This is a genomic window from Lysobacter sp. TY2-98, assembly GCF_003367355.1.
Classification (GTDB): Bacteria; Pseudomonadota; Gammaproteobacteria; order Xanthomonadales; family Xanthomonadaceae; genus Cognatilysobacter.
Window position 1 is genome coordinate 1757972 of the sequence record NZ_CP031413.1, and the last position, 55262, is coordinate 1813233.

Here is a 55262-nt window from a genome sequence, read left to right on the forward strand (position 1 = left end):
TGGTCGTATCCGTGGACGCGGCGAACGCGTCAGAGATCGCGCAGCGCCGTGTCGGTCAGCGCGTGGATGTCGGGCAGGTTGCGGCCCTGTTCCTGGAAGTCCATGCCATACCCGAAGACGTAACGGTCCGGTACTTCGACACCGACGTAATCGGCACACACGCCTTCGACACAGCGGTCGTGGCGCTTCACCGTCAGCGCAGCGATGCGAACGTCCGCGGCGCCTTCGTCGCGGCACCACTGCACGATGCCGCGCAGCGTGTGGCCTTCGTCGAGGATGTCGTCGGCGAGCAGGACGCGGCGGCCTTTGACCGGCGTCGCAGGGCGATGCTTCCACACCAGCTCAGCGCCCGTCGTCGCGCCGCGGTAGCGCGTGGCGTGCAGGTAGTCGAACTCGAGGTCGAGCCCGAGCGCGCCGATCTCCATCGCCAACCGACCCGCGAACGGCAGTCCGCCGTTCATCACCGTCAGGAACAGCGGCACGCTGCCCTCGAAGTCGTCGACGATCGATGCCGCCATGCGTTCGATCGAACGCTCCAGCGTGGCTCGATCGACGACGACGTCGCTGTTGGCCAGCGCCCAGGCGAGGTCGCGCGCCATGTCAGGCAATGCCTTCGATGCGCTGCTTGGTCATGCTGTAGCGATCGTCCGCGAGTAGTTCGCGCCAGCCGAACGGGCCGCGGCCGATCAACGCGGCCATCGCTGCGGTGTTGAGCTTGCGACCTTCAACGGCGGCCAGCGATTCCGGCACGAGCTCCGGATGGCAGACGAGCACGACGTCGCAACCCGCGTCGAGGTGTGCATCGATGCGCGCCTTGATGCCGCCCGCGGAGAACGCCGCCGCCATGCCGATGTCGTCGGAGAACACGACGCCGCGGAAACCCATCTCCTTGCGCAGGATGTCTTCGATCCAGCGCTTCGAATAGCCGGCGGGATCCGGATCGACGGCGGGATATTTGACGTGCGCCATCATCACGGCGTCGGCGCCGGCATCGATGCCCGCCACGAACGGCACGAGGTCGAGCGCGCGGATTTCTTCCAGCGGACGCGGATCGACGGCGTCGTCGAAATGCGTGTCTTCCAGCACCGAGCCGTGGCCGGGGAAGTGCTTGAGCGTCGCGGCCATGTCGGCGGCGTGCATGCCCTCGATGTAGGCGCGGGTGAACTCGGCGATGACCTGCGGATCGGCCGAGAATGCGCGATCACCGATCGCACGGTTGCCGCGGCCGAGATCGACCACCGGGGCGAAGCTCAGGTCGACGCCGGTCGCGCGCACTTCGCTGGCCATCAGCCACGCGTGCTCGGCCGCGAGCTTGAGCGCGGCTTCGGGATCGCGACGATAGAGCGCGTCGAACTTCTCTAGCGGCGGGAACGCGGTGTAGCCGTCCCGGAAGCGCTGCACGCGCCCGCCTTCCTGGTCGACGCAGACCAGCTGCGGCCGCGGCGCGGCTTCGCGGATGGCCTGCGACAGCTCCGCGACCTGCTGCTTGGACGCGAAGTTGCGGCTGAAGAGGATCACGCCACCGCACGCATCGTGCTGCAGCCAGTCGCGCTCCTGCGCGGTGAGTTCGGTGCCGGCCACGCCGATCACGAGCATGTGGGGACACTCCGGTTGCGGATTCGGGCCGGCATTGTGCCCCGGACGGCGTCGACGCGCAGCGGCGGCGTTACCAGGTCGAATACGGCCGGCTGGCGAGCGCCAGGTTGTAGTACCGCGGCTGGTCGGTGACTTCGTCGCCGAGCCAGTCGGGGCGCGGGTAGGCCGCCTCGGCGTCGTCCAGCTCCAACTCGGCGACGACCAGGCCTGCGTTGTCGCCGAGGAACTCGTCGACCTCGAACGTACGGCCGTCGACTTCGACGTAGTGGCGGACCTTTTCGATCTTTCCGCCGACCGCTAGCTTGAGCAGCGCACGGGCGTCGTCGACCGGGATCGGGTAGTCGAACTCCTGCCGCGTCGTGCCGAGCTCGCGCGACTTCATGTTGAGGAAAGCCGCGTCGCCCTGGATGCGGACGCGGACCGACACGTTCATCGCGCCGGCGTCGAGCGTCGCGAGATCGTTGAGGTAGGCCTGCGCCATCTCGACACGGCGGCTCGCCTGCGCGCGCCAGGCGTCGGAGGTGACGAGGAACTTGCGTTCGATTTCTAGGGGCATGTGAGCGATCTCCGGAAATCAGAAGCCAGGAAGCGGGTTTCCTCTCGCGTGGCGACGCGTTGGATCGAACCGCGCCGCGGGCTTATCCGCGGCGCGGTTCGAACACGGCAATCGACTCGACGTGCGCCGTATGCGGGAACATGTCCATGACGCCCGCGGCCTTCAGCGTCCAACCCTTCTCGTTGACGAGGAAGCCCGCATCGCGCGCGAGCGAGGCCGGATGGCAGCTCACGTAGACGATGCGCTTGAACTGCTTCAGCGGCAGGTGGGCGAGCACGAAGTCGGCGCCCGAACGCGGCGGGTCGAGCAGCAGCTTGTCGAACGATTCACGCATCCACGGCTCGCCCGACAGATCCTTCGCGAGGTCGGCGGCATGGAACTCGACGTTGGTGATTCCGTTGTGCGTGATGTTCTCGCGCGCGCGGCGCACGAGCCCGGCGTCGCCTTCCACGCCCACCACTTCCCGGGCATGGCGCGACAGCGGCAGCGTGAAGTTGCCGAGCCCGGCGAACAGATCGAGAACGCGCTCATCCGCCTGCGGATCGAGCAGCTCGATCGTGCGGTGGATCATGTGGCGATTGAGCCCGGCGTTGACCTGGATGAAGTCGAGCGGGCGGAAATTGAGCTCGACATTCCAGTCGTCGAGACGGAACGCGAGCTTGGGCTCGTCGCCATCGAGCAGGTGCACGGTGTCGAGGCCGCCGGGCTGCAGGTAGATGGTGAAGCCCTGCTCGCGACCGAACGCGACGAGCTTCTGGCGATCGCCTTCGGTCAAGGGCGTGAGATGCCGGAACGTCAGCGCGATGGCGTCGTCGCCGGCGATGAATTCGATCTGCGGAATCTCACGGCGCGTGTCGAGGCTGTCGACGAGCGCGGCGATCGCGCCGATCTTCGACGCGATCGCCGGGATGACCGTGTGGCATTCGGAAATGTCGGCGACGAAGCGCGGATCGTTCTCGCGGAAACCGACCAGCGTCTTGTCCTTCTTCTCGACGCGGCGCACGGAGAACCGGCCCTTGCGGCGATAGCCCCACGACGCATCGACCAGCGGCTCGAGCACCGTCTTCGGCGTGACATGGCCGATGCGCTCGAGGTTTTCCATCAGCACGCGCTGCTTGGCGACGATCTGCTTGGCCTCGTCGTAGTGCTGCAACGCGCAGCCGCCGCACGTCCCGAAATGCGAACACCGCGGCGCGACGCGTTCCACTGCGGCGTCGACCACCTCGACCGCGCGCGCTTCGTCGAAATGGCGATGGCGCGCCGTGCGCACGGCGACGACCTTCTCGCCCGGCAGCGCGCCGGCAACGAAGACGGCCTTGCCATCGGGCAGGCGCGCGACGCCGCGGCCGTCATGGGTGAGGTCGGTGATGTCGGCGGGGAACGGAGTGAGGTCGAGACGGGCCACGGCGTGCGCAACGGGAAGACAGCCGCCAATTGTCCCAGAAACCTCTGGCGAGCCCTGAACCGGCTCCGCAAAAGGCGACGGCCCGCCGGAGCGGGCCGCCGTTCGGCGCCCCGGGGCGCCTCCCAAAACCGTTACTTCTGCTTCCAGGCGCCGCCGGACTGGTACCACCAGCCGCTGCGCGCGCTGTCGATCCACTGCTTGGCGAAGACCTCGCGGATGCGCGGCTCCCACTCCGGGTGGCCGTTGGCGACGGCGACTTCGCGGTACACCGCGGCACGGTCGCGGTTGTCGTCCGCCACGGCCTTGTTCATCGACACACGGTCGGGCAGCGCGAGCTTGGAGGCGTCGCGGACCGTGATCATGCCGTCGGACGTGAAGCCCAGCGCGCCGGCTTCGAAGCCCTTGCGCAGCTCGCTGTCGAAGCGCTGCTCCATGCGCGCCTGGATCGCCTGGATCGCGGGCGTCTTGATCGTGATGTCCGGCGACGACTGCGCATACGCGCTGCCGATGCCGACCAGCGAGGCGAAGTCCACGCGCGCCAACGACGCCGCCGCGCGCTCGCTCCACGGCGTCTGGATCGACGCGCTGCCACCGCCTGGCTTCACCGGCTCGACCCGCTTCGCGTTCGGATCCGCGATCACCTTCTCGACGAACTCCTTCGCGGCTTCGCGCGCTTCCGCGGCCGGGAAGTAGACGTTGATCGTCACGCACGCGGTAAGCGCGACGGCGAGGGGCGGCAGCATCATCCAGCGGCGCATGGGACGGTCTCCAGTCGGTTGAGGCGGATGGTGCAGAAGCATGCGTGAAGCCGGGCGAAACGTGAACAGGGGCGATGTCAGTTCACCACCGGCTTGGTGTCGCCCTTGCCCACCGCCACCAGGCGTTCGACCAGCGTCGGCCAGTCGACGCGCCGGTTGATGCCCACCACCGTCAGCCATGGAATGCCGCCGCCTTCGACGATGGTGAAGCTGTTGGTGCCCCGCGCTGACAGGCCGTCCATCTCACAGACCTCGTCGGCGAGGCGGCAGTCGATGCCGATCGCCGAATAGGCGAAGTCGTCGAACAGCCCGATCAATTTCGCCTGCAGTCCGCCAGCGAACGACGAGTCGCCGACGCTCGACAGATCCTGCACCGCGCGCTGCGAGATGCGCTGGCGCGTGCCCGCGTGCTTGTCGGTACGCAGGTGCGCATTGAACGCGACGGGCTGCCAGTCGACCAGGCGCAAGCCGTTGAGATACCCATCGAGCTTGCCGGTGATGCTGCCGAAGCCGAGCACGCCGGTCAGTGATTCGAGGTCGAGGTCGTCGAAGGCGATATCGGCGCTGAGCGTCGGCGCCACGCCGAACGGGCGCTCCATCGAAAGCGCGGACACGTCGAGCTTGCCGCCGAACAACGCCATCGACAGGCCGCCATCGAAGACGAGCTGCTGCGATGCGTAGTGCGCGCTCGGGATGCGACCGGAGAGCTGGCCCGTGAAGGCCGGAAGGCCGAGCGCTTTGGCGAGCTGGCCGATGTCGAGGTTCTGGACGTCCAGCCCGAATTCGGCGCTCGCCCCGGCGTCGGCATGCGCTGGCTGGACCGCGAGGTGATCGAAGCGCAGATATCCGCCGAGCATGGGTACGTCGACGGGCTGGGCAAAGGCGATGCGTCCGGCTTCGCTGCGCATCGGTAGTGTCGATGCACCGAAGTCGAGCCCGTACACGTGGCCCGACGTCCAGCGCAGCGCACTCTCGACCGGCACGTCCGACGAGTAGCGCACATCGCCTTCGAGGTCGTGGAAGGCGAAGCGCCCCTTGGGATCGTCGACATCGACGCCGGTGACGCGCGCATCGACCGCATGCAGACCCTGCTCGCCCAGATCGACGCGCGCATCGAGCGCGCCGCGCACGGCGAGGTCGTCCAGCCCTGCGGCGCCGAGCCAGCCGGTGAGATAGGGCGCCTTGAGTCCGGCGAGATCGCTGCTGCGAATGTCGGCCTGCAACGTGCGCAGCGCCGCATCCGGCCCGAACGTCGCCTTGCCCGACGTCTGCAATACGCCGTCGTCGCGCCAGTCGAAATGCGGAATGCGCCAGCAGCAGTCGCCCCGCTGCTCGGCGTCGATGGACAGCTCGCCCATGCGACCGGCGAGCGCGAAATACGCCGTGCCGAACAGCAGTTCGCCGCCACCGAGTCGACCGCGCAACGCGACGCGATCGGTCGCCCCCAACATCATGTCGAGATCGAGTTTTGCATCGAGGCCTTGGGCGGCGATCGTGCCGTCGGGCGTGTCGATGCCGACGTCGTGCAGGGCGATCGGACCGGTGATGCGCAGGTCATCACCCGGGGTGGTGACCGCAAGGCGCGCGTCGCCCGCGCCCGACTTCATCTGCCCGGCCGGCCAGGCCTTGGCGACGAGCCCGCGCAGCCAGGCGATCGGAATCGCGGTGAGATCGACCTGGGTGGCATCGCCCCGCCCGTCGCCGCGCTGCACGCGGATCGAACTCGCCCCACGCGTCAGCATCGCGTTCATGCCGGTGTCGGTGAGGTCCATGCGCAGTCGCATTGTGCCCGCGCGGGTCATCGCGGGACCATCGCAATGCCAGCCGCTCCAGCCGTCGCGCCGCAGCACGCAGCGCCAGTCGAGCGCGGTGAAGCGGTAGCCGAGGTCGGGCGCGTCGACGCGGTCCGCACGCAGGCGCAGCGCCCCCTCGGTCGCGGCGGCGGGCCAGTCGAGGTCGACGGTCACGCCGGTCATCGTGCCGGTCGGCAGCGTCATGCGCGCGATGCGTGCGTGTGCGGAACGTGCGTGCGCGGGCGCAGCCGCCAGCAACGTGGCGGCCAGCAGCACCGCGACGATCGCGCGTACGATGGGCATCGCCACGAGGATACCGACAGGACGCCGAACTCCGATGACGGACCATCGACACCCCCGCGCGCTGCTCGTCGAGGACGACGCGGTCAGCGCCGCCTTCCTCGAAGCCGCCCTCGCCCGCGTCCCGCTCGACGTCGACGTCGCCCGCGACTGCGCACGGGCCCGCGACCTCGCCGCGTCGTCGACCTACGCGTTGTGGGTCTTCGACGCCAACCTGCCCGATGGCCGCGGCGACGCGCTGCTCACGGAGCTGCGCGCGCGTGGCACGCGCACGCCGGCGATCGCGCACACCGCGGCGCGCGAAGCGGAGGAACACGAACGTCTGCTGACCGCAGGGTTCCTCGAAGTGCTGGTCAAGCCGTTGTCGACGTCGGAGACGGTGGCGGCCGCGCGCATGGCGCTGGGACTCGACGTGTCGTTGCAGGCGCCCGTCGCGCCATTGCGGGACTTGCCGTTCTGGGACGACACCTCCGCGCTTGCCGCGCTGCTCGGCGATCGCGGGCATCTCACCGCGCTTCGCGGCCTGTTCCGCCCGGAGCTGGACGCCGTGCAGGCCTCGCTCGCAAAGGCCGTCGACACGGACGACCGCGCCGAGATCCGCTCGCTGCTGCATCGCCTGCGCGCCAGTTGCGGCTTCGTCGGGGCACTGCAACTCGGCGACGCCGCGGCCCGCATGTCGACCATGGAACCGCGCGAAGGCTGGCCGACGTTCGATGCCGTGCTGCGCGCAACGCGCGATCAGTTCCCGGCGGACTGACCGCCCGCGCCGACACGCGACAACTCGCCGAGCAATTGCCACGACGTCAGCCCGCGTGGGCCGACGTGGTGCTCGAGCACGCGCCGCATCGCGCGGCGCAACGCGGCGAGATCAGCGGGCGCGGGCATCTCGTCCTCCACCAACGCGAGCAGTGCCTGGCCACTCGGTGCATCGCTGCGGTCCGCGGCGCCGCGATCGCTCAGCAATCGCCGCGGCCCGTGCTCGGGATCGAGCCGATAACGCGCCGCGGGATCGATGGGCTGACCATTGCCGTCGATCGCCCAATCGAAGCCGAGTCCCAGAGCCTGCAGGAGATCGCGCTCGTAGCGACGCAGCGTCCACGCCAGTGACTCCCCCGCACGCAGCCGCTCGCGTGCACGCGCGTAGGCCGTGAACAGACCGGGCTGCGGATCGTGGCGTGGCGCGAGGCGCAGGGTCAGCTCGTTGAGGTAGAACGCACCCAGCGCCGCATCGCCGACCAGACGTGGCGCGGCATCCACGGCTTCCCCGTTCGCGAGTTGCGCGAGTTCGCCACGCTGCACGGCATCGAAGCGGATCCACTGCAGCGGTTGCAGCGCGGCGCGCAAAAGCTGCCGGCGGGGCCCCGTCACGCCGCGTGCGAGCAGACCGATGCGTCCGTATTGCGCCGTCAGCAGTTCGACCAGCAGACTGGTCTCGCGATAGGGGCGCGCGTGCAGGACGAACGCGTTTTCCTGGACGTAGCGCATGTCGGCCTAGCGGGGCACGATCGATGCGGACGTCATGGCGAGCAGCTCAGTCGTGGTAGCCCAGCGACTTCAGCGCCGCCTCGTCGTCCGACCAGCCTTCGCGCACGCGCACCCAGGTCTCGAGGAAGACCTTCGAGTCGAACAGCTTCTCCATCTGCTGTCGCGAGCGCGCGCCGATCTCGCGCAGGCGTTCACCGCCCTTGCCGATGACGATCGCCTTCTGGCCGTCGCGTTCGACCCAGATCACCGCGCCGATGCGCAGCAGCGCACCGTCGACCACGAAACGCTCGATCTCGACCGTCGTCGCGTACGGCAGTTCATCACCGAGTTGGCGCATCAACTGCTCGCGCACCATTTCACCGGCGAGGAAGCGCTGGCTCTTATCGGTGATCTCGTCCTCGCCGTACAGCGCGTCCTGCTCGGGCACCAGCGAGAGCATCGTTCGGACAAGTTCGTTGAGGCCGATCTTCTTGAGTGCCGAAATCGGATGCACGCCGGCGAAGTCGCGCCCCGCACTGACCTTCGCCAGGTAAGGCAGCAGCGCGGTCTTGTCCTTCAGACGGTCGACCTGGTTGACCACCAGCACCACAGGCACGCCCGCCGCCTTGAGGGTGTCGTAGGCGAGGCTGTCCTCGTCGTCCCAGCGTCCCGCCTGGACGACCAGCACCGCGGCATCGACGCCTTCGAGCGCGCCACGCGCGGCGCGGTTCATCATCCGATTCATCGCGCGCTTCTGCTCGCGATGCAGGCCCGGGGTGTCGACCAGCAGCAGCTGGCCCTCCGGGAACGTCGCGATGCCGAGCAAGCGATGGCGCGTGGTTTGAGGGCGGTTGGACGTGATCGAGATCTTGGCGCCGACGAGCGCGTTGACCAACGTGGACTTGCCCACGTTCGGGCGGCCGATGACGGCAACGTGGCCGGCGCGGTGGGGAGCTGCGTTCATGCCGGGATTGTACGGGGACGCGCGGTCGCAGCCGTCGAAAGCGCCGATCTGGACGTCAGGCGCGGCGCTCGGCCTGCAGCGCGTCGATCCTGGCCAAGGCCGCTTCCGCGGCCATCTGTTCCGCGGCGCGACGCGACGTGCCCTCGCCTTCGGTGACGATTTCCGGCTGCGCCAGCGTGCAACTCACGCGGAACGTGCGGGCGTGCTCCTCGCCCTCCTCCGACAGCAGCGCGTACGTCGGCAACGGCCCTTGGCGACCCTGCAGCCATTCCTGCAGGCGCGTCTTCGCGTCCTTGCCTACCTTGTTCGGCGGCGGCAGCGCGGCCATCGCCCGCTCGAACCACGGCAGCACGGCGGACCGGCAGGTCTCGAAGTCCGAATCGAGGTAGATCGCGGCGACGAGCGCCTCGACGGCGTCGGCGAGAATGGAGTCGCGACGGTGTCCGCCCGACTTCATCTCGCCCGGTCCGAGCGTCAGGCGGGGGCCGATGTCGAGATCACGGGCGATCTGAGCGAGCGAGGATTCGCGCACCAGCTCGGCGCGCGCGCGCGTCAACGCGCCTTCGTCGACCTTGGGCCAGCGCGCATACAGCGCCTCGGCGACGAACAGGTTGACGAGTGCATCGCCGAGGAATTCGAGACGCTCGTTATGCGGGGCACCGGCGCTGCGATGGCGCAGCGCCTGATCGAGCAACGCGGATTGACGGAACGAATGGCCGAAGGCGTCCGCCACGGTCACTCCGTCGTGCGCTTGAATTCCTTCTCGGCGTTGAAGCGTGCGACCACGTCGAGATTGGCGATCAGTGGCTTGCGTGCTTCGTAGTCCACCGTCATCACCCAGCCTGCTTCCTTACGCGCGAGCTTGATGTTCTCCGGCTTGATGTCATCGACGTAGTCGGCTTCCATCCTGCGGAAGAATAGGTCCTTGATGTGCGCCGGATCGCTGGACGCCACGTCGGGATCGCGCGCCATCCCTTCAAGCGCCTTCTTTACGGAGAAGAATTCCGAATACATCGGAATGAGTTTCATACCCATGTAAGCAAACACGCCGACGACGGCGAGGACGACGATGAAGCTGGTCAGGGTCATGCCCTGCTGGTGGCGTCTCATGACTCTCTCCCCAAAGCCTGTGAGGCGGACAGTATCACTTGATGGTCGTGCCGATGCGGGACGCATCGAACGCGTTCGTGCAGAACCAGCCTTCGCAATTGAGCCAGATCAGGAAAGCCTTGCCGCGGAGGTTGGCTTCCGGCAGGAAGTGCATGGGCCAGTATCGGCTGTCCTCGCTATTGTCGCGATTGTCGCCCATCACGAAATACTGGCCCGCCGGAACCACCCACTCGCCCTCGCCGGGATCCATGACGCGGTCGGTCCACTCGAGCACGTGGTGCGGACGGCCGGGCAGCGCCTCGGCGAACTCCTCGGCACCCGTCATCTCGGCACCGTTGGCGACGCCCTGGTAGACGCCGATCGGCTGGTACTGCATCACCTGCCCGTTCACGCTGAGCTGGTTGTTGTGGTACGCGATGGTGTCGCCCGGCAGGCCGACGATGCGCTTGATCCAGTCCTGGTCCGGGTGGTGTGGCGGCTTGAAGACCACCACGTCGCCGCGCTTCGGCTCGCCGATCGCCACGACCTTGGCGTTGTTGATCGGCAGACGCAGGCCGTAGCTGAACTTGTTGACCAGGATGAAGTCGCCGGTGAGCAGCGTGGGCATCATCGAGTTCGACGGGATGCGGAACGGTTCGGCGACGAAGCTGCGCAGCATCAGCACCGCGGCCAGCACCGGGAAGAACGACTTGGCGTAGTCGACCAGCACCGGCTCGTCGCCGTCGTCGAGCAGGCCTTCGCGCGTGGCGCGCCGCTTGGCAAGGAACAGCTTGTCGAGCAGCCAGATGATGCCGCTGGCGAAGGTGAGCACGACGAGAGCGATTTCGAACCAGCGCATGGCAGTCCCTGGAAGCGGATGTTCGTGACGGGAGCTTGGATCGCGGACGGCCGCCGGGGTTCCCGAGTCCCCGGCCTGCCCGACGGCACTTGTATTACTGGTCGACCTTCAGCACGGCCAGGAAGGCTTCCTGCGGAATCTCCACGCGCCCGACCTGCTTCATGCGCTTCTTGCCTTCCTTCTGCTTCTCGAGAAGCTTCTTCTTGCGCGAGATGTCGCCGCCGTAGCACTTGGCGAGCACGTTCTTGCGAAGCGCCTTCACCGTCGTACGCGCGATCACCTGCGCGCCGATCGCCGCCTGGATCGCCACGTCGAACTGCTGGCGCGGGATCAGCTCCTTCATCTTCTCGGTCAGGTCGCGACCGCGCCGATCGGCGTGGCTGCGGTGCGTGATGATCGACAGCGCGTCCACCTTGTCGCCGTTGATCAGCGTGTCCACGCGCACGAACGGGCCGGCCTGGAAGCGCAGGAAGTGGTAGTCGAGCGACGCATAGCCGCGCGACACCGACTTCAGCTTGTCGAAGAAGTCGAGCACCACTTCGGCCATCGGCAGTTCGTAGCTGATCTGCACCTGGCCGCCCATGTAGGTGATGCCGATCTGCACGCCGCGCTTTTCCTCGCACAGCTTGATCACGTTGCCGACATAGTCCGGCGGCGTGAGGATATTGGCGCGGATGATCGGCTCACGGATCTCCTCGACCATGTTCACCGGCGGCAGCTTGGCCGGGTTGTCCATGGGGACGATCGAGCCGTCCGTCTTCAGTACCTCGTAGATCACCGTCGGCGCGGTGGTGATCAGGTTGAGGTTGTACTCGCGCTCCAGGCGCTCCTGCACGATCTCCATGTGGAGCATGCCGAGGAAGCCGCAGCGGAAGCCGAAGCCCATCGCTTCCGAGCTCTCGGGCTCGAAGCGCAGCGCAGCGTCGTTGAGGCGCAGCTTCTCCAGCGCTTCGCGCAGGTCGGGGTAGTCCTCGGCGTCTACCGGGAACAGGCCCGCGAACACGCGCGGCTGCATTTCCTGGAAGCCCGGCAGCGGGCCCGGCGCAGGGTTCGCGGTGTGCGTCAGCGTGTCGCCGACCGGCGCGCCGTGCACGTCCTTGATCGACGCGGTGACCCAGCCCACTTCGCCTGCGCGCAGCGCGTCGAGCACCTTGCGCTTGGGCGTGAACACGCCGACATCGTCCACCTGGTGCGTGCGACCCGTCGACATCACGAGCAGCTTGTCGCCTTTCTTGATCTCACCCTGCATGACGCGCACCAGCGACACCACGCCGAGGTAGTTGTCGAACCACGAGTCGATGATCAGCGCCTGCAGCTTGTCGGTGTCGCGCGGCTTCGGCGGCGGGATGCGCTGCACGATCGCTTCGAGCACGTCGACGACGTTGAGGCCGGTCTTTGCACTGATCGCGACCGCGTCGGTCGCATCGATGCCGATGACCGCTTCGATCTCCGACTTCGCGCGATCGATGTCGGCGGTCGGCAGGTCGATCTTGTTGAGCACCGGCACGACTTCGAGGCCCTGCTCCACCGCGGTGTAGCAATTGGCGACGGACTGCGCCTCGACGCCCTGTGCGGCGTCGACGACGAGCAGCGCGCCTTCGCAGGCGGCCAGCGACCGCGAGACCTCGTAGCTGAAGTCGACGTGGCCGGGCGTGTCGATGAAGTTCAGGAAGTATGTCTGCCCGTCCTTCGCCTTGTACGGCAGCGAGACGGACTGCGCCTTGATGGTGATGCCGCGCTCGCGCTCGATCGGATTCGAGTCGAGCACCTGCGCTTCCATTTCGCGCGCTTCGAGGCCGCCACAGATCTGGATGATGCGATCGGCGAGCGTCGACTTGCCGTGGTCGACGTGCGCGATGATGGAAAAGTTGCGGATCTGCTGCATCAAAACGGCGGGACCGAAGGCGAAATAACGCGGGATTATCGCACGCCCCCGGTCCGGCCCGGGGCGACCGCCGTTCGCGGTCGCCCGACCGTCCTCAGCCCCCTGAAGGATCGACGGCGACGAACTGCGTCGAATTGCCGCGACGCACGAGCAACATGATCGCCTGGCCACGCGGCAGCGCCGCGACCGCGCGCGACAGTTCCGCCGAATTGCCGACGGCGGCGCGACCCACCTGCAGGATCACGTCGCCGGGCTGAAGGCCGGCGTCGCGCGCGGGCGTGCCGTCGACGCGACCGATCCGCACACCCTCACCGTCGCCGAGGCCCATGCGCTTGCGTTCGGCGGCGGTGAGGTCCTGCACGGCAATGCCCAGGCTCGCGTTGGACGCGGGCTCGGCTGCGGCGGACCGCTGATTCGGGGTGCCGGCGTCTTCAGCGGCAGCGACGGTGAGTGCATCGAGCACGACCGGCACCTGCAGCGACTTGCCCTCGCGAACGACGGTCAGCTGCGCCTTGCTCTTGGGCGCAAGCGCGCCGATCAGCGGCGGCAGGTCGCCGGAGTCGTTCACCGCGCGCCCGTTGACGGCACGGATGACGTCCCCGCGCTGCAGGCCCGCGCGCGCCGCGGCGCTGCCCGGCACGACGTCGGCCACGAGCGCACCCGAGGCGTTGGGCAGGCCCATCGAATTGGCGAGGCTGGCGGTGAGCTGCTGCACCTGCACGCCCAGCTGGCCACGCGCGACGTGGCCGGTCGTCCGGAGCTGCTGGACGACCGACGCCGCGAGATCCATCGGGATCGCGAAGCTCACGCCCTGGTACCCGCCCGAGCTCGAGAAGATCTGCGAGTTGATGCCGACCACTTCGCCGCGCGTGTTCAGCAGCGGCCCGCCCGAGTTGCCGCGGTTGATCGCGACGTCGGTCTGGATGAAAGGCACGTACTGCTGGTTGGCGACCGGGTTGGAGCGACCGACCGCACTGACGATGCCGGCGGTGACCGAATGATCGAGGCCAAACGGCGAGCCGATCGCGACCACCCATTGGCCCGGCTTCGGCGCGTCGGTCGCCGTACGCAGCGCCGGCAGGCCCTTGCCCTCGATTTTCAGCAGCGCGACATCCGACTGTTCGTCGCTGCCGACCAGCTTGGCCTTGAACTCGCGACGATCGGACAGGCGCACCGTGATCGTGCTCGCGCCCTCGACCACGTGGTGGTTGGTGAGGATGTAGCCGTCGTCGGAAATCAGGAAACCGCTGCCGAGCGACACGCCCTGCAGCGCGTTGTCGGGGCCCTGCGGCCCGCGCGGACCGCCCGCACCCGGCGGATCCTCGCCGAAGAAGCGCTTGAAGAACTCGGGGATCTCGTCGTCCTCGTCGGCAAGGCGACGATTCTGGCTGCCACGGATTTCCGCGCTGACGTTCACCACCGCCGGCCCGACCTGCTGCACGAGGTTGGTGAAGTCCGGCAGGCCCGACACCATCTGCACCGCGGGAGGCGCGGTTGACGGTACGGGCAACGCCGCGGCGTTCTGCGGCTGCTGAGCCGTGCAGGCGGCGGGCAGCGCGAGCGCGACGGCGGCGACAAGGGCGAGCGTTTGGAGCGGTCGGTTCATCGAATCGGCCTCGGAGCAGGTCGGAAGGCCGGCGTGCGCCGGCAAGTCATGAGGTGGATCAGGGCGTGTTGGCCTGTCCCGTCGTCTCGTCGTGCACGCGCGGCTCGAACGGATAGAACGACGGCGAGTCCCCGAGCGCGTCGGCCACCGCCCCGTAACTCGCGGTCAGTGCGGCATTGCTGCCCGCTGACGCGCGCGGCCAGGGACGTGAAGCGAGGGCGTCGTTCGCCGAGACATGGAACGGGTTGGCGACGTCGGGGGGCGTGAACGCGGCGACGGTCGAGGGCGCGGCGACCTCGTCGCGCGCCACGCTTTCGGTACGGCGCGCCGGACGCACGGCGGTCGCACGCGGCTGCGGGCGATCGACGGCGGCGACCTGCCGCGACGCCGGTATCGCATCGGCGGTCGGCGTAGTGGTGCTGGCGACCGCCGGAATTTCGGCCGACGGCGCGATCGGTGTCGGCACAGCCGGCTGCGCTGCCGCCGGTGCGGGCATCACTGCAACCGCAGGAGCGGAAGGCGCGGGGGACGGCTGCGGAGCGCGCGTGGCCACCACCGCGACCAGCGCGAGCGAAGCCGCCAGCGCCCCGCCGACCCACATGCGCACAGGTCGGCGGGGCGTCGGCGTCGCGACCGTCGCAACGGTCGGGACCGGTGCCAGCGCGGAAGCTTCGGCGGCCACGGCGTCGCGGACGCGCGCGGCCAAGCCGGCCGGCGCCGCGATCGGTGCCTGGCGACGCATCGCATCGCCGATCAGCTGCCAACGACCGCAGTCGTCCTTCCAGCCAGCGTCGTGCGACAGACGGCGTAGCGCGAACAGGCGGGCTTCGCCTGCCAACTCGCCGTCGTGCAGTGCGCTGAGGGACTCGCGGTCGTGGGTGTCGTTCGGGTTCATCGTTGCCGCTCCCGGGCTCCGGCATCACGTTCGGGGTCGAGAAGGGGTTTGAGCTGCGCGTCGATCGCCTCGCGGGCGCGGAAGATGCGCGAACGCACCGTCCCGATCGGGCAGCCCATGCGCTCGGCGATCTCGTCGTAGCTGAGGCCTTCGACCTCGCGCAGGGTGATCGCTTCGCGCAGCTCCTCCGGCAGCCGGTTCACCGCATCCATCACCGTGCGCTCGATTTCCTGCCGCAGCAGTTCGTGTTCGGGCGTATCGGTATCGCGCAGGCGAAAGCTCGGGTCGAACTGTTCGGCGTCCATGACGTCGATGTCGTCCGTCGGCGGTCGTCTGTTCTGTGCGACGAGATGGTTCTTGGCAGTGTTCACGGCGATCCGGTGAAGCCAGGTGGAGAACTGGGCGTCGCCCCGGAAATTCCCCAGCGCGCGGTAGGCACGCATGAAGACTTCCTGTGCGACGTCCTGGCATTCGCTCCAGTCGTGCACGTAGCGCCCGATCAGTCCGACCACGCGGTGCTGGTACTTGCGCACCAGCACATCGAAGGCCGAGCTGTCGCCGCGCTGCACGCGCTCGACCAGCTCCCGGTCCAGGGACTCCCGCCCTGGGCCGGCTTCCATTGCAGACGCTTCCTCTACGGCCATGTCGGCCGGCACTCCTGTAGCCGCCCGGACATCACCGGGCATTGGGACAACGCCATCGCGGAAAAGTTCATCGACCGCGGTGGGCGCGGGGCGCCGAACGGGGCGCGGATTGACGCACGGGAAACAACCTCCGGATGATAGCTGGTCGCTCCATACGTGAACGGATGGTTTTCCGATGACCGCCTCCTCCCGCTTTGACGGCCTGCCGATGCACCACTGGCGCGCCGAAACCCGTGACGACGGCGTCGTCGTGCTGTCGTTCGACAAGGCGGAAAGTTCCGTCAACACGTTCTCGCAGGACGTGCTCGTCGAGCTCGATACCTTGCTCGAGCGGCTGCAGCTCGAACCGCCGAAGGGCCTCGTGATCCGATCGGCGAAAGCGAGCGGCTTCATCGCCGGCGCCGACATCAAGGAGTTCCAGATCTTCGACCAGCGCGGCACGGTGAACGATGCGATCGCGCGCGGACAGCGCGTCTTCCAGCGCATCGCCGACCTGCCGTTCCGAACCGTGGCCGCGATCCACGGCTTCTGCATGGGCGGTGGCACGGAGATTGCGCTGGCGTGCGACTACCGCGTCGCCAGCGACGATCCGTCGACGCGCATCGGCCTGCCGGAAGTGAAGCTGGGCATCTTCCCGGGCTGGGGTGGCAGCGTTCGCTTGCCACGACTCATCGGCGCGCCCGCGGCATTCGACCTGATGCTCACCGGTCGCACAGTGAGCGGCAAAGCCGCGAAGGCGATGGGACTCGTCGATCGCGTCGTCCCGGTCGACCAGCTCGTCGACGCCGCGATCAAGCTCGCATTGCGTGGCACCGAGCGTCCTTTCCAGCAGCGCGCGCTCGCATGGGTCACGAACACCTGGCCCGCGCGTCAGCTGATCGCGCCGCAGCTCGTGAAGCAGGTCTCGCGCAAGGCGAAGAAGGCGCACTACCCTGCACCGTACGCGTTGATCGAGAGCTGGCGTCGTGGCGGCGGATCGATGAAGCAGTTGCTCGACAACGAACGCCGGGCCGTAGTGAAGCTGTCGTCGACGCCGACCGCGCGCAACCTCATCCGCGTCTTCTTCCTGCAGGAACGCCTGAAGTCGCAGGGCGACAGGAACCACGGCATCAAACGCGTGCACGTGGTCGGTGCTGGCGTGATGGGCGGCGACATCGCCGCGTGGTCGGCCTACAAGGGTTTCGACGTGACGCTCGCCGATCGCGAGCAGCGCTTCGTCGACGCGGCGATGCAGCGCGCGTCGGAGCTGTTCGCCAAGCGCGTCAAGGACGATGCGAAGCGACCTGAAGTCGCCGCACGCCTGCGCAGCGATGTCGCGGGTGACGGCGTCGCCGATTGCGACCTGCTGATCGAAGCGATCATCGAACGTCCCGATGCAAAGCGCGCGCTCTACGCCGATGTCGAGCCGCGCATGAAGCCCGATGCGCTGCTCACGACGAACACCTCTTCGATTCCGCTCGACGAATTGCGCGAAGGTCTGCAGCGTCCCGCGCAGTTCGCGGGCCTGCACTACTTCAATCCGGTCGCGCTGATGCCGCTGGTGGAAATCATCCATCACGACGGCATGGACCCGCGCACGGAGCAGCGCCTGGCCGGCTTCTGCCGCGCGATCGACAAGTTTCCGGTGCCGGTCGCGGGCACGCCGGGCTTCCTCGTCAACCGCGTCTTGTTCCCGTACATGCTCGAAGCCGCGACGGCGTATTCCGAAGGCGTGCCGCCCGCGCTGATCGACAAGGCCGCGGTGAATTTCGGCATGCCGATGGGACCGATCGAACTGGTCGACACGGTGGGCCTCGACGTCGCGGCCGGCGTTGGTGCGGAGCTCGCGCCGTTCCTCGGCCTGCCGATTCCCGCCGCACTCGCGACGCCACCGCAGCCCGGTGCGCGCGGCAAGAAGGACGGCCAGGGCCTGTACACGTGGGAGAACGGCAAGGCGGTGAAGCCGGAGATTCCGCAGGGCTACACCGCGCCCGGCGATCTGGAGGATCGTCTGATCCTTCCGCTGATCAATGAAGCCGTGGCGTGCCTGCACGACGGCGTCGTCAGTGACGCGGACCTGCTCGACGCCGGCGTCATCTTCGGCACCGGCTTCGCGCCCTTCCGCGGCGGCCCGATCCAGTACGTGCGCGAAACCGGTGTCGACGCGCTGCTGCAGCGCCTGCGTGCACTGGAAGCGAAGTACGGCGCGCGTTTCGCGCCGCGTCCGGGTTGGGACAACCCGGCACTGCGCGCGGAGTGATCGTTCTCGACGTCGCGGCGATCGGATCGTCGCGACGTCAGGCCCGCTTCAATGGGTGGACGTCAGATCCAGTCCGAACTCGCATACCGTCGGCGGACGCTTTCGGACGACGGGCAGATCCGACCGGAACTCGCTGTCGCCTGACGGATAGTCTTCGGGCGGATTCGCCGGCTCGCACAGGATGACCGGCCCGACGAAGGGGCTGTCCTGCGCAAGTCGGCCGCCCTGCCAGTCGGACACCGCACCGCCGTAGTCCCAGCCGAAACCGGCGAACACGAACGGTCGCCCGTTGAGCGCTTCGAGTTCGACCGACGTGAGCCCGATGCGCACGCCGTCGGCCCGACGCCACGTCGAGCCCGGATGCACTGCGAGCGGAGCGGGATGCCGGCCGGCCTCGTCCAGCCAGATGTCGATGCGACGCGCGGGCTCGTTGGCGAACAGTACCCAGCCCGTCGCTTGCGCGCCTTCGGCGCCGTGGAAGGTTTTGCGCGCCACCGCCGCATCGCCATAGCGAACGCGCAGTGTGTCGAAGGTGTCGGCGGACGACACGATGTCTTCGAGTCGTTGTTGCGATGGATCACTCGCGGCTGCGCGAGCCGGCGTCGTTTCGAGACCGGGCCGCGGCGCGCGCGGCTGTCGCGCGGCAGGTGAAGGTGCGGCGGTCGACGGCGCGGTCGCGGGCGACGGCGTCTCCACGCGCTGGCATGCCGCCAGCAGCACGTAAGTCGTCAGTGCGAACGGACCGAGCAACGTGCGACCCATCCGCACGTCGTCGCCTTACATCGTGTGCGTGGAGCGATCGCCGGTCAGCAGGCCGGCGAGCAGCGTCTCGATCTTGCCCTTCACCGCATCGCCTTCCGGCGTTTCGGGGAACTGCACGCCGATGCCGGCCGGATGACCGCCTTGCGCACCGACCGGCGTCAGCCAGACGACCTTGCCGGCCACCGGCATGCGCTCGCCGGACTCGGGCAGCGTGATGAGCAGGAACACCTCGTCGCCCAGCGAGTAGCGCTTCGGCGTCGGCACGAAGATGCCGCCGCCCTTCAGGAACGGCATGTACGCCTGGTACAGCTGGGACTTGTCCTTCAGGACCAGCGACAGGATGCCCTGTCGCGCGCCGCCGGGAGTTGCACTCATCGGTCGCGGATCTCCTGGCCGACGCGCGATGCCGCGCGCCAGGCCGTCAACAGTTCCATCAGCACGAGGTCCGCGCGGACCGTGGTCCGGAGCAGGTCGCGGCTGCGGTTCGCCTTGTCGAACCAGGTGGCCAGACTGCGCGCCGCGTGCGGGTGGGTCAAGCCACGGGCCCTTTCGACGGCCAGGTCCGCCGCATGACGCAGGCGCAGCGCGGCATGTTCGTCAGCCCCCCACTGCTGCGCGGTCTCCTGCGGGGTGGCTTCCCCGCGGGCGAGCTTCTGCAGATCGCTGGCCACGCGACGGCGCAGGTCGAGGCCGCCGCTGCGCAGCCAGTCATCCGCGAGACCGGGATGGCCGCGCGCGGCCAGCAGCGCCTCGTCGACGTCCTTCGCTGCATGGCCCTGCGCAAGCAACCAGGTGCGCGCCTCGCCGATCGGCGGCAGGCGGAACTCGATGCGCTGGCAGCGGCTGCGGATCGTCGCAGGCAGTCGCGCCGGATGTGCGGACACCAGCCACAGGTAGCGACCGGGCACCGGCTCCTCCAGCGTCTTCAGAAGCGCGTTCGCGGCCGACGTGTTGATCGCATCGGCCGGATCCACGATCGCGACCTGCGCACGCCCGTACTGCGGCGTGAGCGCCAGTTGCGAGGAGAGCTCGCGCATCTGGTCGATGACGATCTCGGTGCGCAGCTTCGTGCCTTCGCGATTCGGGATAAAGCTGATGAAGCGATAGTCGGGATGCGTGCCAGCCTCGAACAGACGGCAGCTGCGGCACGTCCCGCAGGCGTCGATGCCATTCGGTGCTTCGCAGAGGACACGGCGCGCGAGGCGAATCGCGACGTCCCGTTTGCCCAACTGCGCTGGCCCGCAGAACAGCTGCGCATGGCCGAGGCGCCCCGACTCCAGCGTCGCCGCGATCTGCTCGTACGCACGCGACTGCCAGGGCGCTATCGCGCTCATGCGACCTCGGCGCGATGACGACGCAGGGCGTCGACCGCCGCGGCAGCCACGTCAGCTGCCGGCTGCGAGGCATCGATCACGACGAAGCGCTGCGGATGCGCTGCGGCGCGCGCAAGATACGCCGCGCGCACGCGTTCGAAGAATTCGGCGCGCTCGGACTCGATGCGGTCCGCGTCGCCGCGCCCACGCATGCGCGCGAGGCCGACGTCGACCGGCACGTCGAGCAGCAGCGTGAGGCCGGGCTCGATGCCGACGAACTCGTGCTCGAGCACATCGATCAGATGCGGATCGCAGCCCCGTCCGCCGCCCTGGTACGCGTGGCTCGCGTCGGTGAAGCGATCGCTCAACACCCACTCCCCGCGCGCCAGCGCGGGTGCGATCACCTGCCCGACCAGCTGCGCGCGCGAGGCGAACATCAGCAGCAGTTCGGTGCGATCGCAGGGGGCTTCGTGGTCCGGATCCAGCAACAAGGCGCGGATCTTTTCCGCCAGCGGCGTGCCACCGGGTTCGCGCGTGCAGGTCACCGCACCATCGCCCTCGAGCTCCGTGCGCAGCGCGGCGAGCACGGTGGACTTGCCCGCGCCCTCGCCGCCTTCCAGCGTCACGAGTTTGGGCTCGCGACGCAGAACCGCCTGCTGCGTCATCGCGGCGCAGCCTGCGCGGCGCGGTAATTGGCGAGGTACTTCTGCACGTTCTGTTGGTGCTCCGCGAGCGTCTTGGCAAAGAAATGGTGGCCGCTGCCATCGCCGCGCGCGACGAAATACAGCGCGTCGCCCGGCGCCGGATTCGCCACGGCCTGCAACGCGGCGGCACCCGGCATCGCGATCGGCGTCGGCGGCAGGCCGGTGCGTGTGTAGGTGTTGTACGGCGTGTCGGTCTGCAGGTCGACCTTACGGATGTTGCCGGCGTAAGCGCTGCCCATGCCGTAGATGATGGTCGGATCGGTCTGCAGCGGCATGCCGATCTTCAGGCGACGCGAAAACAGTCCTGCGATCTCGGGGCGCTCTTCCGCGATACCGGTTTCCTTCTCGACGATCGACGCCAGCGTCAGCATTTCGTCCGGCGTCTTCAGCACGCTGTCGGGGCTGCGCGAACGCCATGCGGCGTCGAGCGCCTTCGACATCGCACCGTACGCGCGACGCAGCACGTCGAGATCGGTATCGCCGCGCGTGTAGACGTATGTCTCCGGAAGAAAGCGCCCTTCCGGATGCTCACCGGGATGGCCGAGCTTCGCCATCAACGCCGCGTTGTCGAGCTGCGCGCTGTCGTGCACCAGCGGCTCGGCCTTGGCGAGCGCCGCGCGCACGTCGCGAATGGTCCAGCCTTCGACGATCGTGACCTTGTGCTGGATAACGTGGCCATCGCGCATATCGATGAGCAGGTCGCGCGGCGTCATGCCCGGCTCCAGCGGGTACTCGCCGACCTGGATACGGCCCGCCGCGCCGAGCTGCTTGGCGAGTGCGGTCCACTCGATCGTCGAGCCCTCGACGCCGGCTTCGTGCAGCTTGCGCAGCACGGTCGGCAGCGAATCGCCCTGCTTGACCACGAGGCTGCTGCCGGGCTTCACGCCGCGCATCGGTGCATCGGCGAAATCGGCGTACAGGTACCACGCGCCCGCGAGCGCCGCGGCCAGTGCGATCAGCAGCAACAGGGTGAAGCAACCACTTCGGCGCTTGCGCGAACGGCTCACGGCGACTCCGATGTCAGGGCGAAGGCGGGATGCGCGGTCGCGAGGCGTTCCCGAAGCCAGGCGACCTGCGGATGCGGCGACCAGACACGATCGCCCAGCCGCGCGACTTCGAGGATACCGCGCACGGCATTGCAGACGAACAGGGCGTCGGCGGATTCGACGGCGTCGGCTGCGATACGCGTCTCACGCACATCGAGGGCGTCGATCGCCCAGGCGCGGCAGACGCCGCGTACACCGCAGCGATCAATGGCCGGGGTGGTCCAGCTGTCCCCGTTCAGCACGAAGACGTTGCCCGCGATCGCGCTTACGACATCACCGTCGACGTCGCGCATCAGGCCGTCGTCGGCGGCCTCGCCCTCGCGCCACTCCGCGCGCGCGAGCACCTGCTCGAGGCGATTGCAGTGCTTGTGCCCCGCAAGGCGCGGCTGGATCGCGAGGCGCGTGTCGCACCAGCGAAGCGTGACGCGGTCCTGTCGCGGCGGCGCGTCGTGCAGCGACAGCATCCAGAACGACGGCGCTGCCATCGGCGCGTAGCCACGACCGCCGGGCCCGCGCGTGACGACCAGCTTGGCAACGCCATCGCGACCGTCGAGCAGCGCGTGAGCTTCGGCGCGGGCCTGCGCCTCGTCCGGCAGTGCGATGCCGAGTGCCTCACCGCCCCGGCGCAGACGCATCCAGTGCCGATCCCACCACGGCACGTCACCGCGATGTGCGCGCATCGTTTCGAACAGACCGTCGCCATAGGCGAGCCCGCGATTCGATGCCGCAATCGCATCGACGCGTGTCGAACCTTCGAACAGGCGCACGTCCACGTCAGTCCGCCACACCCAGCGCGCGCAGCATGCCACGCGCCTTCGCGCGCGTTTCGTCGAGCTCGCGCTGCGGATCGGAGTCCGCAACGATGCCGGCGCCGGTGCGGAAGCGCACCTCGCGGCCTTCGACTTCGGCGCTGCGGATCAGGATGTTGAGGTCCATGTCGCCATTGGGCGCGAGCCAGCCCATCGCACCGGTGTACGCGCCGCGGCCCACCTGCTCGAGCTCCGCGATGATCTGCATGCAGCGCACCTTCGGACAACCCGTGATCGTGCCACCCGGAAACACAGCGCGGATCACTTCACCGGGCGTCACGCCCTCGCGCAGCCGACCGCGCACGTTGCTCACGATGTGATGCACGTGCGCATAGCTTTCGACCGTCATTAATTCATCGACCTCGACGGTACCGGCCCGGCAGACGCGACCAAGATCATTGCGTTCGAGATCGATCAGCATCACGTGCTCGGCGCGCTCCTTCGGATGCCCGACCAGTTCCTGCACGCGTGACGCATCGTCGTCGCCGACAACGCGCGGACGCGTGCCTGCAATCGGCCGCGTCTCCACCAGATCGCCTTGCACGGACACGAGCCGCTCCGGTGATGCGCTGACCACCGACCAGCCATCGCCCGAAAAGAGGCCCGCGAACGGCGCAGGATTGTTGCGACGCAATCGGGTGAAGAGCGCAGCAGGTTCGACGCCTGTTTCGAAGTGCGCAGTCCAACCACGCGATAGATTGGCCTGGAAGACGTCGCCCGCCACAAGGTAATCGAGGATGCGGCGCACGCCCGTCGTGAACTGCTCGGGTGCATCCTCGTCGATGGCCGCCGGCTTGCGCCATGCGGGCAATGCATCGAGCGCGTCGGCACGCCGGAGATCAGCTTCGATCCGATCGGCGGTCGGATCATCGACCGCGTGCAGGACGCATGCACCCGATTCGCGATCATGTTCGATGGCTGCGTCGATGCGGACAGCGCGCGCAACCGGCACGCTGCCAGGCGCTGCGGGAAGATCGAGGATGCGCTCGATCTGCCCCGCGGCTTCGTAGGCGATCAGCAGGGCCCAGCCGCCGACCGGCGACGCATGCGGTGCAGTCGCCGTCGCGAATGCCGCATCCAGCGCGGCAAAGAAGTCGCTGCCGATATCGCGACCCGCCGCGTCACGCACCCGGCCGTCACGTCCCAACTCCAGCACCTCGTTCGTCGCCGCGAGCAGCAGATCGCGACGCCCGATCCGCGTGCCGGACGCGGTCGATTCCAGCAACACGGGATAGCGCGTAGGCGCGAGCCGGTGCAGGTCGAGGAGGTCGCCGGGGCGCTCGAGCACGCGGCGGACAGGAGACGGCGAAGGCATGCGTCGGGACGGCGATATCGGGCCCGGGATTATCGCCGGCCCGACGTCGGGCTGTCCGAAAACGACGAAGCCTGCGACGGGCGCGGGCTTCAGGCGACAGCGCGAGGCGCCGCCGTCAGATCCGGCGGAACACCAGCGTGCCGTTGGTACCGCCGAAGCCGAAACCGTTCGACACCGCCACATCGACCTTGGCCTGGCGCGCGGTATTCGGCACGTAGTCGAGGTCACAGCCTTCCGACGGGTTCTCGAGGTTGATCGTCGGCGGAATGATGCCCTCGTGCAGCGCCATCACCGAGAAGATTGCTTCAACGCCGCCCGCCGCGCCGAGCAGATGGCCCGTCATCGACTTGGTCGAGCTGACCATCGTGCGGTACGCATGCTCGCCGAGCGCGCGCTTCACCGCCATGGTTTCGGCGAGGTCGCCCAGCGGCGTGGACGTGCCGTGCGCATTGACGTAGCCGACCTGCTCCGGCGTCACGCCTGCGTCCTTCAGCGCCATGACCATGCAGCGCGCGGCGCCTTCGCCGTCTTCGCTGGGCGCGGTCATGTGGAACGCGTCGGAGGTCGCGCCGAAGCCGGCGAGCTCGCAATAGATGCGCGCGCCGCGGGCCTTCGCGTGTTCGTACTCCTCGAGCACGAGGATGCCGGCGCCGTCGCCGAGCACGAAACCGTCGCGGCCTTCGTCCCACGGGCGCGATGCACGCGTCGGGTCGTCATTGCGCGTGCTCATCGCCTTCATCGAGCAGAAGCCACCCACCGACGTCGGCGACGAACCGCGTTCGCCACCGCCGGCGATCATCACGTCCGCGTCGCCGTACTGGATCATGCGCATCGCCATGCCGATCGAATGGTTCGACGTCGCGCATGCGGACACGGCAGAGAAATTCGGGCCCTTCATGCCGGTCAGCAGCGACACCTGCCCCGGCAGCATGTTGATGATCGTGCTGGGCACGTAGAACGGCGAGATCTTGCGCGGGCCGCCCTCGTTGTACTTGATCGCGGTTTCCTCGATGCCGAGGATGCCGCCGATGCCCGAGCCGATCAGCGCGCCGATGCGCTCTGCGTTGTTGTCGTCGATGACGAGACCCGAATCCTCGATCGCCATCAGCGACGCGCCGACGCCGTAGTGAATGAACGGGTCCATCTTCTTCGCGTCCTTCGGGTTCACCCACTTGGTGACGTCGAAGTCGCGCACTTCACCCGCGATCTTGGTGGTGAAGTTGGTCGTGTCGAAATGCGTGATCGGGCCGATGCCCGACCGTCCGTTGACGATGCCGTCCCACGTCGTCGCCAGGTCATTGCCCAGCGGGGAGACGATTCCAAGTCCGGTAACTACGACGCGACGGCTGGACATGCTTTCAACCTCGACTGCACCGGATCCCCGGTGACTCTGTTCGGCGATACGACGCCGTAGGGCGTGGCGTCAAAAACACGGGGCCGCAATGCGGCCCCGTCGGTATTGCGTGGAGAACGGAAGCGCCACGGCCTTCCGTCTCCCGTCAGCGGCTTACGACTTGACGTGCGACTTCACGTAGTCGATGGCCTGCTGCACGGTGGTGATCTTCTCGGCTTCTTCGTCCGGGATCTCGCACTCGAACTCTTCCTCGAGCGCCATCACGAGCTCGACGGTATCCAGCGAGTCGGCGCCCAGATCGTCAACGAACGAAGCGTTGGTGGTGACGTCTTCTTCCTTCACGCCGAGCTGTTCGACGACGATCTTCTTGACGCGCTCTTCGATGGTGCTCATTGGATCTCTCTCCTCCCGGGACGGGATGCTAGATGGACAAGTCTAAATGAATCGCAGCGGGCCGGAGTATAGCGGCCGGTGCCGCGTGAAAAAGTCGTTCGGAAGCCCGTCCTTCGGGCCTCATGGCATGTACATGCCGCCGTTGACGTGCAGGGTTTCGCCGGTGATGTAGGCCGCATTCGGGCCGGCCAGGAAGGCCACCGCACGCGCGATGTCGGCCGGCTCGCCGAGGCGGCCCAGTGCGATCTGGTCGAGCATGCCCTTCTTGGCATCTTCCGGAAGGCCCTTGGTCATGTCGGTGTCGATGAAGCCCGGTGCGACGACGTTGACGGTGACGCCGCGCGAACCGATCTCGCGGGCCAGCGACTTCGAGAACGCGATGATGCCGGCCTTCGCCGCCGCGTAGTTCGCCTGGCCTGCGTTGCCGGTCACGCCGATCACCGACGCGATGTTGACGATGCGGCCCTTGCGCGCCTTCATCATGCCGCGCATCACCGCCTTGCTCGAGCGATAGACGCTCGTCAGGTTGGTGTCGAGCACCGCCTGCCAGTCGTCGTCCTTCATGCGCATCAGCAGGTTGTCGCGCGTGATGCCTGCATTGTTGACGAGGATGGAGATCGGGCCGACATCCTTGGTGATCGCATCGATGAGCTCTTCGATCGCGTTCGGCGCGGTGACGTTAAGTACGCGGCCCTGGCCGCCCTTGGCTGCGAGACGCTCGCTGATCGACGCCGCGCCCGATTCGGACGTCGCCGTACCGATCACGGTCGCGCCCTGTGCCGCGAGTTCGTCGGCGATCGCGGCGCCGATGCCGCGCGTTGCGCCCGTGACCAGTGCGATCTCGCCCTTCAAAGCTTCCGTCATCGTGTCTCTCCGTTGCGGCGACCGGTCGCGCCGATCGCGTCATGCACGCCCGCGGTGGGGCATCGTGGAATCAGGCGCGCCAATCCGCGAGTGCAGCGTCGAGATCGGCGGCGGAGCCGAGCGCGCGAGCGTCGACCGACTTGTCGATGCGCTTCACCAGCCCCGTCAGCACCTTGCCCGGTCCGCATTCGGCGATGCGGGTGGCGCCGCGCGCGACGAGCGTTTCGATGCACTGCGTCCACTGCACCGGCAGGTAGAGCTGACGCACCAGAGCGTCCCGGATCGACGCGATGTCGGTGCGCACTTCGGCGTCGACGTTCTGCACGATCGGCAGCTGCGGCGTCGACCACGCAAGGCCGTTCATCGCTTCCGCCAGACGATTCGCCGCTTCGCGCATCAGCGGCGTATGCGACGGCACGCTGACGGCGAGCTTCACGGCCTTTCGGACGCCGCGTTCGGCCAGCATCGTCAGCGCGCGATCGACCGCGTCGGCATGACCGCCGATGACGATCTGGCCGGGCGAATTGAAGTTGGCGGGCACGACGACGTCGCGACCGCTGCAGGCTTCGCAGACTTCGAGCACCAGCGCGTCGTCGGCGCCGAGCACGGCCGCCATCGCGCCGGTACCCGCAGGCGCGGCGGCCTGCATCAGCTGGCCGCGCAGACGCACGAGCTTCGCCGCGTCGGCGAGCGGCAACGCGCCCGCGGCGACCAGCGCGCTGTATTCGCCAAGGCTGTGACCGGCCAGCTGCGCCGGCATCGCGCCACCGCGCGCCTGCCACAGGCGCCACACGGCCACACCCGCCGCGAGCAGCGCGGGCTGCGTGAACTCGGTGGTGTTGAGCTCCGTGTCCGGCCCGTTCTGGCTCAGCGCCCACAGATCGACGCCCGCGCCCTCGCTCGCTTCGGCGAACGTCGCGGCGATGAGCGGCTCGCTCGCGGCGAGATCGGCGAGCATGCCGACCGACTGCGAGCCCTGACCTGGAAAGACGAATGCGAGTTGCGTTGCGGTCACGCGGAACAGCCCGTTGAAGGAACGCGCCATCATACGGACGAAGCGTTCATGCTGTCTGTACTCCGCCGTACGCCGCTGATCGGCGCATCCCATGGCCGTTGGCCACAAATGCGAACGCCCGCCGATGAGGGCGGGCGTTCGTCATCGCGAGGCGCGATCGGTCAGTAACGGACGAGCGCACTGCCCCACGTGAAGCCGCCACCGAACGCTTCGAGCAGCAACAGCTGGCCGCGCTGCACGCGGCCCGAGCGCACCGCCTCGTCCAGCGCGAGCGGCACCGAACCCGACGACGTATTGCCGTGCCTGTCGACGGTGACGATCACGCGCTCCATCGGCATGTCGAGGCGCTTGGCCGTCGCCTCGATGATGCGCAGGTTGGCCTGATGCGGAATCAGCCAGTCGATGTCGTGGCGATCGAGGCCGTTCGCCTCGAGCGTTTCCTCGACGACCGAATCCAGCGCCTTCACCGCGTACTTGAAGACGTCGTTGCCCGTCATCATCACGCGCACGCCGGCGTTGTGTTCCTCGGGCTTGAAGCCCACCGACACGCCGACCGGGTTGTACAGCAGATCCCTCTTGCTGCCATCGGCATGGAGGTGGGTGCTCAGGATGCCGGTCTCGGTGTCGGCCTTGAGCACGACCGCGCCGGCACCGTCGCCGAACAGCACGCAGGTGGAGCGATCCGACCAGTCGAGCATGCGCGTCAGCGTTTCCGCACCGATGACGAGCGCCGTCTTCGACGCGCCCGAGCGGATGAACTTGTCCGCGACGGTCAGCGCATAGACGAAGCCCGAGCAGGCGGCATTGACGTCGAACGCGGGGCAACCGATCGCGCCGAGCCGGTTCTGCAGCAGGCAGGCCGTCGACGGGAAGATGATGTCCGGCGTCGTCGTACCGACGATGATCAGGTCGATGTCGGCCGCGGTGACGCCGGCGGCTTCCATGGCGCACGTGGCGGCATGGAACGCGAGATCGCAAGTGGTTTCGCCTTCCGCCGCGACGTGACGCTCGCGGATGCCCGTGCGGGCGGCGATCCACTCGTCGCTGGTTTCGACGAACTGCGCCAGATCGTCGTTGGTCAGCACCTTCTCCGGCAGGTAGCTGCCGGTGCCCGCGATGCGCGCGTAAATGGTCTGGGTCATCCCCTGCCTCGCCGGGACCGCGAACGCCGAAGCATCCGCGGACGCCGCCGTATGTATGGCGGCCGGAAAAACGGCGATGCGACCCGAAGGTCGCATCGAGAACGGGTGGCGGATCCCACCGCCGTCCGCGTTGAAGGCCAGGCCATCGACGCGGACGCTATCGTCGGGCGCGCGTGCGCCCGGCGATCACTCCTCGGTGGCGATCTTCGAGCGGGTGTCGATGACCTTCTTGCCGCGGTAGTAGCCGTCGGCCGTCACGTGGTGACGCAGGTGCGTCTCGCCCGTGGTCGGATCGGTCGCGATCTGCTTCGCGCTCAGCGCGTCGTGGGCGCGGCGCATGCCACGGCGGGAGGGAGAAACGCGGGACTTCTGAACGGCCATCGGGGTGCTCCGGTGCAACGTGAGGCGGCGTCAGGCGTCGTGCCCGGGCCGAAAGGTGGAAATTATCGCCCAGCCCGGCGGCTCACGCCACCGGCCGGACCCGTCCGGATTACTCCGGCTTGTTCTTCAGCGCGGCCAGCGCGGCAAAGGGATTCGGCCGCTCGGCCTCGACGGCCGGACCGTCACCCCATTCGCGCTCGACCGCGTCCGTGCCCGGCTTCACCGGCACGACCGGCACCGCCAGGATCAACTCGTCCTCGACCAGCGCGAGGGTTTCCAGCTCGCCCGACGGATCGACCATCAGCGGCTCGTAACCCGGCGTCAGGCCGGCTTCGTCGGCCTCGTCACGGATCAGGCCCATGCGCTGGTCGATGTGGACCGGCAGCAGGAACCGTTCAAGCGTGCGCTGGCAGACCAGCGGAAGCTCGGCCTCGACGCGCACCTCGACGTACGGGACGCCAAGGTTGTCGCGATCGAAATCGAGCGAGAACACCGCTTCGCCGTCCGGCGCTTCGAGCAGGCTCGCAAGCCGCTTCAGCGACGCCAGCGGGACGCGCCCTTCGAAGCCGCGCCGCGCGGTGACCTGGCGCCAGGCGTCCAGGGTCTCGGGTACGGACTGACGGGACGCTGGCGCGGACATAAGCCGCGGAATGTTAGGGAGGCGCACCCGTGGTGTCAAACCGGCGACGGCCGTCACGCCTCGCGCGTTGCCGGGTGCAGCCGCCGCGCGTCAGACTGCCCTGCCTCGCCCGGAGATCGCCGTGACCGCAGTCGCCCTCGCTTTCGCCGTCGTTCTGGCCGCCGCTGCCGTCTTCGTGTTGCGTCGCGGACGTCGCCTGTCGCCGCACCAGCGCGCGGTGCGCGACGTGCTGGACGCCGCCGACGCGCTCGAGGACCGGCTGCGCGCCGCCCGGGCGGAAATCCAGGCGGTCGCCGGCGAGCACGGCCCGAACCCGGTCGGCGACGCCATGCGCGAGATGCTTCGCCAGCGGCTGTGGCTGCGCGACCACGGCCACGACGCCACACCCGAGCAACTCGCCGGCGTGCGCGACGCCATCGACGCCGCGCGCGGACGCATCGAGCACCAGCTCGAACGCATCGAGGAAGCGAGGGCCCCGCGTGACTGACGTGCGGCTTGTCCTCGCCTCGACGTCGCGCTACCGGCGCGAACTGCTCGAACGCCTCGGCCTGCCGTTCGACTGCATCGCGCCGGGTGTCGACGAAACGCCGCGCGACGACGAGGCGCCCGAAGCTCTGGTCGAGCGCCTGGCGCGTGCGAAAGCCGGCGCCGTCGCGCGTTCGATGCCCGATGCCTGCGTGATCGGTTCGGACCAGCTGGCGGCGTTCGACGGTCGCGTGCTTGGTAAGCCTGGAACGCCGGAGCGTGCGATCGCGCAGCTCGCCTCGATGTCAGGCCGCAACGTCGCCTTCCTCACCGCGCTCTGCGTGATGCGTGGCGAGCACGAATTCGGGCTGTACGTCGATCGCACCGTGGTGCGATTCCGCGCGCTCACCGCGGCGGACATCGAGCGCTACATCGTGGCCGAACGTCCGCTCGACTGCGCGGGCAGTTTCAAGTCGGAAGGTCGCGGCATCACGCTTTTCGATGCGGTCGAAACGAATGATCCGACGGCGCTGATCGGACTTCCGCTGATCGCGACGTCACGCCTGCTGCGCAACGCCGGCTTCGCCCTGCCCTGACTCAGCGCGTGATTTCAACCGGCGTTTCAGGCCACGCCTCGATCGCGCCGTCGCGCCCGTGCAGGCGTAAACCAAGCCAGTGGCGGCCGGGCGATGCAGCGCTCGCGTCGACCTCGCCCTTGAAGCCCAGTGCCGGCACGTTCGGATCGGCGAGCCCCGGCCACGAGACATCGAGCCCGTTGTAGCGCTCTCCGTAATGCAGCTCGCCGACGACGCGGCCATCCAGCGTCGCTTCGATACGCTGAAGCCCGACGCCCTGCCGGAACGCCCAACCCGACACTTCGAAACGCGGGGCGACCTTTGCATCGATTCCCGGGCGATCGATCCACGCCATCGCCGGGGCCGTGCACGTGCCGGTTGCCGGCTTCTCGAGCCGGAACAGCGCGAGCCGTTGACGGCCATGGTCGACATTGAGAATGCGCGGCGCGGGCAGCGGACCGACGCGACGGCAAAGTTCGAGGTAGCGCTGGTGCAGGTTCTTGAACTCGACCTCGCTGACGCCGACCGCCAGCAGGACCGGCCCGCGCTGCAGAAGCGCGCGCGGATCCGCATCCAGCCCCCAAAGGTGCAGCTGCGGCGCGCGACCGTGCTTGCGATTGAGCGGATGGTCGAGCACGGCGATGTCGGGATCGCCGAGCGCGAAGCCGAGTTCCGCACCGAGCTTGAAGTTGTCGGCGACGATTCGCGTGCCAGGCGGCATCGCACGCAGCTCGTCGCGCGCGGCATCGGCGACTTCATCCCAGCCGGCGAAGTTCGACGGATACCACTTCTCGGCGGCGACCTGCGCGCGCACGTGCGGCATCGACACGACGACGTAGTAGCCGAGCACCGCGACCAGGCCGACCCCGGCAAGCGCGGCGGTGGCGCGTCGCCATACGGACGGCCAGCCTGCGAGGTAGCGCGGCAGCAACGGGACCAGCGCGATGAAGCCCGGCACCGGCCAGTGGAAACTCACGCGCTCGGTGTCGGCGAAGAAGCCGAGCACGAAGAAACCGCCGACGACGAGCAGGCCCAGCATCGCGGCCCAGCGCGCGGCCAGGAGCGGACTGCGCAGACCTTCGCGTCCCGCCTGCAGCAAGGCGACGAACAGGGGGGGCGTCACCAGCAACGCCTGGATCGCGATGAACCACAGGCCGCTCGCGTGGAACACCCACGGATGGCGATCGACGAGCTGGAAGCGCAAGCCCGCGTCGGCGTTGTCGTAGTTCCACCACACCAGCGGCGTCCATGCGGCGGCGCCGAGCGCGATCGCGATGATCACGCGCACGTCCTTGAGCGTGCGGCGGCCTTCGGGCGTTGCGAGCAGTGCAACGAAACCGACCGCGATCACCGCGATGAAGCGGTAATGGCTGAGTGCGCCGATCGCGAGGCCGGCCGCGAGTTCCAGCGCGTGCCCTGCATCGACGCGACGCAGCAGGCAGGCGCCGGCGTCCATGCACAAGAGCGTGGCGAGTGCGAGCAAGGGATCGGGCACGGCGAGCAGGCCGAGCGAACCCACCAGCGGAAGCAGCAGCGCGAACGCGCCGGCCTGCCAGCCTTCGGCCTCTCCGAAGGTGCGATGCGCGATGCGCACCACCAGCAGGGGGACGAGCATCGACACGACCACGAACGGCATGCGCAGTGCGAGCGTGTGCGCACCACCGATCTCCACGCCCAATCGCGTCAGCCACGCGGTCAACCCCGGGAGATCGGAATACGCGGCGGCCGGGTGCTGGCCTTCCTGCCAGTAGAAGGCTTCGTCGACGAACAGCGGCAGACGCGCCGCGATGACGACCTTCACCACCAGCACCATGGCCCACAGTGCCCAGAACAGGCCGCGCGCACGCGCCGCCACGGGCTCCGACTGCATCCTCATCCGACCTCGCTACACTCGCGTTGCGGCGGGATGCCGCTCTATTCCATTGCGCGGAGACATCATGGCCTCAGGCACGGCGGCGAGCATGCTAACGCAGACCTACCGCGACGCTCTTGACCGCGCGCAGACGCAGGTCAATGCGCTGGTGCTCGGCAAGGCACATGAGGTGCGACTCGCCTTCGTCGCCCTGCTGTCGGATGGGCATATTCTCATCGAGGACCTACCCGGCCTCGGCAAGACCACGCTCGCGCACGCACTCGCCGCGACCGTCGGCCTCAAATTCCAGCGCGTGCAGTTCACCTCCGACCTGCTCCCCGCCGACATCCTCGGCGTGTCGATCTACGACACCACGCGCCAAGCCTTCGAATTCCATCCCGGCCCGGTGTTCACGCAGGTGCTGCTGGCGGACGAGATCAACCGCGCCCCGCCGCGAACGCAGAGCGCGTTGCTCGAGGCGATGGCTGAGCATCAGGTCACCGTCGACGGCGTGACGCGCGCGCTGCCCGCGCCGTTCTTCGTGATCGCGACGCAGAACCCGGTCGACCTGTCGGGCACGTACCCGCTGCCCGACTCGCAGCTCGATCGCTTCCTGCTGCGGCTTTCGCTCGGCTATCCCGGCGAAGATGCGGAGCGTCAGCTGCTCGCCGGCACCGATCGTCGCCAGCTCATCGCCGGAATCGCCCCGCAGTTCGGGGACGGCGAGTTCGACGCCGTACGCGCCGCCGTGCCGCAGGTGCATGCGAGCGAAGCGCTCATCGCGTACGTCCAAGCGTTGCTCGCGCGCAGTCGACGTCATCCGGGCGTGCGCGTCGGCCTGTCGCCGCGTGCCGGCCTCGCACTGCTGCGTGCGGCGCGTGCGCATGCGTTGCTGCTCGGTCGCACGCACGTGGTGCCGGAGGATGTGCAGGCGCTGTTCTCCCATGTCGCTGCGCACCGCCTCGTCATCGATGCGGATGCCGGCAGCGACGCCGCGGCCGCCAAGTCGATCCTGCATTCCGTGCCGGTGGACTGATGGCACGGTTCGGCGGCCTCCGTCGGCGGCTGCTCGCGCTGGCGCGACCGCGCGGCCCGGAGTCGTTGCCAGTGCGGTTCGACCGCCGTCGCATCTACGTCCTGCCCACGCGCTTCGGCCTGTTCTTCGCCGCGTTGCTCGCGGCGATGTCGGTCGGCGGGCTGAACTACAACAACAATCCGGCACTGTTGATGGCGTTCCTGCTGGCCGGCGCCGCGATGTCGAGCCTCGTGTCGGCGCAGCTGCAGTTGAGCGGTTTGTCAGTGGTCGCGGTGGACGCCGAACCCGTGCATGCGGGTCGCACACTGCACCTGCGCGTGCACACGCGCACGACCGATCGTCGCGTGCGCTCCGGACTCAAAGTCGATTTCGACGACGGTGACACCGTGCCGCTCGCATTGCGCGACGGCACCGGCGAAGTCGTGCTCGACGTGGCCACGCATCACCGCGGCTGGCTCGACATCCCGCGACTGCGCGTACAGACGACGTGGCCGCTCGGACTCGCACGGGCGTGGTCCTATGTATGGCCGGAGACACCGGTGCTCGTCTACCCGAGGCCCGAAGCGCTCGCGCCACCGTTGCCGATCGGCTCGGGCGACCCTGCTGCGCGCCGGTTGCATGCCGCCGGCGACGACGTGCACCACCTGCGCAATTACCGCGCCGGCGATTCGCGTCGCGCCATCGCGTGGAAGCCATCGGCGCGTCGCGGCACGTTGCTCGTGCGCGAGTTCGAACAGCCGATCGGCACCGACATCGATCTCGACTGGCGAGAGCTACACGGGCTACCGCACGAAGTACGCGTCGCGCGCTTGGCGCGGTGGGTCGAAGACGCCGAACGCGACGGTCGCCGCTATCGCCTGTGGTTGCCGGGGCAGCCGCCGCTCGGCCCGGAGCGCGGCCCCGCGCATCGCCACGCCTGCCTGCGCGCACTCGCGCTGATGCCGCATGGCTGATCCGCGCGCCCGCCCGCTCGACGACGACAGCCGCCGCTGGACGCTGCTGGTCGCCGGCGTCTGCCTGCTGCCCTTGCTGCTGCAGCTGCCGGGCCCGACGGCGCTCGCGATTGCGGCGACGGCCGTGGTCATCGTGGCGCTGTCGTGGCGGAAGCCGCTGTCGGTCGGCGTGCGCATGCTGCTCGCCATCACGATCGTCATCGCGGTCGCCGCCCAGTTCGGCTTCAACTTCGGACGCGATACCGGCTGCGCGATGCTCGGCGCCATGCTGGCGCTCAAGCCGTCGGAGACCACGACGATCCGTGACGGCCGCAGCCTGGTCGGCTTCGCGCTGTTCGCACCCTTCTCCACCTTCCTGCTCGATCAGGGACCGTGGACCCTCGCCCTCGGCTTGACCGGCGCGTTGCTCGGGCTCGGCGCGCTGCAGCGCCTCGCCACGCTCGAAGGCGAGATGCCTTCGCCCGGCCTGTGGTCGCCGATGCAGCAGGCGCTGACCGTGCTCGCGTTCGGCATCCCGCTCGCGCTCGCGATCTTCTGGCTGTTCCCGCGCATCGGCACGCCGCTGTGGGGCGTGCCCGACCGTGCCACCGCGAAGATCGGCCTGTCCGACCGCATGTCGCCTGGCGACTGGGCGCAGCTGCTGTCCGACGACACCGTCGCCGCACGTGCGCATTTTCTCGGCGTGACGCCGCCGAAGAGTGCGATGTACTGGCGCGGCCCGGTGCTGTCGGATTTCGACGGCCGCACGTGGCGCCGCGGCGACAACATCGGCCTGGGCGCGCGCGATCACGTGCAGCCGTCGCGCATCGTCTGGACGTACACGCTCGAAGTCGAACCGACCGATCGCACGCAGATGGTGGCGCTAGACGTGCCGCTGGCCGCGCCCGCCGGCACCACGCTGTCGCTCGACTACAGTTTGCGCGCGGCGCGCCCGTTGGCAGCGCTCACACGCTGGCGCATGTCCTCGTCACCGCCGCAGGTGATGCAGTCGCAGCTGCCTGAACCGCAGCGGCGTCGCGCGCTCGCGCTGCCGCGTGGTTACGACCCGCGCACGGTCGCGCTGGGTCGGCAGCTGCGCACGCGCCTGCATGACGACCGCGCGATCGTGCAGTACGCGCTCGACTGGATCCGTCGCGACTTTTCCTATTCGCTCGACGCACCGCCGCTCGGCCGCGACACCGTCGACGAATTCCTGTTCAAGACGCGCATTGGTTACTGCGAGCATTTCGCCGGCAGTTTCACCCTGCTCATGCGCGCGGCCGGCATTCCTACACGTGTGGTCACCGGCTACGTCGGTGGCCGATGGAACCGCCTCGGCGGCTACTGGATGATCCTCCGCTCGGACGCGCATGCGTGGGCGGAAGTCTGGTTGCCCGGCCGCGGCTGGGTGCGCGTCGACCCGACCGCTGCGGTCGCGCCCGAACGCATCTACGACACCGTCGGTGAACAGCTCGGCGAAGGCGGCGTGCTCGACACGCTGCAAGGGCCCAACGGGCTGGCGCAGGTCGGCGACTGGCTGCGTCAGAACTGGAACGACATGGTGCTCGGCTTCGACGCCGATCGTCAAGAACGCCTGTTCGCGCCGCTCGGCCTGAAGCGCATGACGGCGATGCAGCTCGTGCTGGCGTTCGGCATCACGGCATCGCTCGCGCTGGGCCTGATGGTGTGGCTGACGATGCGCACACCGCGCGAGCAGGACCCGGTGCTGCGCGCCTGGCATCGGCTCGGCGCCCGCTACACGCGCATCGGGCTCGGCCGCGCCCCACACGAGCCGGCAACGGCGTGGGCTGAACGGATCGGCAAGGCCGGCAGCCCGACGGCGCGCGAACTGCAGGAACTTACCGCCCGCTTCACCGATTCGCGATACGCTGCCGGTGTCGCGGACGAGGCGTCCGCACGGAGGCTGGCTCGCGACCTTCGCGCGCATCGGCCGTCCTAGATTCCCGCGCTGGACGCGCTCCCGTCCGGAGGCCGCAATGAATACCCGCATCACCCTCGCTGTCGGTGCACTCGCGTTGGCCCTCGCGGGCTGCGTGACGGTGCCGCAACCGCTGGCTGGCCAGTACACCCCGATCACGCCGCGCGAGGCGGTGGATCGCGACAGCGCCGGCGCGCCGGTGCGCTGGGGCGGTCGCATCGTCGACGTCGAACCGCAGACCAATCGCACCTGCTTCCAGATGATCTCGACGCACCTCGACGAGAGCGGTCGCCCGTACTGGGCCAGCGACGACGTCGGCGGGCGATTCATCGCTTGCCGCACCGGCTTCTACGACCCGGCAGTGTTCGAGAAGAACCGCGAAGTGACCTTCGTCGGCCACATCGACGGCTACGAGAACCGGCGTATCGGCGCCTACGACTACCGCGTGCCGCGCGTCTCGGCCGACGTCGTCTACCTGTGGCCGGTGCGCGATTACGTCGATGTCGTCGAGCGCCCCGCGCCGTGGCCGTGGTGGGGCTGGTGGTGATCGCGAAGTCCTATGTCGCAGGATGAAAACGCCCGGTCGAGCCGGGCGTTTTTCGTTTCGACGAGCGGCGCGTGCAGCGCGACTAGCGCCGCTCGCCGAAGCCGCCGAGATGCGATCCGGCGAGAAGATGCAGATGCAGTTGGAACACCGTTTGCCCCGCGTGCGCACCGCAGTTGGTCACGACGCGATAGCCGTCCTTCTGCAGGCCCTGCTGCCGCGCGTAGTCGGCGACGGCGAGCAGCAGGCGACCCAGCAGCTCCGCGTGTTCGGGCTTCGCCGCATCCAACGACGCGATCGGCGTCTTCGGGACGAACAGCACGTGCACCGGCGCACTGGGCGCGATGTCGCGGAACGCGATGACCTCATCGTTTTCGTAGACGATGTCCGCGGGAATCTCGCGGCGGATGATCTTGCCGAAGATGGTGGTGTCGGTATCGCTCATCGGATCACTCCCGGATTTCGCTGCGGCTGCCGAATGCGTGCGACAGCGTCCCGCGGTCGACGTATTCCAGCTCCCCGCCCAGCGGCACGCCGTAGGCGAGACGACTCGGCGTCACCCCCTGCTGGCGCGCGAGCTGCGCAAGGTAATGCGCGGTCGCCTCGCCTTCGACCGTCGGATTGGTCGCGATGATGAGCTCGCGCACCTCGCCCTCGCCGAGCCGCGCGCTGAGGCGGTCGAGCCCGAGTTCGCGCGGGCCGATGCCATCCAGCGGCGAGAGCCGGCCCTGCAGCACGTAGTACAGGCCGCGATAGCCGGTCGCCTGTTCGATCGCGAGGCGATCGGCCGGCGTTTCGACCACGCAGAGCTGATCGACGTCGCGCGATGCGCTCGCGCAGACGTCACAGACGGCGTTCTCGCTGAAATCGCGGCAGCGCTCGCAATGGCCGATGCGTTCGACGGCTTCGGCCAGCACCTTGGCAAGCTGTCGTCCGCCCGCGCGCTCGCGTTCGAGCACGTGGTAGGCCATGCGCTGTGCCGACTTGTTGCCGACGCCGGGCAGCACGCGCAGCGCTTCGATCAGCTGGTCGAGCAGCGTGCTCAACGTTCGCGTCCGGACCGCAACGTCAGAACGGGAGCTTCATGCCCGGCGGAATCGGCATGCCCGCCGTCGCCGCCGACATGCGCTGCTGCGATTCGGCGTTGACCTTGTTGACCGCATCGTTGAACGCGGCGGCGATCAGGTCTTCGGCCATCTCGGGATCGCTGATCACGCTGGGATCGATGCGCACCTTGCGGCATTCCATGCGGCCGGTGATCGTGATGCTGACCATGCCTGCGCCGGCGTTGCCGGTGACTTCGAGCTTGGCCAGGTCTTCCTGCGCCTTCTGCAGGTTTTCCTGCATCTTCTGCGCCTGCTGCATCATCTGGGCGATGTTTCCACGCATGGGACTGTCTCCGTAACTGAAAGGGATTGGGCGTCAGCGTTCGAGCGGACGCACGGATTCGGCGACGACGCGACCGCCCGAAGCAACCAGTCGCTGCACGTCGGGATGCTGTTCGAAGTCGCGCTGCGCGGCGGCCTGCTTCGCGTCGCGCAGGCGATCGGCATGCACGCGCGCGGAGTCGACCGGCCGCGACGACGTTTCGAAGCGCACCTGAGGTGGCTGGCCAAATCGCGACGCCAGCGCATCGGCGAGCATCTTCACCATCGCAGCGCCCTTGAGATGTTCGTCCGACGGTTCGATGGACAGGCTGACCACGCCATCGCGGCAGCCGATGAAGCCCGCATGTTCGGCGAGCAGACGTGCAGGACCGCGCAATTCGCAGGTTTCGACCCAGTCGCGCCAGGCGTCGGCATCGGAAAGACCGCCGTCGTTTACGGCATTGGACGCGGCGGGCGGCGGCATGGGCTGGGCACTACTCGCCGCGCGCGGTGCTTCGGGCATCGGGTCGGGCGGCATAACGGGCGTCGACATCGGCGACGCGACCGGCGTGTCGATCGCGCGATTCGGTAGCGCCATATCCGGCGTGCGCATGACATCGGTGTTTGCAGCCACACGTGGCGACGCGATCGCATCCCGCGCAGCAGGTGGCGCCGGGGCGTCGAGTGCCTCGCGTGCGGCCGCGGCCGCAGCGCCCGGACTCCGCGTCGGTGCCGCAGAACGCTCAGGTCGCGATGCGGTCGCCGTCGTCGCACTGCCCGTGCCCGGACGGAACGCCAGCATGCGCAGCATCACCATCTCGAAGCCTGCGCGCGGGCTCGGTGCGAGCAGCAGGTCGCGACGCCCGTTCAACGCCATCTGGTACCAGAGCTGCACGACTTCGGCGGGAATCACGTCGGCGAGCGCATCCACTGCGACGCCATCGACGTCGATCGCCGCACCGGGCACCAGCTGGCGCACCTGCACGTGATGCAAGGCTTCGGCCGTCGCTTCCAGCACGTCGTCCCAGTCCGGGGAGAACTCGCCGAGGCGCTCGATCTCCGCCATCAGCGCCGCGCCATCGCCGGCGGACAAGGCCTCGAGCAACGTCCCGACGCGACCGCGGTCGACCGTGCCGAGCATCGTCGCAACGCCCGCATCGCTGAGCTGCGAGCCGGTGTACGCGATCGCCTGGTCGAGCAACGAGAGGCCGTCGCGCAATGAACCGTCGGCCGAGCGCGCGAGCTGCTTGAGCGCGCCCTCGTCCACGGGAATCTGTTCGGCCTCGAGGATCTTCCGCATCTGACCGCGGATCTGTTCCTCGTCGAGACGCTTGAGGTTGAACTGCAGGCAGCGCGACAGCACCGTGACCGGCAGCTTCTGCGGGTCGGTGGTCGCCAGCAGGAACTTCACGTGGCCCGGCGGCTCTTCCAGCGTCTTCAGCAGCGCGTTGAACGCCGACTTCGACAGCATGTGCACTTCGTCGATCAGGTAGACCTTCACCCGGCCGCGCGAGGGCATGTACTGCGCGTTGTCGATCACTTCGCGCACGTCGTCGACGCCGGTGTTGCTGGCGGCGTCGATCTCGAGCAGGTCGATGAAGCGGCCCGCGTCGATGTCACGACAGGAATTGCACTCGCCGCACGGGTCGGCCGACGTGCCGCGCTCGCAGTTCAGCGACTTGGCGAAGATGCGCGCGATGGTGGTCTTGCCGACGCCGCGGGTGCCGGTGAACAGGAACGCGTGATGCACGCGACCGCTGTCGAGCGCGTTGGTGAGCGCGCGGACGACGTGCTCCTGACCCACGAGCTCGGCGAAACGCTTCGGACGCCATTTGCGGGCAAGAACGAGGTAGGACATGCGGTTCCGGAGGCGGATCGCCGGCACTTCGGCGAGGTCGAAGGATTGTGCCAGAGCCCCGTCGCAGCCCGTGCGCGCCTTGTGGCGGTCTGGCGCCGGGGCGTAGAATCACCGGCCCTGAGTACGGCCGGATGCCGGGTTCAGGCCAGGTGCGGAGAGGTGTCCGAGTGGTTGAAGGAGCACGCCTGGAAAGTGTGTAAGCGTCTAAACCGCGCTTCGGGGGTTCGAATCCCCCTCTCTCCGCCAATTTCCGACACGTCGGTTCGCCCGCGTCTCGAACGTCTCTATGGTGGCCCCGTCGGCCCCTCGCGACGCTAGGTCGAAAACCCCGCCAGGGCCGGAAGGCAGCAACGGTATCGACTGATGCGGGTGCCGAGGTCAGCCGGCGGGGTCATCGCCCATTCGGGCTCCTTAAACTTCAGCGACCGCCGCGACACGCCCCAGCGGCGTGGATCAATCCGCGTACAGCGCCGCGAACGCCTCGAAGTCGCCCGTCTCCAGCACGGCGGCAATGCAGTGATGCGGCACCGAGAGCTTCACGTCGACGGTGTCGTCATCGTCGGCCTGCAGGTCGAGGGTGAGTTCGACGTAGGCGTTGTCGAGATCGACCTTGCGGCATTCGACATAGCCGCCGAATGCCGAGCCGACGCGCAACCAGGGCGTCAGCAAGGTGGCCAGCTCGATGCGGCCGGTTTCGGTCAGGAATACCCGGAGGCGGTGGCGACGCTTGGACATGGCGACCTCGCAGAGCGAACGGCCGGCAGGCTAACCGGCCGGCCGTAAGAATCGCGCGATGGTCAGCCGGTCCACGCCTCCGCACGCTCGGCCGTGGGTTCGGCGAGGCCGATGACTTCGCCGGGTCGGCCGACGCGATAGCCACGCGACGCGAGCGCTTCGGCATCGGCGGGACTCGCGTAGTGATAGAGCAGGCAGCGGTCGAGCAGCTCGGGCGGATACTCGCGTTCGAGATCGTCGATGCCACTGTGCGACGGATTGCCGTGCAGGCCGCAGTCGTGCGCAACGAGTTCGCGATCGCCGGCATGGCGCGCCAGCATCTCCGGAATCGGTCGCGTGTCGCCGGTCCACACCATGCTGCCGCGCAGGCGCAGGCCGAACGCGGTATCGGGCCAGTGATGCCGGGCGGGGAACACTTCCAGGCGCACGCCGTCGTGCCAGAACGAATCGCCGACCGGTACCAACCGGAACGCATCCCAGAAGTTCGCACCGCCTTCGGCGAGCACGTTGGGATACGACGCCACCCGCTGGTGCAGCAACGGCACGAGCGCCGCCGGCGTGTAGATGACGATGTTGCCGCGCCGCGCCTCGTTGAAGAACGCGTCGACGAACAGGCGCTCGAAGCCCGCGACGTGGTCGAGGTGGGCATGCGTGATGAACAACGCGCGCGGCGATTCGCCGTAGGTGGACTGGTACGCGGTGAGACCTTCGCCGCCGCAGTCGATCGTCAGCCACGGCTTGCCGTCGCGTTCGATGGTTGCCATGGCCGAGCCCAGGGCGACCGCGGCCGCATTGCCCACGCCGTGCAGTCGCAGCGTCCACGCGCTCATGAAGCGCTCCAGGCCTGTTCGTAGGCGTCGTGCAATCGCATGAAATCCTCTTCGACTTCGCCGACGTCACGCACGCCGCGGCGTTTGAGCAGCGAGCGATGCAGGCGCGTGAGGTTGCGCTGTCGCCAGCCGCTGCCGACCGTGCGGAATACCCCGCGATCCAGATCGATCACCCAGCCGTCGCCGTTGCGGTCGAACAGCAGGTTGTCGGCGTTGAGATCGGCATGATCGAGGCCTGCGCGATGCATGCGTGCAATCAGTCGACCGGCTTGCACCCACGGCGCTCCGCCTTCCATCGCGAGCTCGGCGAGGGTTTCGACATTGCGGAGGCGCTCGATCAGGATGGCCGCGCGATAGCGCAGGCCGCGGCGCTCGTAGAACGCTGCGAGCGGCGTTGGCACCGGAAGGCCGCGCCGCTGCGCTTCCCGCAGGAGGTGGTACTCGGCAACGCTGCGCACACGCGCCTCGCCGTGCCAGAAATAACCCGAAGTGCTGACACGCGCCGCGAGCCCGCCGCGCCGGTACTGGCGCAGGACGCAGGCGCCGAACGGCGCGTCGACGAACCACGCCGCACCGCGCCCGCCCGTGCCGACCGGCCGCGCACGGGCGCCCCACGCCGCGGGATGGAACCAGTCGGGCGTCGCTTGTCCGGTGCGTTCGGCGTCGAACACAATCGCGCCACGGCCTTCGAGGCCGTCGAACTCGATCCGTGCGTCGTCGGCATGCGCGGTCGCCATGACCGGAGTCTATCAGCGCATGACACGTCCCCTTTCGCTTCCGCCCGGCGCGCACGTCTGCCTGCTGCGTCTTTCGGCACTGGGCGACGTCACCCATGTGCTGCCCCTGATCAACACGCTGCGGGCGGGCATTCCCGATGTGCGGATCAGCTGGATCATCGGTCGCGGCGAACGGCGCCTGCTCGACGGACTGCCGGGCGTGGACTTCATCGAATACGACAAGAAGAGCGGACTCGCCGGCATGCGTGTCATCCGACGCGGCTTCGACCGCCCGTTCGATGCACTGCTGCAGATGCAGGTGGCCGCGCGTGCGAATCTGCTGTCGGTGTTCGTGCCGGCGCGTCGGCGCATCGGCTACGACCGCTCGCGCTCGAAGGATCTGCACGGTCTTTTCGTCCGCGAGCGCATCGCCGATCGTCCGGGCATCCATGTGCTCGATGCGATCGGCAGCTTCGCCGAGCCGCTCGGCCTGACGCCACTGCCCGTGCAATGGAACATGCCGGTCCCACGCGAAGCTTTCGACTGGGCCGCCGCGCAGTGGCCCGACGACGGCCGTCGCACGCTGATGATCTCGCCCTGCTCGAGCCACGTGCGCCGCAACTGGCGCAGCGAGCGATACGCCGCAGTGGCCGATCACGCCGCCGAGCGCGGCTGGCGCATCGTGTTGTGCGGCGGCCGCAGCGACCTGGAACGCACGACCGGCGACGCCATCCTCGCCGCGATGAAGCACGAGGCCCTCGACCTGATCGGAAAGGACACGCTGAAGCAGTTGCCCGCTTTGCTATCGCGCGCCGACCTCGTCATGACGCCCGACTCCGGCCCGATGCACATTGCCAACGCGATGGGCACCAAGGTGCTGGGCCTGCACGCCGCGAGCAATCCGCTGCGCAGCGGTCCGTACAGCGACGTGCGCTACTGCGTCGATCGCTACGACGACGCGGCGCGTCGTTATCTCAAGCGACCGGCAAGCGAGATCAAGTGGGGCACGAAGATCGAGTTCGACGACGTCATGGATCTTGTCAGCGTCGACGACGCGATCGCCGCGTTCGAGCGCTACGTCGCCGACAACGCGTGACGCGCGTCAGGCCGACGGCTGACGGTAGTCCTCGTACGACTTCTCCTCGACGTAGGCCGAGCCCAGCGCGAGGTTGATGTCCTTCTTGATTCGGGCGCGCTCGTCGTTCTCGAAGTAGACGGCGCGTGCGAGCCGGATGAACTCGGCGTCGAACGCCTGCCGCTTTTCCTGAACGCGGATGTCGTCCTCGATCTCCCAGAGCCGCTCGTTGACGGCCTTGAGTTCGGCGCGCAGGCGGACGATGTCCTTGCCCGCGGCGGGATGCGCCATCCAGGTCTTTTCCAGCGCCGCCAGCTCCTTGCGGACGTTGGCGAGCTTGGCCTCGTCCTTCATGCGCTCGGACTTGATCTGCAGGATCGCGATCTTGTCCAGCAGCTCGCCGAACGACACCGGCACCAGGATCTCGGACATGGGCAGCCTCGAATTCAGGGGGCGACAGTGTAGCCGCCCTTGTCGGCCGGCCAGCCGGCGCCGTATCATGCACGGCCCAGCGGGACACCGCCGGGCCACCGGAGAGGTGGCAGAGTGGTTGAATGTACCTGACTCGAAATCAGGCGTGCGTTTATAGCGCACCGAGGGTTCGAATCCCTCCCTCTCCGCCAGATTTGAAAGAAGGCTCCCGCGAGGGAGCCTTTTTTTCGTCCGGACCGGACCGTTCCGGCTACGCGAACGGCGCGCGTCAAGCCGCTGATTCCGCCCTCTTCGCCATAACGCCGAAACGCCTTCGTGACGGCCCCCGCCCGCTGAGTGACATTCCGCCTTGCCCTCACCGCGCGCGACACCGATGATTCGGAAAGCCGCCGGCCCTCGCGTGACCCCATGATCGAATACGGACATCTGACCCACGCAGGATTGCGTCGCGAACTCAACGAGGACACGTACTACGCCGATGGCGAACTCGGCCTGTGGCTGGTCGCCGACGGCATGGGCGGCCACGAGTACGGCGAAGTCGCGAGTGCGCTCGCGCGCGACACCATCGTTCGCGAAGTACGCGATGGAACGCCGCTGGCGCAGGCGATCCGCATCGCCGACGAGGACATCATCGCGATGTCGCGCCGTCGCAACGACGCACTGCCGATGGGCACAACGGTCGTTGCGGCGCGCATCAGGGGCGAGCGCTTCGAAGTCGCCTGGGTCGGCGACAGCCGGGTGTACCTGTGGCGCGAAGGCCAGCTGCTGCAGTTGTCCCAGGACCACAGCTACGTGCAGGAACTGATCGCGAACGGCGCGCTGACGCAGGAACAGGCGCGCAGCCACCCGCATCGCAATGTCGTGACGCAGGCACTCGGAGTCACTGATCCGCGCAGCCTCAACGTCGAAACGATGACGGGCGAACTTCGCGCCGGCATGCAGCTGCTGCTGTGCTCGGACGGGTTGACGGAAGAAGTCGACGACCGCGCGATCGCGAAGGTGCTCGCGCGCCAGGACTGCAGCGCGCAGGAGTGTGCGGAGACACTGGTCGCCGCGGCGCTCGACGGCGGCGGCTCGGACAACATCACGGCGGTACTGATCCGCCGCGCGTAAACGTCAGGCCGGCGCGAGCGAGGCGTCGTCGTCGGTCGCGGTTTCCGCCAAGCGATCCCAGATCGCAGCGCCCGCCTTCTTTCGCAGCACCGCAAGACGAGCTTCGTGCGCGGCGAAGTCTTCCGGCGCCACCTGGACGCGTGGACGGGGACGACTCAGATCGATCTCGAACGGCAGCGCATCGCCCGCGGTTTCGGCCGCGGCTTCGCCGAAGCCGAGATCCGTCTGCCCCGATGTCAGGCCGATGTAGACCTCGGCGAGAAGCTGAGCGTCGAGCAGCGCGCCGTGCAATTGCCGATGCGCATTGTCCACACCGAGCCGGCGGCACAGCGCATCGAGCGAATTGCGTTGTCCCGGAAAACGCTTGCGCGCGAGCAGCAGCGTGTCTTCGACGCGGCAGCGCGCACCGATGCTGCCGAAATGCGGCCCGCACAGGCGCAGTTCGTTGTCGAGGAAGCCCACGTCGAAGGCCGCGTTGTGGATGACGAGTTCCGCGCCGTCGATGAACTCGAGGAACTCCTCGATGACTTCCGCGAAACGCGGCTTGTCCGCAAGGAAGTCGAGCGTCAGCCCCGTGACTTCCGATGCACCGGGTTCGAAGTCGACATCGGGATTGAGGTAACGATGGAACGTGCGACCGGTCGGACGACGCTCGACGAACTCCACGCAGCCGATTTCGACAACGCGGCAGCCGCGTTCCCAACTGAGGCCGGTGGTTTCGGTGTCGAGGATGACCTGGCGCATGGCGGAGTCCGGACGTCGTTGCGACTTAGCGTACCGGGCGCGCGTCTCGGAGGCGCGTGCGCGACCGGTGTGCCATCACGATTCGATCGTCGCGCCCTGTTTGATCGCGAGCGCCTGCGCACGCGCAAGCTGATCGACGCGCTCGTTGTCGGGGTCGCCGCTGTGGCCTTTCACCCAATGCCATTCGATGCGATGACGTTGTGTCGCCGCATGCAGTCGTTCCCACAGGTCGCGATTTTTCACTGGATCGCCGCCTGCGGTTTTCCAGTTGCGACGCACCCAACCCGGCATCCATTCGGTGATGCCCTGACGCACGTATTGCGAGTCGGTGTAGAGATCGATGACGCACGGTTCGGTCAGCGTTTCGAGCGCGCGAATCGCCGCCATGAGTTCCATACGGTTGTTCGTGGTGGCCGCCTCGCCGCCCGACAACTCGCGTTCGCGCGCCTTGTAGCGCAGCAGCGCGCCCCAGCCGCCGGGGCCCGGATTACCCAGGCAGGCCCCGTCCGTGTGGATCTGGACGGCCTTGAGCTCGTTCAGGGAGTCGTTCATCGGAAATCGGGCCATGCGCCATTGTGCACGGGCCGCCCTGGCTACCGCTCGTCGGCGCCGTTCCGTACTGGTCAGTATGGCCTCGGCCGCTGGGGAATCAGACATTTAGGTCCGATTGCTCATGGTCTCCGGCCGGTGAGGGGCGGCGATCACGCTCACCGCGGGTTGACGCGCCGGATTCACCTCGGCAAGGTCGCCGCTTCTTCGGGACCAGCACCCTAGCCGTTCAGCGTATTCAGGAGGCCTGCGCTGAGGTGGCACTAACCGACGGAGGTATTTGCCAATGCGATTGCAGCCGCTGCCTGCGCGCGTCGACAACTACATCTGGTTGTTTCGCAACGATCAAGGCCGAGGGCTGGTGGTCGATCCCAGCGAAGCCGACCCGGTGTTCGACGCTGCGAACAACGACGAGTTTTCGCCTTCGGCGATTCTCCTGACGCACCACCACCCCGATCACGTCGCCGGCGCCGCGCCGCTGCTGGATCGCTGGCCCGCTACCCCGGTCTACGGACCGGACGACGATCGCGTCGGTCTCGCGATGGCGCGCCCCGCTGACGGCGACGCCTTCGACATCGGCGACTGGTCCATCCGTGTGCTCCACGTTCCCGGGCACACGCGCACGCACATCGCTTTCTTCGTCGAGACGGCCGGCAACGCGCCGGTGCTGTTCTGCGGCGACACGCTCTTCAGCCTGGGCTGCGGCCGCCTGTTCGAAGGCGACGCCGCGCAGATGGAGGCCTCGTTGGGGAGGCTCGCGGCGTTACCACCCGAAACCCGGGTCTGCTGCGGGCACGAGTACACGCTGGCCAATGCCGCATTCGCGGCGGTGGTCGATCCGGACAACGCGGCGCTCCGGCGCCGCATGAAGGAGGCCAAGACCATGCGAGACGCCAACCAGCCGACCCTGCCGAGCACCCTCGGCGACGAACTCGCCTGCAACCCGTTCCTGCGCTGCGACCAGCCCGCGGTCATCGATGCCGCTGCGCGCCGCCTCGGCCGGGCGCCCGTGGATCGCGTCGAAACCTTCGCGACGCTTCGCGCGTGGAAGGACGGATTCGTCGCATGAACACTCTTCTTATTAAGACGAGTGCGCTCGCACTCGCGACGACCTGTGCGCTCGCATCGAACACGGTCCACGCAGCCGAAACCCGCAACGGTCGCGAGGTGTTCGAACACTTCCGTGCCGGCCTCGCCGAGCCGAGCTGCCCGACGGAGCCGTCGCGCTGGACCAAGCAGTTCTCGCATGCGCCGGAGCGGCTGGCCGACAGCGACTCCGACACCCTGGTCCTCTTCAGCCATGTCGTCGAATCCGTACGCGCCGCGCATTTGCCGAGCGAGTACGCGCTGATCCCGTTCGTCGAGAGCGGCTACAAGCCCAGTGCCCGCAGCGGCGCCGGCCCCGCCGGCCTGTGGCAGATGATCGGCACGACGGCCCGCAACCACGACGTCCCGATGCGTGCCGGCTACGACGGCCGCATGTCGCCGGTCGACTCGACCAAGGCCGCGGTCCGCTACCTCAAGACGCTGCACGGCATGTTCGGCGGCAACTGGCGGCTGGCGGTGATGGCGTACAACGCTGGCGAGTACCGCGTGCTCGGTGCGCTCAAGCGCGCCGGCCAGACCCCACGCTCTGCGGATCCGCAGTCGCTGCGCGGCCTGTCGGGCATCACCACGTCCTACGACGACAAGCTGCACGCGATTTCGTGCGTCATCGCCCGAGCCGAACAGCAGCCGCGCTTCGTGGCCTCGCTGGACCGCCCGGTCCGCGCGCTGGGCACGATCCGCTCGTCCGACGCCATGATCGCGTCGACGTCGGGCCCGGAGCCTGCGGTGCCGGTGAAGGTCGCCTCGCTGCCGGCCATCCTGCTGCCGACGACCGACACCGCCATCCAGGCGCCTGACACCTCGATCATGCCGGCCCCCGCGGCCAACGGCCCGCTGGCGGGCGCGCTCGCCTTTGCGGCGACGACGCCTGTCGCGACAGCCCCGGCGGTCGCCACGACGACGACGGCGACGAACGACAGGACGCCGGGCGCAACGTCGTCCGCCGCCACGCCGACGCCGATCGCGACCGGTGCCCCGGTCGTCGCCATCTCGAACGCACCGCGCCGCCACACGGTGGCCGTCGGCGACAACCTCTGGATCATCGCGCGTCGCTACAGGGTGTCTGTGGCCGACCTGCTCTCGCTCAACGGCCTGAAGGCCGGCAAGCTGCTGGCACCGGGCATGGTCCTCGCGGTCGATTCACTCGCCGCGAAGTAGCCTCGCAGCGCGCGGGCGGGCACACTACGGCGCCCGCCCGCCGCCTGAGCGGGCGCCAGAACGGAGAGCACATGGGTTTCCTGCAGGGCAAGCGCGCACTCATCACGGGCATCGCGAGCCAGCGTTCGATCGCGACCGGCATCGCCGAAGCCATGCGCGCCCAGGGCGCGGAGCTGGCGCTGACCTACCAGAACGACAAGCTCAAGTCGCGCGTCGAAGCCGCCGCCGCCGAGTACGGCAGCGATATCGTGCTTCCGCTCGACGTGACGTCGGACGAGCAGATCGCACAATGCTTCGAAGAGCTTGGTAAGCGTTGGGACGGCTTCGACATTCTCGTCCACTGCATCGCCTACGCCCCGCGTGAAGCGATCGAGGGCGAGTTCCTCGACGGCCTGACCCGCGAGAACTTCGGCATCGCGCACGACATCTCGGCCTACTCGCTGGCGGCGCTCGCCAAGGCGGCGCGTCCGATGATGGCGGGCCGCAACGGTTCGATCCTGACGCTGAGCTACCTGGGCGCCGAACGCGCGCTGCAGAACTACAACGTCATGGGCGTGGCCAAGGCCAGTCTCGAGGCGACGGTGCGCTACCTCGCGCTCAACCTCGGTCCGGAAGGCACGCGCGTCAATGCGATCTCGGCGGGCCCGATCAAGACGCTCGCGGCCGCCGGCATCGCCAACTTCCGCAAGATGCTCCACCACTTCGAGACCTACGCGCCGATGCGGCGCAGCGTCACGATCGAAGACGTCGGCAACACCGCCGCGTTCCTGTGCTCGGACCTCGCGCTGGGCATCACCGGCGAAGTGACGTACGTCGACTCGGGCTACAACATTCTCGGCATGACCGGCATCGGCGACGACGACTGATCGTCGTGATTCTTTTTAATATGCCGCACGAAAAAGCCCGGCCTAAGCCGGGCTTTTTCATTGCACGCGACGCGACGACATTTGGCACCGGAAACGCAAACGGCCCGCTTCCGCGGGCCGTCCGAGTCGCGACTGCAGTCGATGGCTACAGATTCGACTCGTTCACTTCGACCTTGTAGCCATGGCGCAGCGCACGCACCGCCGCGTCGAAATCGACCAGGCCGTGCACCTGCGCGAGCTGGCGGCCGAGCGTCGCGAGATCGCCGCCGGCATCGGCTTCGGTGCCCGGCTTGACCGCATCGACCACGAACACCAGCGCGCGACCGTCCGGCAACACCTTGGCGCCCGCCGCGACCTTGCCCTTCGGCGCGTAGGCGGCGAAGAACGCATCGGTGACGCCCGGCGCCGCCATGTCAGCGTTGCGCGGCACACCCAGCACCGGCTTCGGCTCCGGCAGACCCTGCGCGGCGGCGACCGACGCGAGGGACTGGCCGGCGCGCACCTGCGCGAGCACTGCATCGGCGCGCCGCTGCGCGGCCTTCATCACGCGATCGGCCTGGATCGACGCGATCACGCGATCGCGGACCTCGGCCAGCGTCAGCTGGCGGGCCGCCGAATGCGCCGTCACGCGGAGCAGTACGCTGTGGTTGGTGCCGACGTCGATCGGGTCGGAGACCATGCCCTGACCGATCGCGGTCTCCGAAAACGCCGTGCGCTGGACCATCGGGTGCGCGAGCACGCCCGTGCCCTGCCCGCGTGCGATCGGTCCGGCCGTCAGCACCGGTACGCCGATCAGGCGCGCTGCGGGGCCGAGCGACGAGGGATTTTTCAGCACCGCATCGACGATCTTCGACGTGGTCTCGTTGAACTGGCGCTCGCGACCGGTGTCGGCGAGTTCCTTCTCCAGCGTGGCGCGTGCCTGCTCGAAGGTCTCCTGGTTGCCCTGCTGGATCTGGCGCAACTGGATGACGTGCCAACCGAACTCGGTGCGCACCGGGTCGCTGATCTGCCCCGGCTGCATCGCAAACAGCGTTTTCTCGAACGCCGGTGCCAAGGCGCCCTTGGCGACGAAGCCGAGGTCACCGCCGGCTGCCTTCGAGCCGGTGTCATCGCTGTTGGCACGCGCGAGCGCGGCAAAGTCGGCGCCGGCGGCGCGCGCCTGCGTCGCGAGCTGCGTCGCCTTATCCTTCGCGGCCTTTTCGACCGCCGGGCTCGCACCCGCCGGCACGCTGATCAGGATGTGCGACGCCTGGCGCTGCTCCGGCGCGATGAAGCGCGACTTCTCCTGGTCGTAGCGCTGACGCAGCGCGGCTTCGTCCACCACCGGCGGCGGCAGCGTGCTGGCGTCGAGGTCGACGTACTCGAGCGTGACCGTTTCGGGCGCGCGGTATTCGGTGCCGTGCGCGCGATACCAGCTGTCGATCTCCGCGTTCGTCACCGGTGCGCCATCCGGCGCCGGCGCCGGAAGTTCAACCATCGAGAGGTCACGACGCTCGCCGAGCAGTGCGACCATGCGTTGGATTTCCTTCGGCGTCGCGAATGCCGATGCGCCCACGGTCGTGCGCATGAGCGTCTGCGCCAAGCCGTCACGGATGAGCTGCTCGAACTGCTTTTCATTGCGCGGTGGATTCAACGTGCGCAGCGCGAGGCGGTACTGCTGCATGTCGAACTTGCCGTTCGCCTGGAACGCAGGAATGTTGAGGATTTCCTGCTGCACCATGTGGTTGCTGATCACGATGCCCTGTCGCTTCGCCCACAGCGCCTGCGCACGCTCATCGATCAGATCGTCCAGCACCTTGCGCTTGCTGTCGGCGCTTTCAAATTCGCGCGCGTCGAACTGTGCGCCCTGCTGCTGACGCGCCGCCTGGCGCTCCTGCTCGAAACGTTCGCGGAAATCGCGCTGGGCGACGTCCTCGTGCTGCCAGAGCATCGACACGGGCCAGAACGACGGCGCGCCCGCCCACCACGTCGGCGGTGCGCTGATCGTGGCGACCGGCATTTCGTGCGACTGGCGGAAGTAGTCCTGCACGCCCACGAAGGCGAACGGCACCACGAGCAGGCCGAGCACGACGGTGGCGAACCAGCCGGAGGTCTTGTCGCGAAGGGATTGCAGCATTGCGGGCACGGCGTTGGGCTAAGCCCCACAGTGTAGCCGCTTGCATGCGCCGTGGACGCCCGGGAGACGGGCTGTGATCGCCACCGATCGCGCAAAAGAAAAGCGCCGTTTCCGGCGCTTTTCGAATAATGGCGGAGCGGACGGGACTCGAACCCGCGACCTCCGGCGTGACAGGCCAGCATTCTAACCGACTGAACTACCGCTCCATTTACAGCGACAACCGAAGTTGCCCGCATCCTTCGCGAATAAGCCGCCCGGAGATGCGATCCGGAAAACGAAGGCGCCGCGAGCGGCGCCTTCGAAAGATTGGCGGAGCGGACGGGACTCGAACCCGCGACCTCCGGCGTGACAGGCCAGCATTCTAACCGACTGAACTACCGCTCCGCGCTAAAACTTATTCGCCTGCCGGGCCGCTGCGTGGTGGGTGCTGAGGGTTTCGAACCCCCGACCCTCTCCGTGTAAAGGAGACGCTCTACCACTGAGCTAAGCACCCGGTCTTGTCAGCCGCTACCGGCGCTGGCGGGCGAGCAAATTAGTTTACAGCGTCCTTCAGGGCCTTACCAGCCTTGAACGACGGATTCTTCGACGCCGCGATGTTGATCGTCTCGCCCGTCTTCGGGTTGCGACCCTGGCGCGCAGCGCGCTTGCGCACTTCGAACGTACCGAAGCCAACGAGCGTCACCGTGTCGCCCTTCTTGAGCGTCTTGGTGATGACGCTGACCATCGCGTCGACGGCATTGGCGGCTTCCGTGCGCGACAGTTCGGCGGCGTCAGCGACGGCCGCAACAAAATCGGCTTTATTCATTCTTCTACTCCGTGGGCGGCGTTGAGCCGCGGATGTACTGAGAACCGGACAAACCCCTGACCGGCAGAGTCCCCTGTTCGACTTTCCCCATCATCCCGGATCGGGACATGACGCGGACGGCGGTCGTTATACCAGCGGCTTTGCAACGGGCGCAAGCCGGAAAGCCAGTAATGACGAGGCTTTCCGGCTTGTTTCCGACGTCCGTTACCGCGGTCTCAGTGCGTCACTTCGACGGGCGTGGTGGCGACGGGCGGCTCGTGCACCGGCATCTCCTCCGGCACCGGCGTGGGGGCCGCGGCCGGAGTGATGGGCTGCTCGAGGGCGACGTCCAGCACCTCGTCGATCCACTTCACCGGGACGATCCGCAGGCCCTTGGTCACAGACTTGGGCATGTCGACGAGATCCTTCTTGTTCTCGTCGGGGATGATCACGGTCTTGATGCCGCCACGCAGCGCGGCGAGCAGCTTCTCGCGCAGGCCGCCGATGGCGAGGACACGACCGCGTAGCGTGATTTCGCCGGTCATCGCGACGTCCGCCTTGATCGGATTGCGCGTGAGCAGCGACACCAGGGCCGTGACCATCGCGATACCCGCGGATGGGCCGTCCTTCGGCACCGCGCCTTCGGGTACGTGCACGTGCAGGTCGTGCTTGGTGAGGAAGTCGATGTCGATGCCGAGGCGCTCGGCACGGCCGCGCACGACCGACAGCGCCGCCGACGCCGACTCCTTCATGACATCGCCCAGCTGGCCGGTCAGCAGCATCGCGCCCTTGCCCGGCGCCAGCGCGGCTTCGATCTGCATGAGATCGCCACCGACCTGCGTCCACGCCAGGCCCGTCACCAGGCCGACCTCGCTCTGCTCTTCGGCGCGACCGAAGTCGTACTGGCGCACGCCGAGGTACTTCTCGAGATTCTTCGTGTTGACGATGACAGGCCCCTTTCGGACCTTCGCACCGGCGAGCGCGAGTTCCTTCACGACTTTGCGGCAGATCTTCGCGATCTGACGCTCGAGATTGCGTACGCCCGACTCGCGCGTGTAGTAGCGCACGGTGTCGCGCAGCGCGTCTTCGCTGACCTTGATCTCGTCTTCGCGCAGACCGTTCGCCTTGATCTGCTTCGCCAGCAGGTACCGCTCGGCGATGTTGAGCTTCTCCTCTTCCGTGTAGCCCGGAATGCGGATGACTTCCATGCGGTCGAGCAGCGGACCCGGGATGTTCAGCGAGTTCGACGTCGCGACGAACATCACCTCGGACAGGTCGAGGTCGACCTCCAGGTAGTGATCGTTGAACGCGCTGTTCTGCTCCGGATCGAGCACTTCGAGCAGCGCAGCCGAAGGATCGCCGCGGAAATCCATCGCCATCTTGTCGATTTCGTCGAGCACGAACAGCGGGTTCTTGCTGCCGACCTTGTTGAGGTTCTGCACGATGCGGCCCGGCATCGAACCGACGTAAGTACGCCGATGGCCACGGATCTCGGCTTCGTCGCGCACGCCGCCGAGCGACATGCGTACGAACTTGCGATTCGTCGCCTTCGCGATCGACTGACCGAGCGAGGTCTTGCCCACGCCCGGCGGACCGACAAGACAAAGGATCGGCCCGCGCATCTTCTGCACGCGCGTCTGCACCGCGAGATATTCGAGGATGCGCTCCTTCACTTTTTCGAGGCCGAAGTGATCGGCGTCGAGGACGTCCTGCGCGAGCTTCAGATCCTTGCGCACCTTGCTCTTCTTCTTCCAAGGCACGCCGAGGAGCCAGTCGAGATAGTTGCGCACGACCGCGGATTCCGCCGACATCGGCGACATCTGCTTCAGCTTGTTGAGTTCGGACTTCGCTTTCGCCTCGACATCCTTCGGCATGCCGGCTTCCGCGATCTTGCGCGCAAGCTCGTCGATGTCGTTCGGTGCGTCGTCGAGTTCACCCAGCTCCTTCTGGATGGCCTTCATCTGTTCGTTGAGGTAGTACTCGCGCTGGCTGCGCTCCATCTGCGACTTCACGCGGCCGCGGATGCGCTTTTCCAGCTGCTGCACATCGATCTCGCCATCGACGAACCCCACCAGCATTTCGAGTCGCGCGCCGATGCCATTGGTTTCCAGCAGGCGCTGCTTCTCGGAGATGCGCACCGAAAGGTGCGCGGCGATGGTGTCGGCAAGGCGACCCGGCTCGTCGATGCCCGACAGCGTCTGCATCAGCTCGGGCGGCAGCTTGCGGTTCGACTTCACGTACTGCTCGAACAGGCCGAGCAGCGTGCGCGTCACCGCCTCGAGTTCGCGCTCGTCACGATCGGCATCGGGCTCGATCACGTGCGCACGGCCAAGCAGCGCGCCGTCGCGTTCGGTCACCTTGTCCACGCGTGCACGCGAGACACCTTCGACCAGCACCTTGATGGTGCCGTCCGGCAGCTTCAGCAGCTGCAGAACATGCGCAAGGGTGCCGACCGAATAGAGATCGCCGCCCGACGGGTCGTCCACGTCGGCCGACTTCTGCGCCACCAGCAGGATCCGCTTGTCCGTCTCCATCGCGTGGTCCAGCGCGCGGATCGACTTCTCGCGCCCAACGAACAGCGGGATGACCATGTGCGGAAAGACCACGACGTCGCGGAGCGGCAGGACCGCCAGGTCCAGGTTCTCGCGGGTGGTGGATTCGGTCATTGAGGTGCTCCC

Annotated in this window: 57 protein-coding genes, 5 tRNA genes and 1 other RNA gene (1 of these 63 cut by a window edge); 16 read left to right on the forward strand and 47 right to left on the reverse strand. The window is 68.0% G+C overall.

Annotated elements, in window-relative coordinates; all coding sequences use genetic code 11:
* The 7 genes from DWG18_RS08360 to DWG18_RS08390 form a co-directional block, all read right to left on the reverse strand.
* Position 1 carries a 1-nt sliver of an S-methyl-5'-thioinosine phosphorylase gene (locus DWG18_RS08360; protein WP_115646777.1) on the reverse strand. It extends 767 nt beyond the left edge of the window, so just 1 of its 768 coding nucleotides falls inside the window; only part of the start codon is in view: it crosses the left edge, with 1 base visible at position 1; its stop codon lies off the left edge, out of view.
* 28 nt (positions 2–29) lie between these two features.
* The gene (locus DWG18_RS08365; RefSeq protein WP_115646778.1) at positions 30–599 is read right to left on the reverse strand and encodes a hypoxanthine-guanine phosphoribosyltransferase; all 570 of its coding nucleotides are present in this window, start codon (positions 597–599) and stop codon (positions 30–32) included.
* 1 nt (position 600) lies between these two features.
* On the reverse strand, positions 601–1596 hold the full coding sequence (nagZ, locus tag DWG18_RS08370; RefSeq protein WP_115646779.1) for a beta-N-acetylhexosaminidase: 996 nt from the start codon (positions 1594–1596) through the stop codon (positions 601–603).
* Between the two features lie 70 nt (positions 1597–1666).
* The gene (locus DWG18_RS08375) at positions 1667–2152 is read right to left on the reverse strand and encodes a CYTH domain-containing protein (RefSeq protein WP_115646780.1); all 486 of its coding nucleotides are present in this window, start codon (positions 2150–2152) and stop codon (positions 1667–1669) included.
* Between the two features lie 82 nt (positions 2153–2234).
* On the reverse strand, positions 2235–3557 hold the full coding sequence (gene rlmD / locus DWG18_RS08380) for a 23S rRNA (uracil(1939)-C(5))-methyltransferase RlmD (RefSeq protein ID WP_115646781.1): 1323 nt from the start codon (positions 3555–3557) through the stop codon (positions 2235–2237).
* Between the two features lie 131 nt (positions 3558–3688).
* A complete protein-coding gene (locus DWG18_RS08385; protein WP_162823769.1) occupies positions 3689–4315 on the reverse strand; it encodes a DUF1318 domain-containing protein in 627 nt (208 codons plus the stop codon).
* A gap of 77 nt (positions 4316–4392) precedes the next feature.
* A complete protein-coding gene (locus tag DWG18_RS08390; protein WP_162823770.1) occupies positions 4393–6417 on the reverse strand; it encodes a hypothetical protein in 2025 nt (674 codons plus the stop codon).
* A gap of 28 nt (positions 6418–6445) precedes the next feature.
* Here DWG18_RS08390 and DWG18_RS08395 point away from each other — a divergent pair, with 28 nt between their 5' ends.
* Positions 6446–7165, forward strand: a complete 720-nt coding sequence (locus DWG18_RS08395) for a response regulator (RefSeq protein ID WP_162823771.1) — start codon at positions 6446–6448, stop codon at positions 7163–7165.
* Here DWG18_RS08395 and recO read toward each other — a convergent pair.
* From recO to rpoE, 9 genes are all read right to left on the reverse strand, one after another.
* Positions 7147–7893 (reverse strand): DNA repair protein RecO, encoded by a 747-nt coding sequence (recO, locus tag DWG18_RS08400; protein WP_115646785.1) that lies wholly within the window; start codon positions 7891–7893, stop codon positions 7147–7149. The genes DWG18_RS08395 and recO overlap by 19 nt on opposite strands.
* Positions 7894–7939: 46 nt before the next feature.
* Positions 7940–8836, reverse strand: a complete 897-nt coding sequence (era, locus tag DWG18_RS08405; RefSeq protein WP_115646786.1) for a GTPase Era — start codon at positions 8834–8836, stop codon at positions 7940–7942.
* Positions 8837–8891: 55 nt separating this feature from the next.
* Positions 8892–9569 (reverse strand): ribonuclease III, encoded by a 678-nt coding sequence (gene rnc, locus DWG18_RS08410; protein ID WP_240318493.1) that lies wholly within the window; start codon positions 9567–9569, stop codon positions 8892–8894.
* Positions 9570–9571: 2 nt separating this feature from the next.
* Positions 9572–9946 carry a DUF4845 domain-containing protein gene (locus DWG18_RS08415; RefSeq protein ID WP_115646788.1) on the reverse strand — a complete coding sequence of 125 codons (375 nt, stop codon included), beginning with the start codon at positions 9944–9946 and terminating at the stop codon, positions 9572–9574.
* Between the two features lie 34 nt (positions 9947–9980).
* On the reverse strand, positions 9981–10784 hold the full coding sequence (gene lepB / locus DWG18_RS08420) for a signal peptidase I (protein WP_115646789.1): 804 nt from the start codon (positions 10782–10784) through the stop codon (positions 9981–9983).
* A gap of 94 nt (positions 10785–10878) precedes the next feature.
* A complete protein-coding gene (lepA, locus tag DWG18_RS08425) occupies positions 10879–12669 on the reverse strand; it encodes a translation elongation factor 4 (RefSeq protein WP_115646790.1) in 1791 nt (596 codons plus the stop codon).
* Positions 12670–12763: 94 nt separating this feature from the next.
* On the reverse strand, positions 12764–14275 hold the full coding sequence (locus DWG18_RS08430; protein ID WP_115646791.1) for a DegQ family serine endoprotease: 1512 nt from the start codon (positions 14273–14275) through the stop codon (positions 12764–12766).
* Between the two features lie 58 nt (positions 14276–14333).
* Entirely contained in the window at positions 14334–15170 is an 837-nt protein-coding gene (locus DWG18_RS08435; RefSeq protein WP_115646792.1) for a sigma-E factor negative regulatory protein, read from the reverse strand.
* Entirely contained in the window at positions 15167–15790 is a 624-nt protein-coding gene (gene rpoE / locus DWG18_RS08440) for an RNA polymerase sigma factor RpoE (RefSeq protein ID WP_115646793.1), read from the reverse strand. Before rpoE ends, DWG18_RS08435 begins: the two co-directional genes overlap by 4 nt.
* A 199-nt stretch (positions 15791–15989) precedes the next feature.
* On the opposite strand from rpoE, the gene DWG18_RS08445 reads away from it, so the two are divergent.
* Positions 15990–18053 (forward strand): 3-hydroxyacyl-CoA dehydrogenase NAD-binding domain-containing protein, encoded by a 2064-nt coding sequence (locus DWG18_RS08445; protein ID WP_115646794.1) that lies wholly within the window; start codon positions 15990–15992, stop codon positions 18051–18053.
* A 48-nt stretch (positions 18054–18101) separates the two neighbouring features.
* Here the strand turns inward: DWG18_RS08445 and DWG18_RS08450 are convergent, their stop codons facing one another.
* The 14 genes from DWG18_RS08450 to DWG18_RS08515 form a co-directional block, all read right to left on the reverse strand.
* Positions 18102–18815, reverse strand: a complete 714-nt coding sequence (locus DWG18_RS08450; protein ID WP_115646795.1) for a hypothetical protein — start codon at positions 18813–18815, stop codon at positions 18102–18104.
* Between the two features lie 15 nt (positions 18816–18830).
* Positions 18831–19190, reverse strand: coding sequence for a PilZ domain-containing protein (locus DWG18_RS08455; protein ID WP_115646796.1), 360 nt, complete (start codon positions 19188–19190; stop codon positions 18831–18833).
* The gene (locus DWG18_RS08460; protein ID WP_115646797.1) at positions 19187–20149 is read right to left on the reverse strand and encodes a DNA polymerase III subunit delta'; all 963 of its coding nucleotides are present in this window, start codon (positions 20147–20149) and stop codon (positions 19187–19189) included. Before DWG18_RS08460 ends, DWG18_RS08455 begins: the two co-directional genes overlap by 4 nt.
* Positions 20146–20793, reverse strand: coding sequence for a dTMP kinase (gene tmk, locus DWG18_RS08465; protein WP_115646798.1), 648 nt, complete (start codon positions 20791–20793; stop codon positions 20146–20148). Before tmk ends, DWG18_RS08460 begins: the two co-directional genes overlap by 4 nt.
* On the reverse strand, positions 20790–21851 hold the full coding sequence (gene mltG, locus DWG18_RS08470; protein ID WP_115646799.1) for an endolytic transglycosylase MltG: 1062 nt from the start codon (positions 21849–21851) through the stop codon (positions 20790–20792). Before mltG ends, tmk begins: the two co-directional genes overlap by 4 nt.
* Positions 21836–22645, reverse strand: a complete 810-nt coding sequence (gene pabC / locus DWG18_RS08475; protein WP_162823772.1) for an aminodeoxychorismate lyase — start codon at positions 22643–22645, stop codon at positions 21836–21838. Before pabC ends, mltG begins: the two co-directional genes overlap by 16 nt.
* A 7-nt stretch (positions 22646–22652) precedes the next feature.
* On the reverse strand, positions 22653–24002 hold the full coding sequence (locus DWG18_RS08480; protein ID WP_115646801.1) for an aminodeoxychorismate synthase component I: 1350 nt from the start codon (positions 24000–24002) through the stop codon (positions 22653–22655).
* A gap of 115 nt (positions 24003–24117) precedes the next feature.
* Entirely contained in the window at positions 24118–25356 is a 1239-nt protein-coding gene (gene fabF, locus DWG18_RS08485; protein ID WP_115646802.1) for a beta-ketoacyl-ACP synthase II, read from the reverse strand.
* Positions 25357–25509: 153 nt separating this feature from the next.
* The gene (gene acpP, locus DWG18_RS08490; protein ID WP_027082618.1) at positions 25510–25749 is read right to left on the reverse strand and encodes an acyl carrier protein; all 240 of its coding nucleotides are present in this window, start codon (positions 25747–25749) and stop codon (positions 25510–25512) included.
* A 120-nt stretch (positions 25750–25869) separates the two neighbouring features.
* Complete coding sequence (gene fabG / locus DWG18_RS08495; protein WP_115646803.1) at positions 25870–26613, reverse strand: 3-oxoacyl-ACP reductase FabG; 744 nt, start codon at positions 26611–26613, stop codon at positions 25870–25872.
* A gap of 70 nt (positions 26614–26683) precedes the next feature.
* Positions 26684–27628 (reverse strand): ACP S-malonyltransferase, encoded by a 945-nt coding sequence (gene fabD, locus DWG18_RS08500; RefSeq protein ID WP_115648104.1) that lies wholly within the window; start codon positions 27626–27628, stop codon positions 26684–26686.
* Positions 27629–27789: 161 nt separating this feature from the next.
* The gene (locus DWG18_RS08505; RefSeq protein WP_115646804.1) at positions 27790–28770 is read right to left on the reverse strand and encodes a beta-ketoacyl-ACP synthase III; all 981 of its coding nucleotides are present in this window, start codon (positions 28768–28770) and stop codon (positions 27790–27792) included.
* Positions 28771–28956: 186 nt separating this feature from the next.
* The gene (gene rpmF, locus DWG18_RS08510) at positions 28957–29151 is read right to left on the reverse strand and encodes a 50S ribosomal protein L32 (protein WP_115646805.1); all 195 of its coding nucleotides are present in this window, start codon (positions 29149–29151) and stop codon (positions 28957–28959) included.
* A 109-nt stretch (positions 29152–29260) separates the two neighbouring features.
* Positions 29261–29791 (reverse strand): YceD family protein, encoded by a 531-nt coding sequence (locus DWG18_RS08515; RefSeq protein WP_115646806.1) that lies wholly within the window; start codon positions 29789–29791, stop codon positions 29261–29263.
* Positions 29792–29912: 121 nt separating this feature from the next.
* Between DWG18_RS08515 and DWG18_RS08520 the strand changes: the two genes are divergently transcribed.
* Both DWG18_RS08520 and DWG18_RS08525 read left to right on the forward strand, forming a co-directional pair.
* Positions 29913–30278, forward strand: coding sequence for a hypothetical protein (locus tag DWG18_RS08520; protein ID WP_115646807.1), 366 nt, complete (start codon positions 29913–29915; stop codon positions 30276–30278).
* Position 30279: 1 nt separating this feature from the next.
* A complete protein-coding gene (locus DWG18_RS08525; RefSeq protein ID WP_115646808.1) occupies positions 30280–30852 on the forward strand; it encodes a Maf family nucleotide pyrophosphatase in 573 nt (190 codons plus the stop codon).
* Position 30853: 1 nt separating this feature from the next.
* On the opposite strand, the gene DWG18_RS08530 is transcribed toward DWG18_RS08525, so the two are convergent.
* Positions 30854–32701, reverse strand: coding sequence for a glycosyltransferase family 39 protein (locus DWG18_RS08530; protein ID WP_115646809.1), 1848 nt, complete (start codon positions 32699–32701; stop codon positions 30854–30856).
* Between the two features lie 67 nt (positions 32702–32768).
* Between DWG18_RS08530 and DWG18_RS08535 the strand changes: the two genes are divergently transcribed.
* The 4 genes from DWG18_RS08535 to DWG18_RS08550 are packed head-to-tail and all read left to right on the forward strand — an operon-like array spanning position 32769 to position 37137.
* The gene (locus DWG18_RS08535; RefSeq protein WP_343195061.1) at positions 32769–33719 is read left to right on the forward strand and encodes an AAA family ATPase; all 951 of its coding nucleotides are present in this window, start codon (positions 32769–32771) and stop codon (positions 33717–33719) included.
* Positions 33719–34672 carry a DUF58 domain-containing protein gene (locus tag DWG18_RS08540; protein ID WP_115646810.1) on the forward strand — a complete coding sequence of 318 codons (954 nt, stop codon included), beginning with the start codon at positions 33719–33721 and terminating at the stop codon, positions 34670–34672. The genes DWG18_RS08535 and DWG18_RS08540 overlap by 1 nt, the downstream gene beginning before the upstream one ends.
* A complete protein-coding gene (locus DWG18_RS08545; RefSeq protein ID WP_115646811.1) occupies positions 34665–36611 on the forward strand; it encodes a DUF3488 and transglutaminase-like domain-containing protein in 1947 nt (648 codons plus the stop codon). Before DWG18_RS08540 ends, DWG18_RS08545 begins: the two co-directional genes overlap by 8 nt.
* 37 nt (positions 36612–36648) lie before the next feature.
* Positions 36649–37137 carry a Slp/YeaY family lipoprotein gene (locus DWG18_RS08550; RefSeq protein WP_115646812.1) on the forward strand — a complete coding sequence of 163 codons (489 nt, stop codon included), beginning with the start codon at positions 36649–36651 and terminating at the stop codon, positions 37135–37137.
* A gap of 82 nt (positions 37138–37219) precedes the next feature.
* Here DWG18_RS08550 and DWG18_RS08555 read toward each other — a convergent pair whose 3' ends face one another.
* From DWG18_RS08555 to dnaX, 4 genes are read right to left on the reverse strand one after another with little or no spacing between them, the layout of a single operon-like run.
* On the reverse strand, positions 37220–37579 hold the full coding sequence (locus DWG18_RS08555; RefSeq protein ID WP_115646813.1) for a histidine triad nucleotide-binding protein: 360 nt from the start codon (positions 37577–37579) through the stop codon (positions 37220–37222).
* Between the two features lie 4 nt (positions 37580–37583).
* Positions 37584–38180: a recombination mediator RecR gene (gene recR, locus DWG18_RS08560; protein ID WP_115646814.1), complete on the reverse strand. Its 597-nt coding sequence runs from the start codon at positions 38178–38180 to the stop codon at positions 37584–37586.
* 22 nt (positions 38181–38202) lie between these two features.
* On the reverse strand, positions 38203–38523 hold the full coding sequence (locus tag DWG18_RS08565; protein WP_115646815.1) for a YbaB/EbfC family nucleoid-associated protein: 321 nt from the start codon (positions 38521–38523) through the stop codon (positions 38203–38205).
* Between the two features lie 33 nt (positions 38524–38556).
* A complete protein-coding gene (gene dnaX, locus DWG18_RS08570) occupies positions 38557–40359 on the reverse strand; it encodes a DNA polymerase III subunit gamma/tau (RefSeq protein ID WP_115646816.1) in 1803 nt (600 codons plus the stop codon).
* A 153-nt stretch (positions 40360–40512) separates the two neighbouring features.
* Between dnaX and DWG18_RS08575 the strand changes: the two genes are divergently transcribed.
* Both DWG18_RS08575 and ffs read left to right on the forward strand, forming a co-directional pair.
* A tRNA-Ser gene (locus DWG18_RS08575) sits at positions 40513–40605 on the forward strand.
* A 49-nt stretch (positions 40606–40654) separates the two neighbouring features.
* Positions 40655–40751, forward strand: an RNA gene (ffs, locus tag DWG18_RS08580) — signal recognition particle sRNA small type.
* 61 nt (positions 40752–40812) lie between these two features.
* On the opposite strand, the gene DWG18_RS08585 is transcribed toward ffs, so the two are convergent.
* The 3 genes from DWG18_RS08585 to DWG18_RS08595 all read right to left on the reverse strand — a co-directional run bounded on the left by DWG18_RS08585 (position 40813) and on the right by DWG18_RS08595 (position 42661).
* Positions 40813–41094, reverse strand: a complete 282-nt coding sequence (locus DWG18_RS08585) for a hypothetical protein (protein WP_115646817.1) — start codon at positions 41092–41094, stop codon at positions 40813–40815.
* 62 nt (positions 41095–41156) lie between these two features.
* Complete coding sequence (locus tag DWG18_RS08590) at positions 41157–41924, reverse strand: MBL fold metallo-hydrolase (RefSeq protein WP_115646818.1); 768 nt, start codon at positions 41922–41924, stop codon at positions 41157–41159.
* Complete coding sequence (locus DWG18_RS08595) at positions 41921–42661, reverse strand: 3-deoxy-D-manno-octulosonic acid kinase (protein WP_115646819.1); 741 nt, start codon at positions 42659–42661, stop codon at positions 41921–41923. The genes DWG18_RS08590 and DWG18_RS08595 overlap by 4 nt, the downstream gene beginning before the upstream one ends.
* A gap of 19 nt (positions 42662–42680) precedes the next feature.
* Between DWG18_RS08595 and DWG18_RS08600 the strand changes: the two genes are divergently transcribed.
* Positions 42681–43736 carry a glycosyltransferase family 9 protein gene (locus tag DWG18_RS08600; RefSeq protein WP_162823773.1) on the forward strand — a complete coding sequence of 352 codons (1056 nt, stop codon included), beginning with the start codon at positions 42681–42683 and terminating at the stop codon, positions 43734–43736.
* A gap of 6 nt (positions 43737–43742) precedes the next feature.
* On the opposite strand, the gene DWG18_RS08605 is transcribed toward DWG18_RS08600, so the two are convergent.
* The gene (locus DWG18_RS08605; RefSeq protein ID WP_115646820.1) at positions 43743–44147 is read right to left on the reverse strand and encodes a DUF6165 family protein; all 405 of its coding nucleotides are present in this window, start codon (positions 44145–44147) and stop codon (positions 43743–43745) included.
* Between the two features lie 100 nt (positions 44148–44247).
* Here DWG18_RS08605 and DWG18_RS08610 point away from each other — a divergent pair.
* Both DWG18_RS08610 and DWG18_RS08615 read left to right on the forward strand, forming a co-directional pair.
* A tRNA-Ser gene (locus DWG18_RS08610) sits at positions 44248–44338 on the forward strand.
* A gap of 217 nt (positions 44339–44555) precedes the next feature.
* The gene (locus tag DWG18_RS08615) at positions 44556–45260 is read left to right on the forward strand and encodes a protein phosphatase 2C domain-containing protein (RefSeq protein ID WP_115646821.1); all 705 of its coding nucleotides are present in this window, start codon (positions 44556–44558) and stop codon (positions 45258–45260) included.
* A 3-nt stretch (positions 45261–45263) separates the two neighbouring features.
* On the opposite strand, the gene dnaQ is transcribed toward DWG18_RS08615, so the two are convergent.
* Entirely contained in the window at positions 45264–46004 is a 741-nt protein-coding gene (gene dnaQ / locus DWG18_RS08620; RefSeq protein WP_115646822.1) for a DNA polymerase III subunit epsilon, read from the reverse strand.
* A 75-nt stretch (positions 46005–46079) separates the two neighbouring features.
* Positions 46080–46556, reverse strand: coding sequence for a ribonuclease HI (rnhA, locus tag DWG18_RS08625; protein WP_115646823.1), 477 nt, complete (start codon positions 46554–46556; stop codon positions 46080–46082).
* 283 nt (positions 46557–46839) lie between these two features.
* Between rnhA and gloB the strand changes: the two genes are divergently transcribed.
* The 3 genes from gloB (at position 46840) to DWG18_RS08640 (ending at position 49684) form a co-directional block, all read left to right on the forward strand.
* Complete coding sequence (gloB, locus tag DWG18_RS08630) at positions 46840–47622, forward strand: hydroxyacylglutathione hydrolase (RefSeq protein WP_115646824.1); 783 nt, start codon at positions 46840–46842, stop codon at positions 47620–47622.
* Positions 47619–48818: a transglycosylase SLT domain-containing protein gene (locus DWG18_RS08635; RefSeq protein ID WP_240318494.1), complete on the forward strand. Its 1200-nt coding sequence runs from the start codon at positions 47619–47621 to the stop codon at positions 48816–48818. The genes gloB and DWG18_RS08635 overlap by 4 nt, the downstream gene beginning before the upstream one ends.
* A 71-nt stretch (positions 48819–48889) precedes the next feature.
* Positions 48890–49684, forward strand: a complete 795-nt coding sequence (locus DWG18_RS08640) for an enoyl-ACP reductase (RefSeq protein WP_115646825.1) — start codon at positions 48890–48892, stop codon at positions 49682–49684.
* A 145-nt stretch (positions 49685–49829) separates the two neighbouring features.
* Here DWG18_RS08640 and DWG18_RS08645 read toward each other — a convergent pair whose 3' ends face one another.
* The 6 genes from DWG18_RS08645 to lon all read right to left on the reverse strand — a co-directional run bounded on the left by DWG18_RS08645 (position 49830) and on the right by lon (position 55250).
* Positions 49830–51800, reverse strand: a complete 1971-nt coding sequence (locus tag DWG18_RS08645; protein ID WP_115646826.1) for a peptidylprolyl isomerase — start codon at positions 51798–51800, stop codon at positions 49830–49832.
* A 129-nt stretch (positions 51801–51929) separates the two neighbouring features.
* Positions 51930–52006, reverse strand: a tRNA-Asp gene (locus DWG18_RS08650).
* 101 nt (positions 52007–52107) lie between these two features.
* A tRNA-Asp gene (locus DWG18_RS08655) sits at positions 52108–52184 on the reverse strand.
* Positions 52185–52218: 34 nt separating this feature from the next.
* Positions 52219–52293, reverse strand: a tRNA-Val gene (locus DWG18_RS08660).
* Between the two features lie 39 nt (positions 52294–52332).
* Positions 52333–52605: an HU family DNA-binding protein gene (locus DWG18_RS08665; RefSeq protein ID WP_115646827.1), complete on the reverse strand. Its 273-nt coding sequence runs from the start codon at positions 52603–52605 to the stop codon at positions 52333–52335.
* Positions 52606–52820: 215 nt separating this feature from the next.
* Entirely contained in the window at positions 52821–55250 is a 2430-nt protein-coding gene (gene lon, locus DWG18_RS08670; protein ID WP_115646828.1) for an endopeptidase La, read from the reverse strand.
* Positions 55251–55262: the final 12 nt, after the last annotated feature.

Bases quoted from the DNA above. Each gene is read 5' to 3' on its own strand.
- DWG18_RS08365 (WP_115646778.1), bottom strand. From the start codon at position 599: ATGGCGCGCGACCTCGCCTGGGCGCTGGCCAACAGCGACGTCGTCGTC.
- nagZ (WP_115646779.1), bottom strand. From the start codon at position 1,596: ATGCTCGTGATCGGCGTGGCCGGCACCGAACTCACCGCGCAGGAGCGC.
- DWG18_RS08375 (WP_115646780.1), bottom strand. From the start codon at position 2,152: ATGCCCCTAGAAATCGAACGCAAGTTCCTCGTCACCTCCGACGCCTGG.
- DWG18_RS08385 (WP_162823769.1), bottom strand. From the start codon at position 4,315: ATGCGCCGCTGGATGATGCTGCCGCCCCTCGCCGTCGCGCTTACCGCG.
- DWG18_RS08395 (WP_162823771.1), top strand. From the start codon at position 6,446: ATGACGGACCATCGACACCCCCGCGCGCTGCTCGTCGAGGACGACGCG.
- recO (WP_115646785.1), bottom strand. From the start codon at position 7,893: ATGCGCTACGTCCAGGAAAACGCGTTCGTCCTGCACGCGCGCCCCTAT.
- era (WP_115646786.1), bottom strand. From the start codon at position 8,836: ATGAACGCAGCTCCCCACCGCGCCGGCCACGTTGCCGTCATCGGCCGC.
- DWG18_RS08415 (WP_115646788.1), bottom strand. From the start codon at position 9,946: ATGAGACGCCACCAGCAGGGCATGACCCTGACCAGCTTCATCGTCGTC.
- lepB (WP_115646789.1), bottom strand. From the start codon at position 10,784: ATGCGCTGGTTCGAAATCGCTCTCGTCGTGCTCACCTTCGCCAGCGGC.
- lepA (WP_115646790.1), bottom strand. From the start codon at position 12,669: ATGCAGCAGATCCGCAACTTTTCCATCATCGCGCACGTCGACCACGGC.
- DWG18_RS08430 (WP_115646791.1), bottom strand. From the start codon at position 14,275: ATGAACCGACCGCTCCAAACGCTCGCCCTTGTCGCCGCCGTCGCGCTC.
- DWG18_RS08435 (WP_115646792.1), bottom strand. From the start codon at position 15,170: ATGAACCCGAACGACACCCACGACCGCGAGTCCCTCAGCGCACTGCAC.
- rpoE (WP_115646793.1), bottom strand. From the start codon at position 15,790: ATGGAAGCCGGCCCAGGGCGGGAGTCCCTGGACCGGGAGCTGGTCGAG.
- DWG18_RS08445 (WP_115646794.1), top strand. From the start codon at position 15,990: ATGACCGCCTCCTCCCGCTTTGACGGCCTGCCGATGCACCACTGGCGC.
- DWG18_RS08450 (WP_115646795.1), bottom strand. From the start codon at position 18,815: ATGGGTCGCACGTTGCTCGGTCCGTTCGCACTGACGACTTACGTGCTG.
- DWG18_RS08455 (WP_115646796.1), bottom strand. From the start codon at position 19,190: ATGAGTGCAACTCCCGGCGGCGCGCGACAGGGCATCCTGTCGCTGGTC.
- DWG18_RS08460 (WP_115646797.1), bottom strand. From the start codon at position 20,149: ATGAGCGCGATAGCGCCCTGGCAGTCGCGTGCGTACGAGCAGATCGCG.
- tmk (WP_115646798.1), bottom strand. From the start codon at position 20,793: ATGACGCAGCAGGCGGTTCTGCGTCGCGAGCCCAAACTCGTGACGCTG.
- DWG18_RS08480 (WP_115646801.1), bottom strand. From the start codon at position 24,002: ATGCCTTCGCCGTCTCCTGTCCGCCGCGTGCTCGAGCGCCCCGGCGAC.
- fabF (WP_115646802.1), bottom strand. From the start codon at position 25,356: ATGTCCAGCCGTCGCGTCGTAGTTACCGGACTTGGAATCGTCTCCCCG.
- acpP (WP_027082618.1), bottom strand. From the start codon at position 25,749: ATGAGCACCATCGAAGAGCGCGTCAAGAAGATCGTCGTCGAACAGCTC.
- fabG (WP_115646803.1), bottom strand. From the start codon at position 26,613: ATGACGGAAGCTTTGAAGGGCGAGATCGCACTGGTCACGGGCGCAACG.
- DWG18_RS08505 (WP_115646804.1), bottom strand. From the start codon at position 28,770: ATGACCCAGACCATTTACGCGCGCATCGCGGGCACCGGCAGCTACCTG.
- rpmF (WP_115646805.1), bottom strand. From the start codon at position 29,151: ATGGCCGTTCAGAAGTCCCGCGTTTCTCCCTCCCGCCGTGGCATGCGC.
- DWG18_RS08515 (WP_115646806.1), bottom strand. From the start codon at position 29,791: ATGTCCGCGCCAGCGTCCCGTCAGTCCGTACCCGAGACCCTGGACGCC.
- DWG18_RS08530 (WP_115646809.1), bottom strand. From the start codon at position 32,701: ATGCAGTCGGAGCCCGTGGCGGCGCGTGCGCGCGGCCTGTTCTGGGCA.
- DWG18_RS08535 (WP_343195061.1), top strand. From the start codon at position 32,769: ATGGCCTCAGGCACGGCGGCGAGCATGCTAACGCAGACCTACCGCGAC.
- DWG18_RS08540 (WP_115646810.1), top strand. From the start codon at position 33,719: ATGGCACGGTTCGGCGGCCTCCGTCGGCGGCTGCTCGCGCTGGCGCGA.
- DWG18_RS08545 (WP_115646811.1), top strand. From the start codon at position 34,665: ATGGCTGATCCGCGCGCCCGCCCGCTCGACGACGACAGCCGCCGCTGG.
- DWG18_RS08550 (WP_115646812.1), top strand. From the start codon at position 36,649: ATGAATACCCGCATCACCCTCGCTGTCGGTGCACTCGCGTTGGCCCTC.
- DWG18_RS08555 (WP_115646813.1), bottom strand. From the start codon at position 37,579: ATGAGCGATACCGACACCACCATCTTCGGCAAGATCATCCGCCGCGAG.
- DWG18_RS08565 (WP_115646815.1), bottom strand. From the start codon at position 38,523: ATGCGTGGAAACATCGCCCAGATGATGCAGCAGGCGCAGAAGATGCAG.
- dnaX (WP_115646816.1), bottom strand. From the start codon at position 40,359: ATGTCCTACCTCGTTCTTGCCCGCAAATGGCGTCCGAAGCGTTTCGCC.
- DWG18_RS08585 (WP_115646817.1), bottom strand. From the start codon at position 41,094: ATGTCCAAGCGTCGCCACCGCCTCCGGGTATTCCTGACCGAAACCGGC.
- DWG18_RS08590 (WP_115646818.1), bottom strand. From the start codon at position 41,924: ATGAGCGCGTGGACGCTGCGACTGCACGGCGTGGGCAATGCGGCCGCG.
- DWG18_RS08595 (WP_115646819.1), bottom strand. From the start codon at position 42,661: ATGGCGACCGCGCATGCCGACGACGCACGGATCGAGTTCGACGGCCTC.
- DWG18_RS08600 (WP_162823773.1), top strand. From the start codon at position 42,681: ATGACACGTCCCCTTTCGCTTCCGCCCGGCGCGCACGTCTGCCTGCTG.
- DWG18_RS08605 (WP_115646820.1), bottom strand. From the start codon at position 44,147: ATGTCCGAGATCCTGGTGCCGGTGTCGTTCGGCGAGCTGCTGGACAAG.
- DWG18_RS08615 (WP_115646821.1), top strand. From the start codon at position 44,556: ATGATCGAATACGGACATCTGACCCACGCAGGATTGCGTCGCGAACTC.
- dnaQ (WP_115646822.1), bottom strand. From the start codon at position 46,004: ATGCGCCAGGTCATCCTCGACACCGAAACCACCGGCCTCAGTTGGGAA.
- rnhA (WP_115646823.1), bottom strand. From the start codon at position 46,556: ATGAACGACTCCCTGAACGAGCTCAAGGCCGTCCAGATCCACACGGAC.
- gloB (WP_115646824.1), top strand. From the start codon at position 46,840: ATGCGATTGCAGCCGCTGCCTGCGCGCGTCGACAACTACATCTGGTTG.
- DWG18_RS08635 (WP_240318494.1), top strand. From the start codon at position 47,619: ATGAACACTCTTCTTATTAAGACGAGTGCGCTCGCACTCGCGACGACC.
- DWG18_RS08640 (WP_115646825.1), top strand. From the start codon at position 48,890: ATGGGTTTCCTGCAGGGCAAGCGCGCACTCATCACGGGCATCGCGAGC.
- DWG18_RS08645 (WP_115646826.1), bottom strand. From the start codon at position 51,800: ATGCTGCAATCCCTTCGCGACAAGACCTCCGGCTGGTTCGCCACCGTC.
- DWG18_RS08665 (WP_115646827.1), bottom strand. From the start codon at position 52,605: ATGAATAAAGCCGATTTTGTTGCGGCCGTCGCTGACGCCGCCGAACTG.
- lon (WP_115646828.1), bottom strand. From the start codon at position 55,250: ATGACCGAATCCACCACCCGCGAGAACCTGGACCTGGCGGTCCTGCCG.